We start from the raw sequence: 57,265 nt of genomic DNA, 5'->3' as shown, positions 1-57,265 counted from the left end.
CGCTTATAAGGACTTGAATAGACAGCATCAATAGCTTCATTTTTAAGTAATGCAGTTACGATATTTGCGTCATTAAAGCCACGTTCAGATAAAGGTCTTCCCAACTCGTCTGGTGTATAGACGGAATGAGCATGTCTCACAAAATATAAGTTTGTAGCCAAAAGAACCAACCTCCTAACTCCTGCTACGTTTTATACCAATTACTATTGGTTCCTATTACTGATCAATCGTTCAGTAAACGGTTAAAATTAGCGCCGGTCTCAGTAACCTTTAAATGATAGACATCAGGATTACGTAAACCCATCCATTGTTCGAAGCCAAAGCTTTTATCATAGAAGTTTAGTAATAAAGATATAATCCCTCCATGTGCCACCATCACTGTATTTTCAGAGCCACTAACTACGATCTCATCGACTACCTCTACAATTCGCTTCACTGCTTCGTTACTTGATTCTCCACCTTCAAACTTAAGATCCATATCGTCAAAAGTCTCTTCTAGCTTCTCCATCCAATCCGTAAGAAAGGTGGTGCTAAGGACGCGTTCGGCTAAACGACTATCTACCTCAATATCTATATCCTTGTTTTCTGCAAAGGGATTAATCGTCTGGATAGCCCGTAGAAAGGGGCTGGAAATGACTCTATCTACCTTTAAATCTGATAAGGGTTCGGCTAGTTCGTTTGCTTGAATGAACCCTTCCTCTGTTAATGGAGCATTAGGTGCTTGTCCTCCCGCTTTGCAATGTCTGATTATGTATATATTTTTAGTCATGTTTCGTATCCCCCCATCTCCTATTTCAAGGTTGGCCTATCATGATTCCATAAAATTCTATAAACCTTTTTCCAATTAATTTACATCTCCTAAGTAAGCAGGCGCTTCCTTCCCTTCATTAAAGTCAATAATATATTTTCGAAGTGTTCGAGGGTAAAGTCTATAATTCAATAACTCGGATAATGGCAGCCATTCCACACCAATTTGTCCATCATCTGGGACTGTACCATTTCCGATCTCAGTACTTCCTTCTGCAATCTCACATAAAAACATATACTCCATCCGGTGAGCTTCGGAATCAAACTCATAGTGTTCATGGTTTTTGCCAATATATTCTCGTATAAAGATTAGGTCACCAATTTCTACAGCCGCATTAACTTCTTCGATGCACTCTCTTTTTAGTGTTTGGTGCAGTGTTTCACCAAATTCCTGTCCGCCACCAGGTAAAATATAATAGTAGCCCTCGTGGTCCTGTTTTTTAATTGCTAACAATTGAGCTTCCTGAATAATAATTGCCTTTGCTGAGTTCCTAACCCCCATTTTATTCCCTCCAAAATCTTACAAATTTCTCTTTCTTTATCTTACAACAAAAGGAAATAAAAAAGGCAAACTTTTCTAATAATTAATACGAAAAGTTGCCCTGGTTTTTGGTTTGGACCTAATTATCTCAATATATCGTATTTAACATGTATAACACCGGTTCCTTCTATTACCTCTGTGGAGTCTAACTTTACGCTCTCTTCCCCAATATAATCAAACAATCGTGTACCTTTTCCTAGCAATACTGGAGCAATGTGTAAATTCAGACCATCTAAGAGACCCGTTTTAATACATTGTTGAGCAACACTTGCAGTTCCAATACTTACATCCTTTGACCCAGCTACTTTCTTGGCCTGTTTCACAGCATTTTCTATCCCGTTAGTGATAAAAGTAAACGGTGTATTGCCTGATGGTGTAGAATCTGGAACACTGTGTGTAAGTACAAAAACCGGGACATTTGCCAATGGATGACTTCCTCCCCATCCATTCACCATGTCGTAAGTCCTTCGCCCAACAATCATGGCGCCGGTTTTTTCAGCGGCTAAATCAAAAATGGCCTTATCAATGCTTGAAAGCTTGAAAAAAGAATTCGTCTGGCTAGTTTCCTCTCCAGAGAACATCCAGGCTTGCAGAATTTCGCCTTGATCCCCTAAAGGCTTTTCTTGACTATCATTACTTCCAGCTACAAAACCATCAAGAGACATGGAGATATTTAGAACAACTTTACTCATTTCAATTCCTCCTTATGGCGATTCTATTATATAAATCTACAATATATTTCTTCTATATTGCTATAGTTGTTCTAGACAATATATTGTATTGGGATCTTTAGGTGCGTTTATTAATTTCTGCCAACATAATCATCGTATAGGATGCTCATTATGATTTCATCGGAATATTGGTTTCTCATGAAAAGGGACTGTCTTAATACTCCTTCTCTCTTAAAACCAGCTTTTTCGTAGGAGCGTATCCCTCTTGGATTATGAGAATAGACCTGTAACTCTAATCTATTTAGGCGCAGCTCTTCAAAAGTAAATTTCTGAGCAAGCATTACAGCTTCAGTTCCATAACCTTTTCCATAGTTATCCTTATTATGTATCGCAATTCGGAACATCGCTTTCCTGTTATCTAGGTCGATGTCATTGACTGCTAGATCACCTATCATTTGGTCGTTCTCTACCAAACAAATAGCGAAGTCGTGACGAGTGGAATCTTTGTTAAACCGCTCATAAGCATTTCGAACCTCTTCCATCGTAAACACCTTGCGCGTACCAGTCATATAAAGGCCTTCCTCGTCATGAAGACTATTAAAGATGCCTTCTATGTCCTTGTCTTCAATTGGTCTTAAATATACATCGTTTCCTTTTGTCATATGAAAACTCTCCCTTATCTTCCAGCAATAAACTTACCTCTATCTTTAACTTTTCCATTCCTTGAGTGTAAAGTCAACCAATCTTTTTCTGAAACACACTTTACAAATTAGGTTATAAAAGTATGATTAGAAATATGAACGGTATGTTAAAATTAGGAAACTATAATTAAAAAAGAAGGTAAGTTAATGGAGTTCATAACAGAAAAGTTATTATTTATAGCTTTATTCATTTTTATCATTCATTCAATAGAAACACTTGCTTATGCAGTAAGGTTATCAGGCGCAAGAGTTAAAATGATAGCGTCAGCACTATCTCTCTTTAACATCATGGTTATTGTTTCAAGACTCGCAAATATGATGCAACAACCATTCACTGGGAGTATTATTGATACCGCCCCAAAAGAAAACGCCTTGGAATTTGTAGAGAATCAATTTCGAATTCTTATAGGAGCGTCAACGGTTGGCACAGTCGTTGGAATTATACTACTTCCTACCTTTATCGCTTTATTTTCAAGAGCAATCATTCACTTGTCAGAGGAAAAAGGCTCTGTTCCTTCCTTAGTAAGAAGAATGTTTTCTTTAGAGTACATAAAGCGTGGTATAACACATTTTAGCCTGCCGAAGTTTTCATACTTGCAAGATACAAGGATTAAGGATATCCCAATAAGACTGTTTTGTGTAAATATGTTAATAACAGCGATATATACCATCGGTGTATTATCAGCTTTATATGCAGCTTTATTAGCTCCCGAGAGAGCTTCTACTGCTATTATGGCATCCGGCCTAATAAATGGAATAGCAACAATCCTTTTGGTTATTTTTATAGATCCGAAAATATCTGTAATAGCTGACGATGTAGTAAATAAAAGAGGAAGTTACAACAAGCTAAAAAGTATATCACTAATGATGGTAACCTCAAGATTATTAGGTACAATCCTTGCCCAATTCTTGTTCATTTGGGGAGCAAGATATATTGCTTGGTTTACTCAATTCATTGCGTAAGTGCACGATTACTGAATTGATGACACAGATAAGATAAAAAGGGGGATAGTAAGATATGCGGAAAACAATTCAAAGTATTTTTGTGATCATTGGTCTTATTGTGGCAACTATTCTAGGTATCTATGGTCAAGATATATCCTATTATATAAACGATCAAATACCAACAATCGAGTTAAGAATTTCTATAACTATTGTAACTTTCCTTAGTATTGGCTTGTATATTTTTATCCCTATTTTATTATTTATTTCAAATAAAGTAAAAAAAGTTTTTTTCTGGATATATCTCACTTTAAGTATTTTAATAGGACTTCCGACTTCTGGATGGTCATTTTTTGTTTGGGCCATGTGGATGGGATGATTTCATAAAAAAATTGTGCAACCTACCTCTCCTCTTTTTCTTTGGCATTCTAACTGAAACATAGGTTAAACAAGATGCTTCTCAAACCAATTACACGCTTCCTTTTTCATATCATAAGTAAATTGGTGACCAGCAAATGAGTTGCAGTTTAGCTGGATGATCTTCATACAATGGTAAAAGTTTTTTATATAGCTCTAATGAATAGATATAATTAGAGTCAGTATCTTGGTCTCCATTGATAATTAATAACGGACGTGGGGAAAAACTACTCATTTTGTCAAAAGGATCGATCATTCGGAAATACTCCGTACGTTTTTCTATTTCCTTCGTGGCATCCCTTAGTGGTTTAGACCATTGTTCATAAGTAGCTGTAGATGTTATAGAATCTTGCCATGCTTTAGTAAAAGCGGGTTTTCCAGCTATGGAGACCGCAGTCTTAATGTTAGGGTTATTTGCCGCTATATAAAATGATGCATAGCCACCCATGGAATAACCTGAAATGCCAATTCTATGAGGATTAATCTCCTCCTTGCTATTAAAGTAATCAATCAATCTTTGTATATCAATGGCTGACTGTTCAATCACCTCATGCATGTGGACATACGTATCTAACCCCGAATCCGATGGGAAGACATTGGAAAATTTGTTAGCCTCATTAATCACTTTTCTCTCGCCATGACCTTTACAATCCATGCTAACGTAATAAAACCCTTTTTGTGCAAGCATATAACCGTAATCCAAGGCTTGCTCGCGGTCACCTCCATAGCCATGAATAAAAAAGACTAATGGATCATTAAATGCATTTTCTTGATAGATATTTATAATCGGAATGTCATATACGGTATTATTCTCTATTATTATTTTTGACATGAGGGATACCTCTCTATATATAAATAAATTTGTAAGCATTACATGTAACTATCAGATAGTTATATACTCTTATAGTTTTCGTATTTCATCTCCTGATTTGATAATAATATTTATACCTTTCGCTGATCCATTCTCTACATGGTTTTCCATATTTGATACATCTATATCCACGTTTATTTTTACTACTTTTTTCTCATTGCCTTCTAACCATACTTCGTAAGGGACGGTTTGGTTCATAAGTGATAGCATGGACACCTCATCATCTGCATAGTACCTTTCCTGGAATTCAACAGTGAATTGGTTTACATTACCTCTATAATTTTCAAAAGGTAGTTCACATTCTCCGTGCAACGTTACATCATCAATCATTTCAAATTCACAACTACTCCATTCTCTTTCATAAGAAATAGCATAGATGCCCGTAGCTAGGTTTTTTTGATAAAGATTAACAAGCATCATGGGTAAAAACATTGAAATAAGAATAGCGATAAGGACAGCACGGGCCTTGGATTTCTTTAATGATTTGCCAAGAAAAAATAAACTTACCAGCAGCAGAACAAGTGAGATAATCCCTACAAAATTAAACCCATTAACAGTTTGAATTGGTATGTTTAAAATGGAGCCAATTGTCTCGCCATCGATGCTATCGTGTGGAAATGGGAAATTTAAGCCCATAGATAAAATAAAAAAATAAGAGCTATATAAAACGGTTTTTTACTTTTGAACATACAAATCCCCCTTATATGTTTAAAATCCTTTTGCTCTATCTTACAACAGAGGAAGGATAAATTGTTTAAATTAACAAATATTTCTAAAGTAATTATTCCTCTTTACGCCTTACTTAATTCTTGAATAATTAAAGAAAGCTCTTTTAAATCATCAATTACATACTGTGCCTTTACATCCTTCCAGCCTAAATCTCTCTTCCAAATGCCAACCATTCCTACATTTTCTGCACCTGTTACATCATTTTCAGGGTGATCTCCAACGTAAACGCTCTCATTAGCAGGTACATTCAATTGATTCAGGGCTTTTAAAAAGATTTCTGGATTGGGCTTTTTCACCCCTTCATATTCCGAAATAAGGATTATATCAAAGAAGCTATCAATTCCTAAAGCTCTTATATTATCCATCTGGAATTGTCCTTTTCCATTTGTAATCAACCCTAATCGAATTGATTCTTTTTTCAAATCTTCTAATGCAGCAATTAGATTGGGAAAGGGGACACAACTATCGTGAAATTCGGTTATGTAATCTTCAAGCAGCATTTCCCATGAGATGGTGGTAATATTCAATTCCTCCACCAACTGCTGATAGACTTTATCCTTCCATACGTAACCTCGCCGATCCAATTCTATGAACCTGGAAATATAAATTTCTTTCGAAATATGACTAAGCCCTTTATTCAACCTATCATACTGATTTCCTACAAATTTTAGTACAGAAGCTTCCCTATCAAGAAGCGTACCATCTAGGTCGAAAATAACTGCTTTAATCATTTTATTACACTCCCTATATGCTGTGTAATTCTTTAGCTAACGCCTATTTCTTTACCTCATAGGGCTCCGACCACCCATAAGTTTCTAAAAGGGTACTTATGCCTTTGTAATACTGTAATGGAAAATAACAATACAAAGGAAAAGCAAGAATCATCCCCTTTATAGTTTCAGATATTTTATTTAAATAATCCAGATATTCATAAAATAATGCTTAAAACTATCCACCACAGATAGGTGGATAGTTTTATTATAATTGAAAGCGCAATCATTAGTAGCAGAAAATATTGATTGCGATTCAATTTAAGGAGGTGCTAGGCAGGCTTTTTTCGCACGTTAGAAAAGTATGAGATTTTCAAAGAAGTGACTTCAACACAGAATAACTTTTAAGCACATTGTATAAGTAAGGAAGAAATAACAAAAGAAGGGAGAAGAGGAGTATGCAAAAACGTTATAATCGGTTTTTAAGTTGTCTATCCATATCAGCACTAATATTATCCATACAAAATCCAGTCTTTGCAAAAGATAATGATTCTAACACCGAAGAAGCTATTAATATAAAATATGTGGAACAGGAGGATGGCCCAACATTAGGATATACTACAACATCTGGAGTAGAAATTATTAAAGATGGGGACTACGCCTTTAAAGACCTTAACCAGAATGGTCAGTTGGATAATTATGAAGACTGGAGACTATCTGTCAATGAAAGGGCAAAAGATCTTGCTTCAAAAATGTCAATTGAGCAAATTGCCGGACTCATGTTGTATAGTTCACATCAATCAATCGATACTGCAGAATTAACTGAAGATCAGACAAGCTATATTGTTAACGATAATCTTCGTCACGTATTGGTGACTAGTTTAGCAAGTCCAGAAACAGCAGCACAATGGAATAATAATGCACAGACATTGGCTGAAGGATTGGGATTAGGAATCCCGTTAAATAATAGTTCTGACCCGCGTCACAGTTCTGATTCTAGTGCTGAGTTTAATGCAGGGGCTGGTGGAGATATATCGATGTGGCCAGAAACAATTGGTTTAGCAGCAACCTTCGAACCTGATATTGTAGCACAATTTGGGAAGATTGCTTCAAGAGAGTATCGGGCACTTGGCATCTCAACTGCATTATCACCACAAATTGATATTGCAACGGATCCTCGCTGGTATCGGTTCTCAGGTACGTTCGGTCCTAATCCTGACCTTGCAGCTGATATGGCAAGAGCTTATGGTGATGGATTTCAAACATCTGATGAGGAAGATGGCATTGCTAATGGATGGGGATACACTAGCGTTAATACAATGGCTAAACACTGGCCTGGCGGTGGGTCAGGTGAAGGTGGACGTGACGCACACTATGCATTTGGAAAATATGCTGTTTATCCGGGTGATAACTTTGAAGAACATCTTGTTCCATTCTTAGAAGGTGCATTTGACTTAAATGGTGAAACAGGTTCTGTTTCAGCCATAATGCCTTATTACACAATATCTTGGAACCAGGATACTAAATATGGAGAAAATGCTGGTAATTCATATAGTAAATACATTATTAAAGATCTTCTGCGAGATAAATACGGTTATGAAGGTGTAATTACTACGGACTGGGGAATAACCGAGGATGTTGGGACAAATATCGAGGATATGGCAAAATTCGGTTATGGGTCTTCTTGGGGAGTAGAACACCTTTCTGTTCCAGAACGGTTCTACAAAGTCATTATGAATGGCGTTGACCAGTTTGGTGGTGTTGATGAGTCGGATAATATTATTAAAGCATACCAAATGGGTATTGATGAGCATGGAGAAGAATTTATGAACAATCACTTTGAGGAATCTGCAGTTAGATTATTAACTAACATTTTCCAAGTTGGTTTATTTGAAAACCCATATCTAGATGTTCAAGACACTGTTGAAACTGTTGGTAATCCAGAATTCATGGAAGCAGGTTTTGAATCACAACTTAAATCAATTATTATGCTTAAGAATAAAGATAGTGTATTACCACTAAAAGCAGAGAAAAATGAAAAATTAACAGCTTATGTACCAGAACGGTGGTTTCCGCCAGAAGAAGGCCGCTTTGGTGGAGAGGGTACAGAAGGTGAATGGAAACCCCTAATAAATCTTGATATTGTTGAGGACTATTTTAACGTTACAGATAATCCTGACGAAGCAGACTTTGCACTGGTTGCAATCGAAGATCCAGAAGGTGGTCTTGGTTATTCTACTGAGGATGTCAAAAATGGCGGAAACGGTTATTTGCCAATAACCTTACAATATGGAGAATATACTGCCGAGTATGCTAGAGAGGAAAGTATTGCTGGCGGACATCCAATAGAGGATTCTACAAACAGATCTTACAAAGGCAAGACTGTAACAGCTGCAAATACAAAAGATCTTAATCTTGTCCTGGAAACAAAAGAGAAAATGGGCGACAAACCTGTAATTGCTTCCATTAACATGAGCAATCCATCAGTAGTTGCTGAATTTGAAAATAAAGTGGATGCTATTCTAGTAAATTTTGGGGTACAAGACCAAGCAATTCTTGAAGTATTATCAGGAGGCTTTGAACCTTCTGGACTTCTACCATTCCAAATGCCGGCTGATATGAAAACGGTAGAACAACAATATGAAGATGTACCACATGATATGGCTGCACATGTTGATTCGGAAGGAAATACTTACGATTTTACATTTGGACTAAATTGGGATGGAGTTATCCAAGATGAAAGAGTTGAAAAATATGCGTTAGAAGGTTCATCAATTAACGAATTACCTAATACAGCAACACCAATGCATAACTATCTGCTAATTGGATTGTTGTTAATAGTTTCAGCTACTGTCCTTATGTTTATCCAAAAAAGGCGAAAAGAAAAAATAAGTTAACGGCCCTTCAAAATTCCTATGGATCATAAAATGCTAGCAAAAGTGGTTAGAAGCATGCCCTTAATCCATAGAATACAAGGTTGGGGGAGTGACATGAAACAGATTTCTATTGTTTTGCTACTGACTGGTTTAGTTTTTTTGGTTATGCCATTTATCAAATTTTGACTAGCACTCAAAAACATGACGATTCTTTAGCACGCGCAACTAAATTAGTTTCCCAGAACGAGAATACTAATGAACCAAGTAATGTTAAATCAGCTGAAACTGTTACTGTTCAAGATGAATCAGGAAAAGATAAGATTTTTTCAAGTGAGTCAGTTGCTGGCTCACTTGATTTTAATAGCGAGATTGGTGAGGAGATTGGTCTCTTATTAATATCGAAAATTGATGCAACATTGCCTATTGTTGAGGGTGTAAGCGAGGACGAATTAAAAAAAGGTGTCGGTCACTATGATGGGACTGCCTTTCCATCTGAGCCAGGACAAATTGTTTTATCTGGTCATCGAGATACAGTTTTTCGTCGTATGGGTGAGTTGGAAATCGGTGATGAATTATTAGTAAGGATGCCATATGGTGATTTTACTTATGTTATGGAGAAGACCGAAATTGTAAGTGCAGATGATTTAACTGTTATTCGCCCACATGATTATGACGAGGAGATGTTGACCATTACAACGTGCTATCCTTTTAGATACATTGGCAGTGCTCCTGATCGCTATATTGTTTATGCAAAACCAAAAAGGTAAATTTAGTTCAACTACTTACCAAATGGGCTGCACCACACTTCTGTGATGGTTTCTTTTGGAACGTTAATCGTTGCTATCCTGTCATTTCGGAATGAAAAATAACCACCCTATGCCTGACAGCTAAGTAGGTGGTTATTTTATCAACCAATTGGCGAGTCGCCCCCTTGAAGGGCTACTGCACTGATACCGAGTGTGACAGCACTAGCGGTATTTCATTTTATGATTATCTACGTTTAGTATACTCGATTCTGGATGAAAAGAAAACTCTGACTTATTCTTATCCTGAGCAACCTCAGCTATTTCCCTATCCCACCCATAACATACTGAATGGTCCGCTCAATTTCCGCTTCATCATCCCAATCAGCTTCCGGTATTATGACAAAGCGTGTTACTAAATAACTAATCATCGAGGATGCTATTAGCCTTATAATGGATGATGCTGGCATATCGATTATTTGTCCTTGAGACTGAAAATGCGTCACAATATACTCTAGCCGTGTGTAGACCTTGCTTGCAACATGCTTCATAAATTGTTCTTTCAATTCCGGGTGAAAAGGGATTTCTTGAAGCATGATTTTAATGATTGGCAGGTTTTTCTCTGCAAAAGCTTTTCGGTTAAATAATATAGCTCTTAGTAGTTCTTCAACTGTCTCATAATTAGTGTGAAGAACTTTTTTAAAATCATTGATTACAAAGGGTGCCACTAACCGGCTCATTATAGGAGAAACAATCGAAATCAGTAAATCCTTTTTGGTTTTGTAATGTCTAAAAATTGTCCCTTCAGCAACACCTGCTTGTTTGGCAATTTCACTTGTTGAGGAAGCTGCGTAACCTTTTTCAGCAAAAATATTAATGGCTGCTTCGAGAATTTGTTTTTGCTTTTGGGTTAATTCTTTATTTTCTTCTACACTCAATTCAAAGATAGATTCTTCATTTGTATCATCTCTTGTCATCATCAAACTCCTTCAGCCTTTTATTCTCCCTCTATTATAAACGACGGTGTTTCTTCAATGCCAATGTATTTAATAGCATGAATACTAAAGAAAAACCTAAGAGGATATAAAAGTCGATGGCAATCTCCTGCCACCCATACCCACGAATCATAATATCTTGTAATGCATCTGCAGCGTAGTATAACGGTGTGTATGGACCGATCCAGCTCACCCAATCCGATATTGTTTCTAGGTTAAACACACCAGAAAAGAAAAACTGTGGCACAATAACGATGGGAATAAATTGAATCATCTGCAGCTCATTATTAGCAAATGTGGACAGTAATGTACCTAGAGTGAGAGCCACAAAGGCTGTCATTAATGAAATTAAGAGGACGTATAGAAAGTTTCCAACCATCATCATATCTAAAATATATATTGCATACCATGCCAGAATAATCGTTTGTAGCGCAGTAAAGAAGCCAAATCCCACCACATAACCGACAACTATTTCCCACCGTCTGATTGGACTAGCCAGCAATCTTTCGAGTGTGCCTGTGGTTCGCTCTCTCAGAAATGATACGCCCGCAATTAGAAAGACAAAGAAGAAAGCAAAGAAACCGATAAATACTGGTCCAAAATTATCGAAGGAAGTCACATCCTCACTACCGTGTAAATAATCAATTTCCATTGCTAAATTTTCATTTTGTTGTTGCTTGCTTATTACATTTTGAATCACTTGCAGTGTGGCACGGTTTGCTGTAGGATCACTCCCTTCCAATGTAATGGTAGGAGTATTATTTTCAAACGTAATATAGGCATCCAACTGCTTTTCTTCGAGCATTTCCTCCGCTTCAGATAAAGATTGATTTGAAACCTCAGCCTCGCTTTCTTCAAGTGCCGTTAAGATTGGGGTCGGAACATCAACAAGCGCCAGTTTGGGAGTATATTCTTTACCGTTAAACACTAATGATAACAGAGTAAGAACAAGGATTGGTGCTACAATCAATAACGCGATTGTCCGTTTGTCATGGACGAATTGCTTAATAATTCGTGTAACCATTGCTTTAATTCGCATGAAGCACACCTCCATAATATAAAAAGGCATCTTCAATACTCTCTGTTTGAGTTTCTGACTTTAAATGATCAGGGCTCCCGATCGCAATCATCTCTCCATCTCTAATCATTCCCAGGCGATCACACTTTTCCGCTTCATCCATGACATGCGTTGTAACGATAATTGTCGTACCAGAAGCTTTTAGCTCTTGAAAGTTATCCCAAATCTTTCTCCGCAGAACCGGATCAATTCCTACAGTTGGCTCATCCAATATGAGTATCTTTGGTTCGTGCATTAATGCAATGGCTAGTGATAACCTTCGTTTCATGCCACCGGAAAAATCCGCTACCTTTTTATTCATGTCTTGTTCGAGATCGACCATTGCTATGATTTCCTGAATACGCCGCTTTATCTCGCTTTTCTTTAGTCCATATAACGCGGAAAAGAACATGATGTTTTCTTTTGCAGTTAACTCACTGTATAAAGCATCCGACTGAGCCATATAACCAATTTTCTTCATTTGTTGGAGGTTAGGCATATTTGTTCCAAGAATAGCGGCATTCCCATTTGTAGCTTCTTCAATACCAGCAATAATCTTCACGAGCGTCGTCTTTCCTGCCCCTGAAGGACCGAGCAGCCCAAAGATTTCTGGCTTTTCTAAAGCGAAGGAAATGGAGCCCAGTACCTCTTTCCCTGCATAAGATTTCTCGACTTTACTTATTGAAAGAATGTCTTTAGTCATGTAATTCCTCCTTACAGCTTAGTGAGTGATTAATCACTTTTATTTTAGTTTGTTTGGAGTTATTTGTAAAGTGAGTAATCACTCATTTTTGGTTTGTGTTCAGTATGTTAATTACTGTTTCAGGTTTGTTGTACACTTATCATTCCTTCGTAACATCTACAATCATTTCATCAAAATATTCCTCATCAATATAAACCTCTAACTTCCATGCACCTGATGATGGAAACATTACAGTTGAACGAGCATGCCCGTTTATGGATTCACTAAGAGGAGTTAAACTTTCATCTTTGAATGTAATGGGGTTTATCGATTCTTCTTCACCTTGCTTAAATGCTTTTACTTCCCATTCTTTATAAGAAATTTCTTCAGTTCCCCAAAAAATGCCACATCCACTTTTGCCCACTCTCTGTGATGGTTTTAAGGCCTATTATTCCAATGCTACCTTCTTTTCCAAACATCTCACCAATCTCGTTTGTAAAAAACGGACTATCATCTTCCCATTTTTCCTCTTTTATGGTTTCTTCTGTTTTACAAGCTGCTATGACAAAAACAAGACTAAGGAAAATCAGCAATAACCGATTCTTTCTCAAAGGACTCCCCCCTAAAGTTCCAATGAAACTAATTGAGATAATCATTGGCTAATTTAATATCAAAAGGCTGACTAAATATGCACTTATCATTATATATAATTGAATACTTTAATATCTATCTCATCTATGTAACCAATCTCTTGTTTTAAGTCCCATAACAGTATTTCAGATGTCTCATTATTTTCGAGAAATGGTTGGAGTTTTACAAGATTAGTAAAATAGACAGGATTATACTTTACCTCGTCACTGATCAAGCTTTTCACTTTCAACAATCCCCTAAATTCTAACCCCGAAACCCTCTGACCAGTTTCTTCGTAAAGTTCCCTTATAGCACACTCTTTTGGTGTTTCGTCCTCTTCCCTCCTTCCTGCTGGTATTTCCCATTGCTTTCTCAACGTGTTATAACATAACAGATATTTATCATCACATTTAATTACTGCATAAGAACCAGCCAATCGATGATAATCATATACTTCTTCTTCTTTCACAACAATAAAATCAAGAAAACTAAAACCTTTATTCTTCGTATTATACAATTGGGAACCTCCATTTAATTAAACCGTCATACTATGTAAGCAGATCTAGCAAAATTTGTCCTACTTTTGTTAAAGTCATCGACGACGCGCTTATTGGTCTTTTACCTATTTCTAACCACATAGGTAATAGCATTTGTTTTTAATAACACGTCTTTTTCATTACGCACTATTTTATATTCAAATGGTTTTACCAGCTGCTTAACAACTTCCCAACTATTATGAAAGCTTCTTAATTTATATATCATATCTTCAGTCTTTATGTTTACTTCCATTAGAGCATCCAGTCTTTCATTTGATTGAATGTCTATTTCCTCTACTTCAGAGTTTACGATTATACAATTTAAACCGCCTTTTTTTGTACCAGCTGCCATCTTTTTTAAAACGCTATCAAAAACAGATTCAGACGCAACATGTTCTAAGCTTGATACGGCTACAATATAATCATATTCATTTTGCTTAATTTGATAATCTGCTATATCAGAGTTCTCTAATTCAATTACTTCTTCAACACCATACTCCTTACTGTATTGGCTTAATTTCTCTATTGCAGAGGGTAATAAATCAACACAAACAACTTTTCCAGCATTGTGCTTTAATTCATTAGCAATTGGAATGCTGTTTCGTCCTACACCAGCCCCTAAATCAAGAACACGAATGTCTTTATTATCTTTTAGTAGTGGGACTTGTTCCATTACCGTTTTTACAGGCTTGTATAGCCAGGACCCCTCTTCAAATAATTTATAGTTTTCATAACATAAATCATGATATTTCTTCTCTTCTCTTCGAATATATTCAACTCTATTCACAGAATCCTCCTCCTGCTTCTAAAAAGTCCCCTCAATGCTATTACCTACTCAACTTCCTATTGACCGTAAACTACGAAATTTGCCTCCATTAACTGCATTTCCACAAAGTAATCTCCAATAATTCACGGTCTTCTATAACCAAGTCATAGGGATCTTTTATATCTTCCCAGTTAACGCTTCTTTTGTTTGAAAGCGCTAAGTCTTCTTCCCCATTTAAAGAGGTAAAATACTCTACAATACTACTTTTTTCAATCACTCCTTCTAAATAGTTATAGAGAATCCTTAAGCACTTTTCTTCCTCTGATCTTCCACTTACTGTGTTTGGAAAAGGGATTTGGTTAGCATATCCTGCTACTTGATGTTTATATGTAAAATGGGGACTATAAGAAAATCGCTTTTTTATCTCACTATCGTAATTAGTTTCGAAACTTAAATGTACAAAATCAAGTTCAGTTTTGAAGACATTTGGTTTCTCAGGGGATATGGGATTCTCACCAAATGAACCTTGTGGCAAACTATTGGCGAAGCGATATAAATATATTGGGTCATGGTTTCTCCCGCCTTAGTAAAATTTACGTTATTTTTAATTAATAGCTATCCATGTACTTACTGTGTTTATACTCCACTACTTCCTAATAATATTAACATAATATTCGCGCGATTATTTCAAATTATGGGCTTTTAATTCATAAAACATTTTTGTTAAAAAGGGAGCACAACCAATAACAGTTCAGTTCTAAATATTTGACAAAATAATTTATTTATGCTATAATTTACAATTATTTATTTATTGTATATAATAAGATTCTCCTGGCCAGGGGAATCTTATTTTTATAGGAGGAAATTGGTATGAAGCAGAATGAATCCAGTTTAACTTCTTTAGTATCGGCATTCGGTCGGGCATATCATAGTAAATATGACTCGCCAAAGATCTTTGATGACTTTATCGCTATACAGTTACTTTCCCAACAAGATTTTCATAACATTGAAGAGAATATGGTGAAAGGCATTCAGTTCTTCAACAAAGAAATTGCAGAAAAGTATAAGAATAAACCAGAAGAAATATTAAAATGGATTACACAAGTACAGTTATCTCCTACACCTTTGGCGCGTGCGGCGTATTGTGAAAGTGTTTTACAGAATGAAATTAGTTTAGGGGTAAAGCAATATGCAATACTCGGAGCTGGCTTCGATACGTTTTCCATAAGACATCCTGAATTGGAGAATACCATTGAAATTTTTGAAATTGATCATCCATCTACACAACAATTTAAAGTGAAAAGATTGGATGAAGTTAATATAAAAATACCGAGTAATATCCATTTTGTTCCAATGGATTTTACAGACGTATTTTCATATAAAAAACTACTAGAAAAAAACTTTAAATATGAAAGAACATTTTTTAGTTTGCTAGGAGTTTCTTATTACCTAACTAAAAATGAGTTTTCTAGCTTATTAGAAGAACTATTCTCAAAAGTTCCAACTGGGAGCTCTATTGTTTTTGATTATGCAGATGAATGCCTTTTTGAAGAAAAAGGGCTCTCAAACAGGGTAGAGAACATGGTTAAAATGGCCGAAGCTAGCGGAGAGCCCATGAAATCATGTTACTCTATATCAGAAATGGAAAAGGTATTAGAGAAATCAGGTCTACTAATCTATGAACAGTTATCTCCTTACAAAATTAATGAGCAATATTTTAGCAATCGAAACGATTACTTAACCGCATTTGAAACAATTCATTACATTCATGCAGTAAAGAAGTAAATATTTCAAACAGGCCTCTCACTAATAGAGAGGCTCCACTATTCATGATATATTCCAAAATAACCCTAGCATGCATTTTATTTAAATCCCTTGGCAAAGACCTACACTGGAGGTCTTTTAGCTTTTAGTAGTTACTCAAATTTTGACTAGGAGTCATAACGATTACTGGATTTTTAGATGGGTCCAACCACTATAAAATTGATACGACATTTGATTGAGAAGTTGCTACACAACCAAGTGTATAACCGCTTCCAGTAAGAAGGAAAATTGCACTACCCTTTTCCAGGTGTTCTTTGGGTATTATAATTTATGACAAAGCCTATGTATAGAGACGATGTGTCATATTTTCAGCACTACTCAACACCTATAAGTTTAAATTTCCTAAAATAATATCGTCTTCAACATTCTCGCAACCCTCTAAAACGAACTCCGTACTTTCTGTGGATTCTATTATTTTTATTGAGGTACAAGTTGTGGTATTAATCTCCCCGTCGCCAAACGTATCCCTTCTAGTGTCACGTGTTGAAGTTATTATTTCCCCGCTATATTCTAGGTCGTGCAGCATTGGGTCACTCTCAGTGGTATACCTCACTACTCTAACGCTATCTTTCCGTCCATTTTCCACATTCTGACGAAATTCTTCAAACCTCTTTATATTCTCAATATCACCATTTCTATCTTTAACGTCTTCAGTTGAAGGGGTGTAATCAGGAATATTATTTTGTTCTTGATTCGGGTTTGTTGAGTACTCTGTATTCTGACAACATACAACGACCAAGGTAATAATTAAAACACTTACAAATCGCAATAACTTTTGCATTGTATTTATTCCTCCCCAATAAGTAAGACGTTTTTATTTAAAGGATGTTTCATTTAATTCCACCTACTAAAAACTTATGTAAAAAAGACACCTTGCTCCTGTTTAGCAAGGTGTCTTATCCTACATGGTTTTCCTATGATTTAATAAACATTTTTATTTCATTGCCTTCTACATGGAAACTTCTCATATCTGGTTTACCTTCAAAATGAACATTGTTTAATATTAGGTTCCGTTGCATTAATTCATCATGCTCAACCAGAACGTTTTGCAGCCATGTATCAGCCTGGATGAATAAGTCTACTCGTAAATCAACTGGTAAATTCAATTCTTTTCGATATGTTTGTACTGCTCGAATTATTTCTCTTACTAATCCTTCTTCTTTTAATTCCTCCGTTACATTGGTATCTAGTAGGGTAAGGAAATGGCTCCCTTCTAGTAATGCAAAGCCATCTCTTCCCTTTTTCTCAACAAGAACATCCCCTGTTGTGAGCTTTACAGTATCGCCTGAGTTTAATACTACCTGCAATTCGCCTTCTTCAAGAAACGTCGCCTTTTCCAGGTTGCCTAATGCTTCTACTTTGTTTTTCACTTCACCTAGAGATTTACCCAGCTTTGGTCCAGCAACTGAGAAATTTAACTTCATCTCGAACTGTATTAATTCTCGAGCAACTTCTTTAAATGTTACGTCCTTTATATTCATTTCATCTTTTATGATAGAAACATAATTCTGCAAACCAGACAGATTAGATGCTTCTGCAGGCACGATAACCAACCTGGCTAGTGGCTGTTTCGTTTTTATTCCAACTGTATTGCGCAGCGATCTAGTAAGCTCTATGATTTCCAATACGGCATCCATGTCTTTTTCTAATGGTTCATCCACAAGTTTTTCATCTGGTTGTGGATAATCCGAGATATGCACACTTTCGTTCATTAAGCTTGTGTATATGTCTTCTGAAACAAATGGTGTGTAAGGAGCCATTAGCTGAGAAAGCTTCTTTAAAACCTCAAATAAGGTACTAAATGCTGCTCGCTTATCCTCCGTCATTCCATTACTCCAAAAACGTTGTCTTGAACGCCTTACATACCAATTACTAAGTTCATCAACAAAGGTGGCGATGGTTCTTGCCCCTTTGGTGATGTCATAATCCTCTAGGCTTTGAACCACTTCCCTTGTAACGGTGTTTAAACGAGAAACAACCCATTTATCGAGCGTTGTCGGAGTTCCTCCCAAGTCGCTAGCTGGATTAAATTGGTCAATTTCTGCATACATGGAATAAAACGAGTACACATTTAACAAAGTATCAATGACTTTGGATTTTGCATGACTTACCGTTTTTTTAGAAAAGCGTTTATTGTTCCATGGTGAGCTGTCCGCTAACAAGGCCCACCTTAACGAATCAGCACCAAACTCTTCAATTAGCTCCGTTGGATTCAAAGCATTTCCCTTACTTTTCGACATCTTTTGACCATTTTCATCTAAAATATGCCCTAAGGAAAGGACGCGCTTATAAGGTGATTGTCCTGTAAACAGTGTAGAAACTGCTAATAAGCTATAAAACCAACCTCTTGTTTGGTCAACACCCTCAATTACGACATCTGCAGGAAATTGTTTTTGAAACAAATCTTTATTTTCAAATGGGTAATGGTATTGAGCAAATGGCATGGACCCACTATCAAACCAGACATCGATAACCTCGCTTGTTCGATCCATTCTCCCACCACATGAACAGGTTAAATGAACGTTATCCACATAAGGCTTGTGCAATTCCAGATCTTCTGGCACTTTTTCTACAGCAAGTTCTCTTAGTTCTTTTGCTGAATGTGGAGCCTTTTCTTCTCCACATTCCTGACAAACCCACACGTTTAACGGGGTTCCCCAATATCTGTTTCGCCCTATATTCCAATCCACCATGTTATCTAAAAAGTTCCCAAACCTTCCATCTTTCATGTGGGAAGGGAACCAACTAACTTCCTGGTTATTCGCTTGCATTCTTTCCTTCACTGCTGTTGTCTGGATAAACCAACCTTCCATTGCGTAATAAAGCAGTGGACTGTCACATCGCCAACAGTGTGGATAACTATGTTCATATCTTTGCTTCTCGAATAAAAGATCTTCTTTTGAAAGCATTTTAATGATGTCCACATCACAATCTTTTACAAATCGCCCTGCAAGTGGTGTTATCTCTTCCGTGTAGCGACCTTTTGTGTCCACAACATTGATATAATCCAACTGATTATCCTGTATTGCCTTGTAATCATCTTCACCATGCGCTGGTGCAATATGCACGATACCTGTTCCACTTGTATCTGTAACAAAATCTGCCCCGATCACTTTATGTCCATTGGTTACCGTCACATAATCAAAAGGTGCTTCATACAAAAGGCCTAGTAAGTCTTTTCCTTTCAAAGTTTCCAGTACCTCATACTCCTCTTTCATCACGGTAGGAGCCAAAGATTCTGCAAGGACAAACACTTCAGAGTCTTGCTTCACACGAACATAGTTCATAGTAGGATTGACTGCTACAGCAACATTTCCTGGCAAGGTCCATGGTGTCGTCGTCCAGCCTAAAAGATATTCATTTGTCCTGCCTCTTAACCGAAACTTAGCTGTTACAGATAAATCGGAAACATCTTTATATCCTTGTGCCACTTCATGAGAGCTAAGGGAAGTCTCACAATGTGGACAATATGGGACAACTCGATGCCCTTTATATAAATAACCTTTCTCATGAATTGTGGATAAGATGTTCCAGACAGACTCAATGTACTCGTTTTTTAGCGTTACATAAGGGTCTTCCATATCAACCCAATAACCAAGTGCCTCCGTGAATTGTTTCCACTCACTCTCATAGGCAAAGACACTTTCTTTACATTTTTGAATGAAATTCTCAACACCGTATTCCTCAATCTCATCTTTTCCACGAATATTTAACTGTTTTTCCACTTCTAATTCCACAGGTAAACCATGAGTATCCCAACCCGCTTTTCGCAGTACCTGGTAACCAGACATTGTTTTGTATCTTGCTACAAAATCCTTGATCGTTCTTCCGAGGGCATGACCCGCATGTGGTAGCCCATTTGCAGTTGGCGGCCCTTCGTAAAAAACATAGGTCTCTCTTCCCTCACGGTTGGCTATAGAGCGCTCAAATGTTTTGTCTGCTTCCCATTTTTTCCGAACCCTTAATTCCCTTTCAACATTGGTTTCCTTCACCATCATCACCTCAATTAAAATTAAAAACTCGACCCCACATACGTAGGATCGAGTTCATATATATAAATATATTCGACTTATAACAAAATAAAAAAACCATAGTAGTGGTTTTTATCAAATCGTTACACTACGTACTATCATACGCGTCCTGGGTATCGGTAGAATGCCGTCAAAGTTTAAAAATCTTTTCAACTTTGCTTCTCGGAGAGGATTTTCATTATGGTCTCACCATTGACTTTCAGCAATCGTCAACTCTCTGTAGATAAGATAAACATAACTACTCTTTCTCGTCATCGAATTATTTATTAAATTATACAAATCATAACCGTCCGGGATGGGAAAGTCAACTTTAGTTTTTACATTTATTAGTCTGTTATTTTTATTTTCTGCTATTATAGAATATAAAAGGGGACTAAAAATTTGAATGAACTTTTAATGTTATCCATTTTGTTCTTTGTTTTTTTGACTTACAAGTTGATTAAGGTTTTTCGAATAAAAGGCGTGCCAAGAAGCAATAAAATATTAGCTTGGTCTATATATGGAGTTTGCACTGTTGGATTGATTTCTGTTAATTTGTGGCTATAGAAAGCACAGAGAAACCTATTACTAATGAGTGATTGTTTTCTTCTTACTTAGAATAGGGTATAATACAAGTAATAAAACATATAATTTAAAAAACCGCTTGGTGCTGGTACACCAAACGGTTTGCAATAGCTAAGGCTCCCTGCAAGGGGGTCAGCATAGGGTAGAAATAATCCACCAGAGCTGCTAACTCAAGGGTGGGTTATTTTTTTGGTTAAATGACAGCACTGCAACAATTAAACTTGAAAAAGCTACAGCGAACATAAGTATTTCGAAAACCGTCATACAGCACCACCCCCTTTCTATTGGGAGTGAGCTGACCACCCTTGAGAAATCCTATTCTATTACTAATTACATTATAGCAAATTTTTAATTATTTCTGCATATTGATAGAGATTGACTTTTAGTTTCACGAAAAAAAGTGAACCTACAATTTATGCAAAACTAGTGGTAGACTACGAAAAGAGTTTTATAGAAAGTATTTTTAGAAATTAAAAGACCAGCGCACATGGTATTTGCGTTGCTCTTTTCCTCTTTTCAACTATTTCGCCAGTATTGTTGACCAAGAAAAGCTAAGTTTATAAAGTATTTTTAAAACGATGAAATGATTTTGTTTGAGCAAATGGTTCAAACCCTATAGACTTGTAAAATTCATGTGTTTTTGGGGAAGTACAAACAACAATGGCAGTGTCTGCCCCCTTATCACGTAAAGCATTGAGAGCAAGCTTGCAAACGGAACTGCCTAACCCCATTCTCCCAAATTCAGGGTCTGTTGCCACAGGTTCCAGTAAACCCACCTTATTAATTTCATCAAACCAAATTAAACAGGATGCTGCGAATTCACCATTAGGGGATTCTATTGCCCAATCAAGAGAAGGATCGTAAGGATAGGCATTCATAACATCTAAGTAACTTTCTTCTGTGATTCTTGATGGATGAAATGCAGCCCTATGTATTGCTACTCGATTTGTTAAATCCTCAGAACCCTTCATATGTCGAGCCTTAAACTTATCTGGCAATTTAACAGGGAAAGGACAACTATCCAACGAAATTTTTGAGAGGACTTCAGGAGTTTCTTCTAATGGGTTGAATAAAGAATCTTCTAAGGCTGAAATAAGATGAGACTCAGTTTCAAGAACGGTTACCCTTTGTTCATTGGTTTCGGTCATCTTATCAAACCAATTAATGATATCCATGGATAATGTTTTAAAATGAGGATCAACTTGCACCATTAAACTACCAGGTAGTTTTAACCATCCCCAAGCCACTGGTTTATCATTCATTTCCCAAATTGCAGTAATCCACTCATCCTCACGCCCAGCGTGTCGGTATCGTTGCCAAGCTAAATCACCAATATGGTAATTAGATTCCAGTGACCATATAGCTTGTGTGAGTTTCTGCATTCGTTTTAAATCACTTGAATCTTTATAAGTTCGAATTACAGGCTTACTCATTTATTTAACCTCCTCGATCCTTCTTGTTATATTTAATCCTCTAAACTAACCGCTAAGACTGTCCCTTAAGTTGAACTCTCCCTTTTTCATCAAAGTTTCAATTATCACCCTTCCTTCCCTTCCTTATATTGAATTCTCCTATTCATATTCAATAAATATTTAATTATTCCTTCTTCAACTAACTACCTATTAGCTGAATAGAGAACTATGCTCTATCACAATTTTATATAACATAATTTCATGAAGGATTACTTAATTTTATTCTTATCAACATTCTATAAATCAAATTTCTCCTTAACTAATTCTGCAACTTCCTCCGCACTCAAGTTGGTGTTGTTGATCTTCATATAGTTCGGGAAATTGATCTCGCCTTCTAAAGAATTCAATCTATAGCTCTCAAGTGAGCGCTTCAACTCATTTTCAGACCATTCAACATTCCTTTTTGATGGCTTGTGTTCCAGCCTATTAGAGCTTTTATTACGTTGAATTCTCTCGCCCAGATCAGCTTCTAGTTCTACATAGTAGACTGTGGCCCCCTTGGACTCAAATAGCTGCGTTACTCTGTTTACATAATCCCAATCAGCTTGTAAATTAAACGCCCATAAGTAAGTGAAAATCATTCCGTCCAAATTACTTTTTGAGACTTCTTCAAATATCTCTTGCCGAAATAAGTTTACTAATCTTTTTCCCTCCTTCGTGCCATAGCCAAAAAAATGATTGACCAATTCAATCGTCATGTGATTATGAAATAGTTTTAGGTTTGTTATCTTTGCTAACTCTTGCCCCACTGTCATTTTACCTACTGCTAGCGGTCCAGTAATAAGAACAAACTTCATATGCTTTCTCTCCTTAGCAACTTAATTAGATTTCAATATGTTATGAGTGTACTAATACATTTAATTAAAACTCCGCTTCATTCTCCATATGGAAATAACTAGTAACAGCAACGTCAATAACAAAGTAACGGGAATCCCTTGATAGAACAGCTCATTGTTCTGATACAGAATTTCTTCTTGAGGAAAAATGTATTGAAAGGGATCTACCCACGAGAATGGGGTCCAATTGATCAAATTTCCTAATTGATAGCCACCTGCTAGCGTTGCAACGGTAGCTGTTAACGTAGCAAGTAAATGCTTAAACACTAAACTGTAAAATATATATAAAGCCGTAACAAAAAGAAGCATGATAGAAAAAAGCAGGATAACATAAAGTATGTAGTCCATTGTAGGCATATAGAAGAATTGTCCCTCTTTCTCAATCAGTACTGGATAAGCAAATGAACCATCTGTCACGAATAACTTTCCGACCAACATCCCGACAGCTATAACAAAGATAAAAGTAAAAAAGGAAATAGTAAGCGCACTAACATACTTACTCCAAAATAACTTTGCCCTGCTTAATGGTAATGTAAATAATAGACGAATAGAGTTATTCTCAAATTCTCTTGTCACAATTTCTCCAACAAGCAATAAAGCGATTAGTAAACCACCGTAATTAATGAATACATCAACAACTTGTTTTAAAAAGTTGGGAAAAGCCGTGCTATAGTTCTCATATTCCGGGGCGATCCCTAACTCTAATAAAGTATGGTTCTTGGCCAGTTTATAGGAGATATCATCTTCGGAAATAGGATAATCTTCACCTGTCGCCTTATAATTGCGAATTGCAATTAATAGACTGTTTTCGATTGTTAAAGTCGATTTCCATTCCTCTGCTGTAAATGAATTAGCCAGTTCCTTTGCAAGATCCCACACTTTTAGGTTTAAGGCTTGTTTCCTCTCCGTCTCCTCATTGCTGCCGAGGCGTTCTATCTCATTTGTGTAGTTAAAATCATTAGAAGCACTCGTTTCTATAAATAAGGTGAGCTCTTTCATCTTTTGCTCTTGGGCGTAATCCGCAAATAAACTATTTCGAATGAATAAGAATGCAACAGAACAGAAAAGAATTAGAAGTATTACGAGAAACTTCTTCGTCCAAGCAATTTTCTTCAACTCAAATAGAAATACCCTCATTCCGTATTGGTCCCTTCAAATAATTCCAAGTACCTTTTTTCAGCACCAATTCGTATGATTTCCGTATCTTCAATTAGGATATTGTGTTGGTTTAAGAGGCTAATCACTTCTTGCAGTGACGTATGATTGTCATCAAATTCAATCTGTTCCTCCTCATTAACTTTAACAGGATAGGCGTTTTCCCCTAAAATGACTTTTGCTTGGTCTATCTGATTTACAGTTAGAAAATACTTTTTTGTATTATAGTCTTTCAATGATTCTTCTAAAATTTTTCCATCTTTCATAAAGTAAATCGTGTTCGTTAGCCGATCAATTTCATCTAAATTATGGGAAGAAATAATAATAGTGGTACCTTCTTCGTGCAACTCTAATAAGATATTCCGCATATTAATGGCACTTGTAGGGTCTAATCCATTTATTGGCTCATCCATTAGCAATAACTTTGGACTATTTATGATCGCCATCGCCAAAAGGAGATGTTGCTTCATACCGAGCGAGAATTTTTGAACTCGTTTTTTTAAATAATGTTGCATTCCAACCCGCTCTGCCACTTCTATTATTTTCGAATTAGGCAGCTTCATAACACTACAAACGAATTTCAAATGGTCATATGCAGTTAAATTTTCATAGAGAATTCGATTATCCTGTAAATATGCAATATCATAGAAAAGGGATGTATCCGTATAATCCTTTTCTAGTAACTTAATTGACCCACCATTAAAAGACAATAGATTCGTCATACAATTAAATAGGGTGGTTTTCCCCGAGCCATTTGGGCCGACTAATGCAACAATTTGTGGGTGATCTATTTCAAACTGAACCCCTTGAAGAATCCAGTCTTTTTTATATTTCTTTTTTAAGTTATCAACCTGGACAATCATCGGAATCCTCCTCATCCTACTAGACTAATACTACTTGGCTTTTCTTCTAAAAAGTAAGAAAGCAGCGAGTATTATAATTAAACTGAAGATAAATAAACTTATAATACCGTTCCACATGGTGAAATTATAGTTCTCTGCGTTAAATGCGTATTCCATTGTAATAACTTCGGTAATATGAAAGTAATGAAAAGGATTAAATGGTGCAAGCTCTTGGGTTATTGCAAAATCGGAACCGCTTAGTAGATAACCCGACCCCACTGTGATGATGGTAAGCACAATTGTCATAAACGTCTGCTTCAATAAAACAGAATATAAAAATAGCCAACTATAACAGAAAATCAATACACTTAAAAAGAGTAGCAATGATAATAGAATAAAGTTTCCCATCTCTATAAATCGAAAAGAGAAATCAGGTTCGTAAATGAGGACAGGGTAGTCCCAGTCACCAAAACGGTCAAAAACAATTCCTAGTAAGGTTCCCCATAGGATTGTGGCAAATAATACAAAGAATGTTAAGAGAATAGTCGTTATCAACTTACTCCAGATAATTTTCCAGCGCTTCAATGGCATGGTAGCCAGGAAGTGAATTGGTCCATTTCGACCTAGACCTTCTCTTGTGATCATACTTCCAAAAAGGAATAAAAAGAAAATAGCCCCTCCAATGGTTAAGCCATTTTCAACAAGAAGAAATAAAAAATATATGGAAGACGAATCATACTTATTAAAAAATTCATATGCAATTTGTTCATCAATGGCTGTGTTGAACACCCTGTCATACGCCGTTATTTCTGAAAAACTATGTATAGGAAGGACAGGTTTTATGTGGTGTTCGAGAAGCCATTTGTTTTTTTCCATAACAACTTCATTTGTAAAGTGCGTAGGCCATGTGTAAACATTCTCCTCTGATTGAGACGGAAGTACTTTGACTGTTTCTTCAGAAGATGCTATTTCGTAACGGATAATATTCTCCCAATCATGATTTCTAGCAGATTCAGACAGCATATCGATCTCTTCCATTTCTCCCCGGAAAAATTTGATATCTTCTTTATTTGTAGCTCTATCTTCCTCTGTATTACTTAGCTCATCAATTGATAATTGATGGCTTGATTTTATGGCTTCGTTATTATAAATATAATCATCAACCCTTGCTGTATGAACGTAACTATAAATAAAGAAAAAGCTAACAAATGCGATTAATGCTAGTAGCATCATCATAAAATAGAGGGTTTTGGTTATTTTTTTAAATTCAAATAATAACAAATCCTTCATAGAAATACCTCCTAGATCAAGCCAGAGAAAAAACCTGCAAATGGACTAAGGTATAGCCGAAATTCGTTTAGCTTACGACTGCTCGGAATGCATAATAGGCTCTCTTTGTCTCATTTTCATCCCAGATTACATGTATAAGATAAAAATGTGCTCCTTTTTCATCAGGAGCTGCAAATTTAATTAGGTCCCTATCTGTCTTGCTATCTACAATTTTCCCTTCTTCATCGCGAAGGCTAAATTGGATAACTTCCACTTTGTAAGGTTGAGCAGAGACTAACAATTTATCTCTTTCTACATACATATAGATTTCTAGTTCTTCTTCTTTATTCACTAATAACGGTGATTCGCTTGGAATTTCTTCTTTTGGATTTTTCGGTACTAGTGCACAGTCTTCCTCTACACTTTCATTCCAACAGAAACCAATATTGCTTGGTGTAACAACGTCTGACTTACTATGTATGGAAATATCTATTTTTTCATTAGCATTCTGGGGAACTAGTTCTTCATTGCCTGTTTCTTCTCCCGTTTCCTCAACTATTTCTTTTTCTTGCGATACTTCTTCATATTTTTCTATAGGAACCGTTATTTTAGCATCTGTACAAGCCGTAACAATGAAAAGACTACCTAGTATGATGAATAGCTTTTTTATGGTGCTCGCCTCATTTCTGGAGGGGATGATATATGTATTGTATGCAGGAATGCCTCAAGTGAAAAGAAGCATTCCTTACTTACTAGTTTGTTTTATTTCTGTTCTTCTAATTTAGAAGGAAGCACACAAGATCCGGAACAATGAACACTTCCACTATATCTAACTAGGATATAGTCTCCGGTAGATTGTGAGCTTACTCTATATAGAGTTCCACTCCATCCACCAACATTATAAGAGATTGATGATGGTATTGATTGATTAAGTCGATAAGGTTTAGTCTGAGTCACTGTCCTAGTTTGAGTAGACTGAACCGTTTCTCCTGATTTTTGAGCAGATACCTGCGTCTGTGATGGCGTCACGACTAAAAACAAACTTACTAAAACACATGAAAGTATAGGAACAATTTTTTTCTTCATACTCATTTACCTTCCTTCTAAATCTATCTATATCTATTATTCTACAATTAATGTAAAAATCCTTTTAATATTTGGAATTATTAACATTTTTATGTAAATTACAAGTACTTTATGATTAAAAAGAGTCAAACATATGGAGGTGTTAAGGGAACCTTATGAAATCTAAGCCTTAGCCAAAAAACCGAAAAAATAACCATCTACAGGTTTCAAATTGTAAACGGTTATTTTTAAGCTAACTGTAAAATGCTCATAAGTAGTTCAACACTTTTCAGACTTCAAATTCGCCATTTATTGATTCACGACATTAGTCAGTAGATAGTCCTTGAAATAAGATAAAGGCCTTGTTGCATCATCCTTTATACTGCTGGTAAAAACTGCAACCAATTGGTGGTCAGGTGCAACAATAATATACTGTCCTTCATATCCAGACGCTAAGAACATCCTCCCAATTCGACCATCGAATGTTTCATTCCACCAGTGATAAGCGTATGAAGTTGTACCATCAACTTTGACCTTAGGACCGGTAGATTCCTCAATCCAACGGTAGGGTACGATTTGTTTGGATTTCCATCTCCCCTTGTTTAAATATAGTTCGCCGATTTTTAACATATCCTCTGTTCTCAGCGTTAATCCAAACCCACCAATAGCTATGCCTTGAGCATCATGGTTCCAGTTATAATCTGTAATGCCAAGTGGCGTAAATAACTGATTTCTGGCAAATTATTCTGTGTTTAATCCGGTAGCGTTTTGTAAAATGGCACTTACCAAATGGGCTGTAAACCATCTCTTTTCCAGGAGGGTTATCAATAGGCTGATCAAGTACAAAGTTGACCCAATCTTTGCTTGGTATCATGCCACCATTACCCGGCCAATGTATTCCTGAAGTCATTGTAAGTAGATGCTTTATTGTGATCTTCTGCTTCTCTCTGGTATTATTAAGTTTCGGAAAATAATGATCAATTGGTGTGTTAACATTTTCGATATACCCCTTATCTATTGCTATTCCGACCACTATGGATAAAATGCTTTTTGTAACAGAATATATTTTATGTTGCTTTTCTTTCATTTTATTATTGCGGTAATATTCGACCATCCTAGTATTATCCCTCTGTACAAGAGCACTATTAATTTTGTCCTTTTTTAGTTGATTTTCAAATTTGGTTAAAGCGTTCATTTTCCTGGAAATCCTCCTTAGATATTTACCCAATAAATTTTCTATCTCAATTCAATAACGTATAGTGCAGATATAATTATAGTGAATTAGTATACGTTGTAGATGCTTCCATCAACAATCGCGCCCAATTACTGGATGCCTCTTTATTATTTCATCAAGTACTCTCATTCCAAGATTTTACCTATAATTCATAAATATGATGTCCGTCATAACCCTTTAAATTAAATTACCTATTTTGCCTACTTTAGGTTGCTATAATTCTAGTTCGATAAAGCTTGCGGTTTTCCTGTGTACGATATGAGATATCAGTTTAAGAGATTATTGTCAAAAATTCTGGGGTTTACTCGAACTGACCATACATAGAACAAACAATTAAGGAGTAGACAAGATTGTCTACTCCTTAATAACGACCTTATTAAATTAATAAATATATTACTCTCTTTTTTCATTTAATCGCCGACGAAATACTAAAGCTGAGACGGCGAAGATAATAAAAGCTACTGTTGAAGCAGCGGTAATCATCTTCAACATATTCCCTATTGGAGGACTAAATAACTGTGAGACCGAAATTATTAAGACGCCACCAGTTAAACCCATTCCTAAAATTGAGATCGCCAAAAGTTTGTGCATCAAATCACCTCTTCAATACTTACGAATGATCGAAACAAGCTTGCTTCACCGATAGCACTAATACCAAGCACTGCAGCAAGATAAGATGCCACGGCCTATTCCCATCGGTTGAATTTCAGTTGAACTTTCTGCAAGCATCTCTTCAGCTGTGATATAGGCACGTTCGTTTAATTTTAGTATAATCGAACACTCGAAACTTTTTTGTTGTTAAGCAACTTTATTGCGACTTGACACTTATCTCTCAAAGTTCTTTCACTACAGTATTCGAAAAACGATCGTGAGTAAGTACCGCTCCATCCTGGCCTTCAAAGTTCTTAGGGTTTTTTAAGTAATCAAAAAAGCTCACAGTATCCCGATAACCCATCCGTTTTATAATTTGGCCAGATGTCAGCTCTGAACCCTCCTTGCTTCCGAGTTCTAGCCCCATTTTTTTGTAACCAAATGTTTGACCATTTCGGCGTAGCTGTCCATATTCAAGTGTCCACATTACGATGGATGGTGTTACTAGGGCGTGAATCGCTTCGCTTTTCACCTTTTTCCTTAGAAAATACTCTACACCAGCTGTTACAGCGCTTGAGATTGCCAAATCAATTAAAAATGCTTTTGTACGTTTTTTCGTAATAGATTTCATTAAAACCCTCCTATTTTTAACTGAACTCTTTTCTATTAGGATATTTTTAAGAGTTTCATTGTTTGTTAACTAAATCTTACTAACTATTCTAACACATTCTTGTTTTACTATTGGCTAAATGGTAAGGCGTAGCTACATTCCAATACAAGGTGTCCCAGTGCTTTACATATGTATTGGCAAATACGATGGGAAACGGTGGTAAATACCATGGTCGACTGGAAAATTTGATGACAGTAATCAGTTCTTATAAGTGCGGCATAAAAATATAGTTATTATTTATGAAGCAATTGATGAGATACTCTGTTTATATATATAACATTAATCTCATTTAAATTAACCCTTTTTACATAATCGTGTTAACAGAACAATTTTAAAAATAAAAAGAGGACCTGTTTAAAGCAGACCCTCCTTTTATCTATTGTTCAAAAACTTCTAAGTCAGATTTTCCAACCGAATATCTTATCAAAAACGACATTGTCTATATGAAACGAATACCTTAGTGGGGGGGAGAGCAAAAATCCCCCCTGAAGTGAAGTTTCACTTTATAGCGCCCTGCCTACACATATTCGTGGTATTCGTTTGGGTCCTGCCCTTCTACTCGACCGTCTTCTCCTTTATCCAATGAATCAATTTTTTTAATATCCTCAGGTGCTAATTCAAAGTTGGTACTATTGAAATTATCTTCTTGATGTACTTGATTACTTGATTTTGGTATAGAGAATACGCCGGCTAGATAATTCCAATTTAAAATGATCTCTGCCGGGGTCTTATCGTACTTATCCGCAATTTCTTTAATTGTAGCATTTTCCAGCACGTCATTCAGATATCCTCGACCAAAAGGGCTCCAAGCTTCAGTAAGAATGCCCCGTTTTTTATTTTCTTCCACCATACGGTTATTATTAAAATACGGATGACGCTCCACCTGGTTTGTAGCAGGTGTCACACCTGTTGCTTCGATAATGTCGTCCAGATGTTTAGGTTCAAAGTTTGAAACGCCAATCGTTCTGATTAACCCTTGTTTTTGAGCATCCACTAAAGCCTTCCAAGCTTCCACATACTTGCCGTCCTTAGGATTCGGCCAATGAATTAAATACTTATCAAAGTATTGTAATCCAGTGCGGCGTAGTGATTCTTGAATAAAGATAAATGCTCTATCATATTCATGGTAGGCGCCGGGCAATTTCGTACTGACTAAAATTTCTTCTCTGGGCAGTGCGGACCGACGCACCGCTTCACCGACAATTCCTTCATTATCATAGTTTGTTGACGTATCGATCAAGCGATATCCTATATTTAAGGCGTTTAAAATTTCAAACGTACCCTGATCCCCATTAATACCAATCGTGCCTAATCCTACAAAAGGAAGCACTGCACCATCATTTAGAGTAAAACCGTTATTATTTAAAGTCAAAATCTCATCTCCTTTAAAAATTTTGCAATGTAAGTTCAGAATGGAAATAGCTATTTCCATGATGTCCATAATTACAATACCCGAATAAAAAAATCCTACACTAAATGGAATTAATTGTAAGAAGTTGGAGACTTTTGTATGAGATTATTTATATAGATGACTAGACATATAGCCATGAAAAAAGAACCGAGAAAGCGCACCTTTGTACGTCTCTCGGTTCTTATTTTAATAATATTAATAACCTACTCTACCGTCACACTCTTAGCAAGGTTACGTGGTTTATCAACGTCACAGTCACGGTGTAGTGCTGCGTAGTAAGCCAACAACTGCATTGGCACAACACTTGCTAGTGGTGTTAGCAATTCATGTACATGCGGGATAACGAATGCGTCTGTATCCTGCTCTAGTCCCTTCATGCTGAATACCATCGTGTTTGCTCCACGAGCAGCTACTTCCTGCACGTTTCCGCGGATTGACAAGTTTACATTCTCCTGCGTTGCGATGGCAATAACAGGTGTTCCTTCTTCGATTAAAGCGATAGTACCATGCTTCAATTCTCCGCCGGCAAATCCTTCTGCTTGGATATAGGAGATTTCTTTTAGTTTCAGTGAACCTTCCTGACATACATGGTAGTCCGTGCTACGACCGATAAAGAATGCATTTCTCGTTGTGCCGAGGTTTTCTCGTACAAGTTCTTCAATAGCTTCTTTTTGATCTGTTAAAACTTCCATTGCGTTTGCAACAATTGCAAGCTCCTGCATTGGATCGAAGTCCAGCTCAAGTTCTTTTGCTTGTGCTGTATCTACTGCAAGAATTGCTAATACTGCAATTTGAGCAGTATATGCTTTTGTAGATGCTACCGCAATTTCAGGCCCTGCATATAAATTCAAAGTATAATCTGCTTCACGAGAAAGGGTGGATCCTGGCACATTTGTAATCGTTAGTGCTGGATGTCCCAATTCTTTAATTCTAACTAAAACGGCACGACTATCCGCTGTTTCACCACTTTGAGAAATAAAGACAAACAGTGGCTTTTCAGATAGTAATGGCATGTTATAAGAGAACTCACTAGCGATATGAACCTCAACCGGGATATTCGCAAGTTTTTCAATGAACTCTTTCCCAACAAGTCCTGCATGATAACTCGTACCTGCAGCAATGATATAAATGCGGTCACAAGCTTTCATTGCTTGGCGCACATCTGCATCAAGCTTCAGTTTGTTATCTTCTGTCTGGTATTCTTTAATGATTCGGCGCATTACGAAAGGTTGCTCATCAATTTCCTTTAACATGAAGTGAGGGTACGTCCCTTTTTCAATGTCACTTGCATCAATATGAGCTGTGTATGGGCTGCGTTCCACTACTGTGCCATCAAGCTTTTGTAGCTCGACACCGTCACGTTTAACAAGAACAATTTCTTTGTCATGGATTTCCACATACTGATTCGTAACCTTCAATGTCGCCATTGCATCACTTGCAACCACATTAAAGCCATCACCCAGACCTACAAGTAGTGGGCTTTTATTTTTAGACACATATAGTGTATCTTCATCTTCGTTATCAATTAGACCAATAGCATAAGAGCCTTTTAAAAGTTCCATTGCTTTACGGAATGCTTCGATAGTGCTACCAGTTTCAGCAAATAGCTTTTCTACAAGCTGTACAATTACTTCTGTATCTGTTTCACTAACAAAGTTTACATCCTGAAGGTATTCCTTTTTAATTTCTTGGTAGTTTTCAATAACACCATTATGAACAAGGGTAAATCTTCCAGACGTGCTACGATGTGGATGTGCATTATCTTCACTTGGCACTCCATGTGTCGCCCAGCGCGTATGGCCAATTCCCATTGTTGCATGAACAGAGTTATCTACGCGTTCACGAAGCGCAGCAATACGACCTTTTACTTTAAAAAGGTTAATTCCTTCATCATTTAGCACAGCAATTCCCGCTGAGTCATACCCGCGGTACTCTAGCTTCTCAAGTCCATTTAATAAAACGTCTTTTGTATCATTTTGTCCAATATATCCTACAATTCCACACATAATTAGTGGGCCTCCTTATACGTGAAAGGGGCAGACAAACAGACCAATATATTTTGTTATAGAGGAGCGTTTTACTGCCCCTTTCTCGTGTTTGTTGTATGTCATCCTGTTCCTTTTTCCTTTGTCCAATAAGTTACCTCACTGTTTTAAGAAAAAGCATAACGATTGGGATGTACAACCGGGAGGCATCCGCCGAAATATCGATAACCTCCGACCTCGTCAACTATTATTCCTCACCGTTCGGAAAATAGTCCTGGCGCTTTGTCGTTCCGTTTTATTTACCGTTGCTCCTTTCTGTTTCAAAATCTTCCCACTGAAAATGGGTACACCACATTTTAACCTTTCCATTAATTGAAAGTCAATCATTATTTATGGTGTGAGATATTGTATGTCTTCTCCTTTCTTCCTGTTCATAATGGCATGGCCGTTCGCCAAAACAGATTAAAGCACAACAATCGCCCAGTTGGCATAGGTATAAGTAAAAATGTGTAGGTAGGGAGATGGTAAAAATGAAGCACGGGGACGCGGATAAAATGCATATGGAGCAAAAGCCAATTTGACCAGCCGGGCTATGTAAATCAAATGCCGGCAGCACACACAGAAATTTATCCAATCAAGGCTGTGCCACAACCAACAGCTTATATGACACAGCTTGACCCAGTTTTTGTCCAGCATCTGAGTAGGCACCAAGGACAGCGGATGGCTTTGATGACAACAGCAGGAAGAATTGAAGGGTTAAATGCAGGAGTTGCAGTAGATCATATTCATCTAAATGTGGAAGACCGATCATTACACATACGGCTTTCCCAGATCATTTATTTTGAAGGGCCACTCGCATTCCTATCGGTAATGGCGGTCTACCAGAAGGGCTTATTGCCTTTATACAGGTGGAGCGTGCAGTATGGGGCGATCGTCCAAAGTAATACAGAAATGATAAGTGTTACCAGCCAAAACGGATTTGCTTCAATCGTTAGCATCCCATCAAAATATAAAGTAATGCCACTTAGCAGCAAGAAAAAGACTGTAGTTAATGCGGCATAAGCTGTCATGCCTCCAAAAAGATAAAGCAAATTGCGGTTTCTTCTAATTAAACCTTCTCGAACAGGGAAGCTTTTACGATCCCTGGTAGGTTTTTGCGTGCGCAGAATATACCAATTTTTCTGCTGTATGGCTAACTCCCAGCCATCCTTTTGGAGTGGTAGGGATAGTGGATTCTTCTCAGATCTTTCATAAGCAATATGGTAATGTACAATCGAGGAGGTTTCTTCCTTTTCAAATAAGAAAGAGCTAGTTACTGTTTGAATAGTGACCAATTGATAGCCATCTTGCGCCATACGGTCCAACCAGCTTTCCGTTTTCTTAATATCAAAGCTCCAGAACGGACGAAAGACTTTTTTCATAACCATCACCTCTCCCAGTCCTCTTTCTTTTATATTACTCAGAGAGATGGACAATTATGACAGCGTGGGTTGGAAGCGGGATGACTGGGCGGTGTGTAGGAGAGTGTTTCTGTTACCAAGAGCTATCCTATCGACCATGAGTGCTACCCTATCGACCAAGAATGCTGTTGAATCAGCCACAAGTGCTAGTCTATCGACCAAGAATACCGTTCAATCAACCACAAGTGCTAGCCTATCGACCAAGAATGCCGTTCAATCAACCATGAGTGCTTGCCTATCGACCAAGTATGCCGTTCAATCAACCACAAGTGCTAATCTATCGACCAAGTATGCCGTTCAATCAACCATGAGTGCTTGCCTATCGACCAAGTATGCCGTTCAATCAACCACAAGTGCTAGTCTATCGACCAAGAATGCCGTTCAATCAACCATGAGTGCTAGCCTATCGACCAAGAATGCCGTTCAATCAACCATGTAGCAACATAGTGTTCTTCTTTCACAAAAAAGCAGTACAAAGAGCTAGCCTTTGTACTGCTTTTGCATCCATATAATATTATTGATGCTTTTCTAGAAATTCGAGCATTCTGCTATATACGTTAATTTCATTTTCTTTTTTAGAGAAGCCATGTCCTTCGTCTTCTAGGACGAGGTATTCTACATCGCGCCCTTCTTCTTCAAGCTTGGCAACGATTTGGTCTGATTCTTCTTTTACTACTCGTGGATCTTTTGCACCTTGAATGACAAGCATTGGCTTTTTCATGCCGTCAAGGTACGTCACAGGAGAATCTTTTACAAAACGCTCTTTATCACGTTCTGGATCTCCAAGCCAGCGATCCATGATTGGCTTCCAGTGTGGTGGTACTGAATTCACGAAGGTGAATAGATCAGATGGTCCAAAGATATCAACAACTGCTTTGAAGTATTCAGGATGGCGTCCATGAAGCAACAGTGCCATGTAACCACCATAGCTCCCCCCAACAAGGAACAGTTTATCTTTGTCCGCATGATTGTTTTCGAACAGCCATTCAATACCAGCGACACAATCTAGGCGCGGTCCTTCTCCCCAATCCTGTTCCACTAGCTTCACAAACGAAGAGCCATAGCCAGTGCTTCCGCGGAAGTTCGGCGCAAAGATGGTATAACCGCGATTTAGGAAACATTGGAACATGGAGCGGAACATTTTTCGCTCAGATGCCTGTGGGCCACCATGTGGCCAGAAGATTGTATAGCCATTATCGTTCTCCGGCAGCGCTTTGAATAGCAACCCTTCAATTTCCATACCATCAAAGGATTTATAGGAGACGACATCTGGCTCTACCATATCTTCACTGTTGACACCAAGCACGCCGTTATTAGTCAACTGCTCCCAGTCGCTTCCATTTGTCGTTTTGAAGATATTTGGAGGCACCGTAGCACTTCTTCCCAATAGATAAACGTTACCTGATTTGGTTACTTGCAGCTTATCAATCACATCAATGGGTGTAGATAATGTTTCGACTTTATCAGACTCTAAATCATAGCGATAAAGGACATCAACAACACCTTTTTCGGTAGCGAGGTAGAAGCTATTGCTTTCTTTATGCCATTTCAACGTTTCTACGCTTTCCCCTTCTATACTAAAAACGCTAGAGAATGCTTTTTCTTTTATCTCATATTTCGCTACATAACTATATTCACTTTCATAGTCTGTTACAAAATAAATCGTGTTTTCATCAACGAAGACAGGATCGAATACAACATGTACTTTTTCCGGGTCTGGAGTTAAGTAGTTGATTTCCTCTCCTACTTTGACAAACCCCGTTACATACGTATTGGCAAAAGAACGAACATAAACAAATGCCTGTTCATCATCAGATACTGCAGCCAAATCGGTTGGGGAGGTTTCTCCTTCATTTAATAGGGTGTCCGTGTCGTCTTCCAGGTTACGTACACGTGCATTTAAAAAGGAAGGGTTACCCTCGGATGTCATATAATAAAGACGATTCCCATCATCACTTAAGTGTGCAAAGAAGTACTTTTCTTCAGCGTCACCCGTCACAAGTGGCTGTGGCAATCCACCAGTTGGAGGCAGGGCATATATCTGATGGTTTTCGTCTCCATCTTTATCATAACCCGCCAGGACATAGCGACCCTTTGGATCAAATTTCAAAAAGCTAATGGATTCATCATTATGTGCAAATAGGTAAGGGAAAGTATCTGGTAAATCCATTCCCCATACGTTCACTTTGCCATTTAAATTAGAGCTAAATAAAAGTTTTTGCTCGTCACTGCTTACTGTAAAATTCGTGATTGCATACGTTCTGAAAAATTGTTCCACTGTTGGTTTTGGAAATTGTTTCATCGTATTGCCCCCTTAAAATTTAGAAAATTGTCTTTCTTCCCATTATACCGTATTTATACTAGATACGGTAGGAATTGGATCATATTAATAGGTTAGCATGGTTTTAATCTGACAGGGACAGTCTCTGGATTGTTATGATCTCCGGCTGGAGACGGAGTTCATGTTTGTATTAATTTTCTTATATAAGCAATTTGGCCAATATGATATGCATTATGTGTAGTTGCATTTCCAACTAACTCCCACCATTTCGCCTTAACTGGAAACCCGTTTACATTGGTGTCTAGTTTTTGGTTATCAGAGAGTAATTCTTGCCAACTTAAAAGTACTCCAAGTAACTTTCCTTTTAATTTCTTAAAATCGTCACCATTTGTTATAAAAAAGCTTTCTGCATTATCCTCCACTGTTTCGATAACATGAAAATCCGCTTTTTCATACCGTTCTTGCCATACCTCGTTCCAATAAATGAGATGTTGGGTTATCTCCGCTATAGAGTGAGTTTGCTCGTTCGGCTTCCAAAAAGCTTCATCATCGGTTAGCCCCTCTACAACTTCTTGATAGCAAATATACCAGCTACGATCGTTTGCATTCGCTAATAACTGATCTTTTAATAGACTCCTTACATGCACCTTCACCAGCCTCCTTCGCTTATTTAATTAAACATTCAGATAATAAATCATAAAACGAAAGCCGCTCCTCACTAAGAAGCGGCTATTTCTATTATTGTTCTTCCATACCAAGAAGCTCTTCAATTAAATCAACAACACGTTTTACGTACTTCTCACATTCTTCCTTCGTTGGTGCTTCTACCATGACACGTACAAGTGGTTCTGTACCAGATGGTCTTACTAAGACACGACCATCCTCACCTAGTTCACGTTCCACTGCATCAATTTCACTCAAAATGCGAGCATTGGTTAATGCTTCATTCTTATCTGTTACGCGCACATTCTTAAGTACCTGTGGGAAAATAGCCATTTCTCCTGCGAGCTCAGAAAGCTTTTTGCCTGTTTCTTTCATCACGTTTACTAACTGAAGGGCAGAAAGCATACCATCTCCTGTTGTAATGTAATCAAGGAAAATGATGTGTCCTGACTGCTCCCCACCAAGGTTGTAGCCGCCTTTGCGCATCTCTTCCATTACATAACGGTCACCAACAGACGTTTTATCACTACGTAACCCATTTGCTTCCAAGGCTTTGTAGAAGCCAATGTTACTCATTACAGTTGAGACAACTGTGCTGTGTCGAAGGTTTCCCTTTTCTTTCAAATGCTTCGCACAAATGAACATAATTTGGTCACCATCGACGATATTTCCCTTTTCATCAACAGCAATTAGGCGATCTCCGTCCCCATCAAAGGCTAGTCCAATATCTGCACCTTTTTCCTGGACAAATTCTTGGAGTTTCTCTGGATGTGTAGAACCAAATCCGTCATTAATATTAAGACCGTCTGGAGACGAGCCAATTGAATGTATGTCTGCTTCAAGGTCAGCAAAAAGATGTGTTGCTAAACTAGATGTAGCGCCATGAGCACAATCAACAGCAACCTTCAGTCCGTCAAAATCATTGTCTACTGTATCCTTCAAGAAGGAGAGATATTTTTGTCCACCTTCAAAATAGTCATTTACTGTACCAACATCTGCTCCAACTGGTCGTGGAAGCTCATCTTCTTCCCCATCCATTAATGCTTCAATTTCATTTTCTTGGTCATCTGTTAGCTTAAAGCCATCTGGACCGAAAAATTTGATCCCATTATCTTCTACTGGGTTATGGGAAGCAGAGATCATGACACCAGCTTGTGAGCTTGTTGCTTTTGTTAAGTAAGCAACCCCAGGTGTGGAAATAACCCCTAGACGCATGACTTCTGCGCCGATAGAAAGCAGCCCCGCAAGCATAGCCCCTTCTAGCATGTGGCCGGAAATACGGGTGTCTCTCCCAATGATAATTTTTGGGCGTGGTGAATCTTTCGTTAAAACATGTCCGCCAAAACGTCCTAATTTAAAAGCAAGTTCTGGTGTAAGACCTTTGTTTGCAACTCCGCGAACACCATCTGTTCCAAAATATTTTCCCATATCGTTTCTCTCCTTTATTCCATATCTACAAAAAATGTGTAAACGTACGTTTTATTCCGTAATTTCAATAGTGGCTTGTTCAAATTCGGGTACTACTTCTACCCCTTCAGGTCCTTCAACCGAGATAGGGACTTCATGTTCTCCTGGCTCCAGGTCACTAAGATCGATGGAAAATCGGAAATCATCTGCAGTTATTCCATCTACGTCTTCCTGGCTACCACTGACTGTTACATTCATTTCTCCATTTTCAGGGTCAAGGAAGGCCGACTCAAGCTCGTCCCCTAATCCTTCAACCTCAATTGGAAGTGCCTCTATAGTTTTCGTTTGAGCTAGCTCCACAGCAACTTCAACAGTTTTATTATCCGATACATTTGCACCATCTGGTAACGAAATATTTGCTTCGATCGTGCCTGACTCAGTAATTTCGGATAAATCAATTTCCTCTGTATTAATTGTTTCAATGTTTTCTAGAACACTGCTTCTAGCAAACACTTCAACTTCTTCGACATTAGCAGAAATTGATGTAAGGGAATAGCCCTCAGGTAGTTCCCCATTTGTTTCAACACTTAGTGGAACAGTCTTACTTGGATTGTGAATGTCTGCTGAAACAACTACATTTTCCGGTTGTACGTTTACACTCAATGGATTACCTTGACTATCATATACGTTTACAGGTACTTCCCTTCTGTCTATCGAACGATCAAGCCCCGCTAAATCCACATAAACCTTCACAATCCCGATTCGGTCAATGACACTTTTAGCACTTGTGATGGTGACCGTACCTGGTTCTACTTCATAATCACCAAGCTCATAACCTTCAGCAAGTTTCCCTTCATTTAAGAAGTCTACCGCTACCTCAAATTCTTCTGTTGCTTTTTCTTCTATAACGACGTCAATTTGTTTCGGTTCAATATATGCATCTATATCAGGAGAAATCGTATGTTGAAGTTCTACTCTATGTTCTCCCGCTTCATACCCTTCCAAATCAACAAAAACCTTAAAATTACGATTGGTAAGAACTGGGGTTAAAATACCTGGTGACCCCTCCATGGTAACTTTCACACTTTCTGGTACACCGCTTACTACATATTTTTCTGAATCTATCTCTATTTCAACTGGTACATCACTTATTGTTTGAGCATCATCTGATTGACTCGGGAAAGTGGAATCTGATGCTGTAGGCCGATTTGTTTCAACATTAACAAAGATATAAAGCAAAACTGCTAATGCCAGAGCTATAACGCGAACAAACCATTTACTTCTGAACCAGTTATCCATTCTTTTTCCCCCTCCATTTCCAAGACTTCTTTTCAGAGGTTTTCAGATTTAAGGATAAATTATCTTTCAGCATAGTACGTAGCTCTTCTGCCTCAAGTTCCCTGTGAAGCTCGCCATTTTTCGTACACGATATATTTCCTGTCTCCTCAGACACAACAATGGTAAGCGCGTCGGTAACTTCACTAATTCCCATTGCCGCTCTATGCCTTGTCCCCAATTCCTTAGATATAAAAGGACTTTCGGATAATGGGAGATAACAGGCTGCTGCAACAATTTCTTCGGATTTAATAATGACCGCACCGTCATGTAATGGGGTATTTGGGGTGAAGATATTGGTTAACAGTTGATGTGTCAGCTTACCGCCAATTGGAATACCCGTTTCTGCATAATCACCAATCCCTGTCTCTCGTTCAATCGAGATAAGGGCACCAATACGGCGCTTTGCCATGTAAACACAGGAATGAATAATCGCATCTATATTCTGTTCAATAATCTCTTCTTCTGACCGGGATCCTCGCCCAAATATGTTTCCACGTCCTAATTGCTCCAACGCTCGGCGTAACTCAGGCTGGAACAGGATTATAATGACAATAAGCCCCCACCTGATCGCCTGGTTTGTTATCCATTGGATTGTCTGTAGTTCCAATACGATACTCAATAACCAGACAGCCAAAACTACAGCGATCCCTTTTAATAGCTGGATTGCCTTGGTGCCTCTGATTAACATGATCAGTTTGTATAATATATACCAGACAAGAGCAATGTCCACGCCAATTCTCAGGAGCTGTAAAAGATCGAATCCCCCATCAAGCATATGTATCCATCCTTTTGCACATCATTTTCGTTCCACCGTTCTATAGATAGTAACGTTACCTATTATAACATATTTTGCCTTCAGACATGTGTAGAAAGGTAAAACGATAATTAAGGAAAAATCTTGGCAATTCATTTTTTAGGAACGTATTTAAACAAATAAAAAAATCCCAAGTCCCTTTTCAAAAGACTTGAGATCGATATAATGATTTAAAACGCAAAGATACTTCTAAAAAAGTTTTTTAAATTATACCAAATCCATTCGAAGACCTGATCTACATGCTTTAATTCCCCATTTACATTCCCAACAGATGCCATTAACCCTTCACTTTCAATAGGGTTTTCAATAAGCTTGCCATTAATGAGGGTAACATTTCCGTCAATGGTTCCCTTAATCACAAGATTACCATTTTTCACTAAGAGGTCTCCCTCTACCGTTACATCTTCAGGCACAATCACCGTATCCCCTTTAATAACAAGGTTTTCCTGTTTGGAAACAACTAACTCACTATCCTGATTCCATGATGAAAATATACCGCTCATCATAAAAACTAGAAATATGGCAGCTGCAGTAATAATGGGATGCGCCTTGAACCAACGTCCGTATTTCAGACGCTTTTTCTCAGTTGGAAGTTTCTTCATTACATTAGCAGTAAAATTAGCAGGCGCTTCTATATTTTCCGTACTTTGAAGCAGTGTGATCGTCCGCTTCAACTCACGAAAATGCTTCTGACAGTCTTCACATTCTTCTAAGTGAAGACGCAGTTTCTTTTCTTCTTCGTTGGATAAATCGCCGTCCAAATACTGATGCATCAGTTTGGAGGCTTCATGATTACAATCCAAGTGAACCACACTCCTTTACACGTGACGAAGCCTTTTCCGTAAAGCTTCTCTCCCTCGATGGATCCGGGTCTTCACAGTTCCTAATGGAATATCCAGAATATCGCTAATTTCTTGTAGGGAGAATTCTTCCAAATAACGCAACATAATTATACTGCGATATTTCGGAGGAAGCTCTGAAATCTCTTGATGTATATAGCGCTGTAATTCCATACTCTCCACTTCTTCGCCAGGCAAACGGCCTTGATCAGCCATCTGTGAGTACATGTTTAATCCTTCCGTCCCTTTAATCTCCGCATCTAGATAATAATCCGGCTTCCGTTTACGAATGCGGTCAATCGTTAGATTTGTTGCAATTCGATAGAGCCAAGTGGAAAATTTCCGTTTTTCATCAAAAGAATGGATGTTAACATATGCCCGAATAAAAGCTTCCTGTGCTATATCCTCCGCCTCGTGTGCATTACCAAGCATTCGATAGCAATGCTGATAGATTTTGCTTTGAAAAAATGAGACGATATCCTCAAAGGCGGATTGGTCCCCTTTTTTCACTTTTTTTATTTTCTCTCTTATAAATTGTTCCATACAAGTACCTCCGCCAATCATGCGGTATTTATCATACGTTTACTATGTAGAAAAGGTTTCATAAAAAATAAAAAAACTTTTTAGGTTTATCGTTCTAAGAAGATGGGTAGTTTCTTACTATATATTATACTAAATAGGAGGAAAGTTTTGTGAGTAATTCAACACTTTTACAAAAAATTGAACAATGTCGCGAAGAAATGCTTACTTTAAGCAGATCTCACGCCTTAACTTCAGAAGCTGTTGTAACCTCCAGTGTAAAACTAGACCAACTAATTAACGAATATCAAAACAACAAATAATTGTAAGTATGGTCACTATATACATCAAGATGTTAATCATAAATTGAAAAAGACATTAACACCCCTAAGGGCATTAAATGTCTTTTTTGTTTTTATTTTAACTTTTCACCAAACAAGGAACCCATCAATGCGACAGCTGTAGTGGCAGTTTTATTTTTCTCATCTAAAATCGGATTAACCTCGACAAATTCCGCTGAAGTGATGCATTCCGCTTCTGCGAGCATTTCCATTGCCAAATGACTCTCCCGATAGGACAATCCACCAATCACAGGTGTTCCGACTCCGGGAGCCTCTGAAGGATCCAATCCATCCAAATCAAGGCTAAGATGCACTCCATCTGTCTTTTCCTTTAAGTATTGTATTGCCTTTTCCATAACAGCAGGCATCCCCATGCGATCGATCTCATGCATCGAAAACACCTTAATCCCTTTTTCTTTTATTAATGCCTTTTCACCAGGGTCCAGTGATCTTGCCCCAATGATGACAATGTTCTCTGGTTTTATCTTAGGTGTGTATGCAGCAATATTGGTTAACCTATCGTGGCCAATACCTAGGCTTATAGCAAGCGGCATGCCATGTATATTTCCTGATGGTGAGGTGTCCTCTGAATTTAAATCGCCGTGTGCGTCGTACCAAATGACTCCCAGGTTCTCATAATGCTTTGATATTCCAGCAAGACTGCCAATTGCAATACTATGGTCACCACCAAATACTAACGGAAAATTGCCAGTTTGGATTTCTTTATCAACCATCTCGGAAAGCTTTTCATTCGCTTCAATTACTTGATCGAGATTTTTTAAATTGTTCTCTGTATTTATTGCTTGCTCCATGGATGGCCTGTTTATTGGAATATCCCCTAAATCATGTACCTTTATATCCAGTTCCTCCAGCTTTTCAATTGCCCCAGCATAGCGCAGAGCACTCGGCCCCATATCAACCCCACGTCGACTTTGCCCAAGATCCATAGGAACCCCAATAATCGAAATATCTTTTTTCATGTAAGCGCCTCCTCTACCTCTATTGTAGCCAAAAACCAAGGGATGACTCAACTCCACATTTGCATGAATATATATACAGAAAATTTAGGTTAAAGTGATTCGGCTAGTGTAGAGTGGGTTGATTGCATGGGGCTTTTGGTCGATTGAGAGTGCAGAGTGGTTGATTGCGTTGCGCTTTTGGTCGATTGAGAGTGTGGAGTGATTGATTGGGTAGCTTTTTGGGTCGATTGGGAGTGCAGAATGGTTGATTGGATAGCATTATTGGTCGATTGAGAGTGCGATATGGTCGATTAAATGGCGCTTTTAGTCGATTGGGAGTACGACGTGATTGATCGCGTGGCGCTTATGGTCGATTGGGAAAGCGGCGTTGTTAATTGGAAGGCTATAACACATTTAAATGAACGACAAAAAAAGACAACTACATCAAATGTAGCTGTCTCAAGAATCGCTTATACTCGCGCCAACCGTGGAAGGCTTAATGGACAATGGCGTAATGCCTGCTTTTTCCCATGCCTTCATTAGTGCATCGGCTTTTTCCATTGATGGCATAAACGCAATTCCGCAATCGCCACCTCCAGCTCCTGACGATTTACCTGCGCCGCCATGAGCCTCCGCTAAATCACATAAGGTGCGAAGCAAGGGTGTTTCAATGGCTACGTTTGCCTGTCTTCCAACCTCGGATAGTGCTGTTCTGTTTTGTTTTACACCCGCCAACAATAAGTCAACATCTTCTTGTTGCATGCCTTTTAGAAACGTAGATACTGCTTTTTCACTAGCATCAAGAAAGTTTTGGTAAGCATTGGGGTTACTGTCTTTAAGCAACATCAACTCATCTACCAGTTTGGCAGTAGAAGCGGGTTTCCCCGTCCATCCCACACAGACGTATACTGTGTCGGGCATGTTTACTGGCTTTAGCGAAAGATACTTCCAATCCTGTTTTACCAATTCACTTAAATTGCTCGTTTGTTTATATGCATCTTTTAGCCAATCCGCCTGAAATGATACATATTGTAAAAAGCCCCCATATGCTGAGGCAGCAACATCCGCTCCAGAACCATTTCCTTGAACATTCACATGTGCCAGTGATGAAAGCTTAAACAATAGTTCTTGTTTATATGTAGGTAAATATTTTTTTAAAATAGCAGTAATAACAGAGGTTACGACCGCAGCGCTTGAACCCAAACCATATTTTATACCGGAGGCATCATCTAGCTCACTTTTAACCGAAATGGCAAAAGACCTTGGCTTAATATTCTGCTCATGAAGATAGGCCATTGCTATACGCATGGCCTCTTGTACAAATACTGTTTTTGGATTATCCGTGTGTATTATAAGGCTCCCTTTTTCGAAGTCCCACTTAAGGTCCTCCAATTGAAAGTCATGAAGTGACACACGATTCTGCTCGCTCTCTTCAATGGTGGTGTATACATAACGATTAACCGCCATTACCACTAATTGGTGATATGGTTCCAAAACGGCAAATTCGCCCGCTATCATTAACTTCCCAGGTACCTTTATTGTCATCGGTGTATGTGGCAATGGATTTCATCCCTTACAGATAGGTTACTCCCTGCCCAGGTCGGCTTAATCGAATATCGGCAACACCTGGAATGTTTCGGAGTGTCTTTTCAATTACTTCCTCGTTTTCCGGTAAGTATAAAACTTTCACGTTAGGTCCTGCATCAATTGTAAAATAGGCAGGTATCCCTTTTTCGCGCAAATCTCTCACCATTTGCATGACAGTCATTGTCGTATCATGCCAATATGTAAATGGCGGGTTAGCACCAAGTGTGGTCGCATGCATTTTCAGACAGTTTGCCTCCGCCACTTCTCCCACCTTTTGAAAGTCCCGTTCTTTAATTCCCTCTTTAATCTGGCTCATATCAGTAGGAATGCTATTAAGCCAGCCTTGATAAAATGGGGAAGTTTCTACAGTGCGTTTCATTCCAGCCCGGCTCGAAACTTTTTTCGCAGTGGATGACAAAACAACTGCTGCAACTCGCAGATCCCAGTGCTCTGCTGGGGCGATAGGAACCGCATACGAATCACTTCCATCTTCCTCTGCTCCCATTTCCCATTCGGCAAACCCTCCATAAATCGACCGGCAGGCTGAGCCTGAGCCTTGTCGAGTCAATGCAGAAAGTTCTCTATCTGACATGTCTAGCCCAATCGCTTTTGTACCAGCCGCTGCCAATGCAGCAAAACCAGAGGCAGATGAAGCAAATCCTGCAGCTGTCGGAACTTCATTTGTAGAATCGACCGTTGCATACAAAGACTTCCCTGCCTGTTGTCGAATAAGGTCAAGAAATCCAGATACACGTCTATGTTGTTCCCCTTCCACAACACGTTCATTTAAAATGAATTTGTCTTGAGTATACTCCTCCGAAAAATGTACGGATGTAGTGGTATAAAAGCCATCCAGCGTTAAAGAAAGTGAGCTGTTGGTTGGTAGTATTATGGATTCGTTTCGTTTTCCCCAATATTTAATCAAGGCAATATTTGTATGTGCCTTAGCTGTTGCCTTCATAATAGGTCCCCTTTTTCACTATTTCTTATGGTGCCTTTTGAGCACGAATGGCCATACAGCATGTGCACCAAATTTCCTTAATTTCTCAGCAAGCAATCTTGAATGTACTTCATTTTGAGCAAGGGCAATAATACAGCCGCCGTTGCCGCCGCCTGTCAACTTCGCTCCAAGAGCACCTTCTTCACGTGCAAATTCAATAAGCTTGTTTAAACCTGTAGTACTAACTCCTAAGGCTTCTAATTCTTTCTGTGCCTCGTTCAGCATTTGTCCAAGCAAATGCTTCCCTCTTTTCTCCAACGCATCCTTAGCCTGATGGGTTAACTCTCCGATGCGGTCAAGTTTCCGCTGGATTTTACGTGGAGCTACGCGAAGTAAATGTGCTACAGATTCTACTGCCATTCTTGTATCTCCAATGCTGCCTGAATCGGCAACAACGAAATGAAAATCATCATTTAACTCAATAAATTCCGTAGGGTTATCCTTTTCATACCATACAGGTAATTCAGAAGTTATCGTTAACGTATCAATGCCACTAGGCGCTCCGTGCGCAAACGTTTCTGCAATGTTTGCAAGCTTAAGAAGCTCCTCATCTGTGTGATCAATACTTGCATATGCAAATAATGATCGAATAACAGAGATCGCGACAGATGCACTAGAACCAAGCCCTTTTCCAGGAGGGACCGAGGATTTAATCCGAATTAACAGATCTGCTTCCGGCATTTCAAGGTATTCAAGGGTTCCACTAATACAACTGGCAATTCCTTGCAAGGATTCAGGAGCTAAATCCAGGGGTCCATGATAAAACGTGCTATCAATCACGACCGGCCCTGGCTCGTGTTCTACTATAGATTCTACACCTACCAGAGGAAACGGGATAGCGATAGCGGGTTGTCCGTGTACAACTGCATGCTCCCCAATTAGAATCAGTTTACTATGAGCTATTCCTATAGCTGTTTGTTCTGTAGTTGTAGCTTTTTCTGCACTCATTTTTTAATTTGTTCCACCAATTCTTTAGCTTTTCCGACACGGATTTCGTTTAGTTCCACTAACTTTCCTGCAACGATATCAATCATCTCCCCAGAAGCCCCTGCCGCTATTGCAACAGAGCGAGAATGTAATGCCATATGTCCTTTTTGAATACCATCTGTTACTAACGCTTTAAGCGCTCCAAGGTTTTGCGCTAATCCAACAGCAACAATGACCTGAGCCAATTCTTGCGCGGATTCAACGTTCAATATATCTTGCGCTACCTTAGCAATAGGATGCACACGTATAGCGCCACCTACAGTGCCGACTGACATAGGCAATTCTAGTTCACCAACTAGGTTTCCCTCACTGTCGGTAGACCATGTAGTCATGGAGCTATATTGTCCTGTTCTTGCTGCATAGGCATGTGCCCCAGCCTCAACTGCACGCCAATCATTACCAGTAGCAATTACGATAGGGTCAATTCCATTCATAATTCCTTTATTATGCGTAACCGCACGATAAGGGTCTGAAGCTGCAAACTCGTACGCATGCACAACACCATCTCGTACTTCTTCACCGGAAAAGTCACCTGATTGAAGTAAGTTGGCAGGAATGACACAGCGCGCCCGCGCAAGACATCTATCTGCATAATTAGAAAGAATTCTCAAGTAAACCTTCCCATTTGTTAACGACTCGACAGTAGGTGCTAATGACTCCACCATAGTATTAATTATATTCGCACCCATCGCGTCACATGTATTTACATACAAATGCACGACGAGCATTTTACCATAAGCCGAATCAGACGCCTCGTTTAAGATCCTTACTTCCAGATCCTCAGCTCCCCCGCCTCTAGCAACCAGGCTTGGATAAGCAGCGTTAGCATCCTCAATAAGTGAGTCCTTTTCAGCTAGTATGGATGCCTTAGCAGCATTCAAATCAGGAGCACCCACTACTTGAATTTGCCCGATCATTACTCTTTCCGTGGCTTCCGTAGTGAATCCCCCGGCTTCTCGAACGATCTTAGCAATATAACTGGCTGACGCAACCACAGATGGTTCTTCAATAGCCATTGGTACTACATATTCTTTCCCATTTATTAAGAAGTTCAATCCTACTCCTAAAGGAAGAGGGTATGTTCCAATCACATTTTCAATCATTTTATCTGCGGTTTCAGTAGAGAGCGGTTCATTGAAAGTTGCTGTGTCATTCGCAGAAAGGTGTTGGGCATCTTGCAATAACTCTCTGCGTTCTGCAACCGTCTTATTGTAGAAGCCTGGGATCCGGGAAGTTTTCATACGTCTTCATCCTTTTGTATACAATAATTATATATATATAAACTTCGTATCAATCTTGTTAATAAAGTCTTAAATCTAATTTATTATAACACGTTTGGCATCTATATTTCCTTAAATAAAATCACTGTAACTATTATGTAAAAAAACGTGGTAAAATGCAAATAAACAAGGTTGTTTATCAATAAAAACGACCCTGTTTATCTACAATTACCATATTCATGTTGTACACTATCGTTAATTAAAATGATGAGCCATGAAGGATTCGAACCTTCGACCCTCTGATTAAAAGTCAGATGCTCTACCAACTGAGCTAATGGCTCGTAATGATTAAAATGCTTCCTTAATAGAAAGTTGTGTTGTCATTTGTGTGCTCGTCGTGTTGCAAGAAAAACGATGAAGTCGCACTCCTCGCAAGCCTGCACATGGTAGCATACTCGGTGATGCTAGCGGCTTGCTCTACCAACTGAGCTAATGGCTCGTGTGAAAAGTTCATTTTGTTTCAAAAAAAAAGGCCTTAAAATAAAAAAATGGCTGGGCTACCAGGATTCGAACCTGGGATACACGGGATCAAAACCCGATGCCTTACCGCTTGGCTATAGCCCAACAATATAAAAATGGTGGAGGGGGGCAGATTCGAACTGCCGAACCCTGAGGGAGCGGATTTACAGTCCGCCGCGTTTAGCCACTTCGCTACCCCTCCGTATTGTTAACTATAAACTAATTATTATACATAAAAAGAAAAAATGGTGCCGGCCAGAGGACTTGAACCCCCAACCTACTGATTACAAGTCAGTTGCTCTACCAGTTGAGCTAGGCCGGCATAGAAATTTAAGTTGGTTTATCTCACTATATATGCCAAGACATAATAATGGTGGAGGATGCAGGGCTCGAACCTGCGACCCCCTGCTTGTAAGGCAGGTGCTCTCCCAGCTGAGCTAATCCTCCATCAAGGCATGGTTTAATAAAATTTGGTGACCCGTACGGGATTCGAACCCGTGTTACCGCCGTGAAAGGGCGGTGTCTTAACCGCTTGACCAACGGGCCTAGGAATTAATGAGATCGTGATTTGAAAGTAATTCGACAATTTGTTACATATCTCTCAAACCAACGAATTTTATTATAGCTTTTTCTTTTCACTTTGTAAAGAGGAAAATATAATTTTTTTATCTTTTTTTCATTTGCTTCAAAATATGTTGAAACAACAACGTTCCACCCGACATATTTAGCAGAATGCTAGTGGTCTTTAGTCCATTTCCAACAAAACGTTCTAAAGAACTATCTTGTTTTTAACCGCTAGAGTTACTCAACATACTTTCTAATTGTAATTCAATTAGGTTATAATATAGAAGATCATTATAATGGAGGTATTTTTCATGTCTAATTTAATGCAAGGCAAGAATGTAGTCGTCATGGGTGTTGCAAGCGAACGAAGTATTGCCTGGGGAATAACAAAGTCATTACATAACGCAGGAGCAAACCTGATTTTCACTAACAGACAGGAACGTTCTTATCAAAAACTAACAAAGTTATTAGAGAAAAATGATATAGAGCCAAAATTAATTGTATCATGCGATGTTGCAAGTGATGAAAGTATTACAGGTGCATTTGATGAGATAAAGGAGAAAGTTGGCGTCATTCACGGCGTGGTTCATTCCGTAGCGTTCGCCAAGCGTGAGGAACTAAAAGGAGAGTATGCTGATACATCACGTGAGGGTTTCTTACTAGCACAGGAAATTAGTGCATTTTCTCTAGCCGCTGTGACAAAAGCTGCTAAACCGCTTATGACTGAAGGTGGTAGTATTGTTACACAGACCTATCTTGGAGCAGAAAGAGTAATTCAAAACTACAACGTGATGGGCGTTGCCAAAGCTTCCTTAGAAGCAAGCATGCGTTACTTAGCAGAAGATGTTGGAAAGTATGGAATCCGTGTAAATGCCATTTCAGCTGGTCCAATTAGGACTTTATCTGCAAAAGGTGTCGGCGGCTTTAACGAAAAACTTGGTATTATCGAAGAAAAAGCTCCACTACGCAGAAATGTGGATCAGGATCAGGTTGGAGACGCTACTTTATTCTTCCTAAGTGACCTGGCTAGAGGGGTTACTGGAGAAGTCATGCACGTAGATTCCGGATACCATATTATCGGAGGATAATAAGATAGAACAGAAGACGCTTGTTTGCATATCATCTTGCAAAAAAGCGTCTTTTATTTTAGGGGGGATGTTATATGTATGATGCTTTCTTTTCTGTTGAAGGAAACACATTTATTTCATTTCATACATCTCATCTTATTATGTTATTTATTTATCTAATAGGCTTTATACTACTTATTCTTTTTAGCACATTAAAAACACGATCTAGCTATGGCCGGATTTATACCATGATAAAATGGATCCTTTTCATTCTATTAGTAATGTCAGAGGTTAGCTATCAAGTCTGGTCAGCAACTAGTGGAATCTGGATCTTAAGTGAATATATTCCCTTGCATCTATGCGGTATTGCCAGTATTACGGCAGCCATAGCTCTCTTACTTCAGAACAAAAAGCTTGCCACTTTAACTTTCTATATCGGATTTCTTCCAGCCCTACTAGCGTTAATTACACCAGAGTTACCTTATGATTTTCCACATTTCCGTTACTGGAAATTCTTTTTGCATCACATAGCCATATCTTGGGCGAGCCTGTTTTTAATTCTCACAAGTTCAATCTCTTTAAAGTACAGCTCTATGCTCAAAAGCTATGGTTTACTACTCATCTACGCTGCATTTGTTGGATTTATCATCAATCCAGCTTTGGATTCTAATTACCTTTACCTTCGAGACACACCATTATCAAACACACCTTTAGACTATTTCGGTGATGGTATGCTATATTATGTAAATTTATGCCTAGTCGCACTTGCTGTCTTTTCGATCCAATGGGGACTCGTTCGCTTCTTTAAAAAGGCCTAGAATTTCTTGTTTTACGGGGACTCATTCAAGTCCAGCCAAGATAACATTTCCGCTATTATAGAATTGATTTTCTGGTCAATAACTTCTTCACCATACTTTTCTTTAGCACGCGTAATATTTTTCAACACCTCTTCGTTTAAGTCAATAACCGGATTATCCTTCTCAAGCTCGTTGAACAGTTCTATCATTGCCTCGTTTCCTTCTTGTATACGGTCTATTGCATCACTATATTTCTGATAATCCTTTTCGTTAGCTTTCATTTTTTCATCACCTCTTTCTAGCTTAACCAAAAACAGGTAATTTCATTTGATTTGGGAGGGGAAAATCCCCCCCTCCCTTGCTTTATCTGGTATAGTATCTTACATAATTAGGGTTAGCCGTGATATACAAGCCACTTTTTATTTGATACATATACCCACCGTCTACCGGGAACCTGTCCCGAATAACGGTAAACACTTCTCCACGATTTACAACCACGGCACGATCATTCCAATCAGCAGTATTGTACGTCCAAAGAGAGTCTGTCACGATTTCGACGTATCCCTGACCAGTTCCACCACCATCCTTCTTTACCAATCCAAGATAAGAGGCAATTGAATCAGCTAGTGCTTTTCCGGTATTATCCATGACCCCATTGTTGCGCATTTTTACAATATCAATCGTAGAATCCATAAACCCACCTTCAATAAGGATGGATGGCATATTTGATTCTCGTAACATATGAAAGTTTGCCGACTTGACTCCACGATCCCGTAATCCCATCGCTGTTACGATGCTCGGGTGTATAGCTTGAGCTAGGGTATTACCAGAAGAGGATCCAGGATAATGATACGTCTCGGTACCCGTCCATGTTCCCCACTGTCCTGTGTTAGCATTATGATGATAGGATACCAAGATATCAGCATTAGCGTTGTTTGCTTTATTCGTTCTCGTTGTTAACGGAACGTCTGTGTTTCCTGTTGGATCATCCAACCTCACGATAGTAGCGTTCTCGTAGCCTCCAAGGTAGTTAATAGCAGCCGAAACTACCTTATTGTTAAAGCTCCATTCTCTTTCTCCTGCAGGTGTTCTCTTTCCCGGTGTGTTAATTCCATGTCCTGCTCCAATTGCAATAATAGCCATAATAAATCTCCTCCTTGATATTTTATATTAGAAAAACGGCTTGCCCGTGTGGACTAGCCGTTTGACTACTTTGCCAAATGATATTTTTTTAGTACTAGTTTTTGCTGTTCACCTTTTGCTGTAAGGTAATTATTTTTGAACCATGACCACACAGAGACAGAGAAACATAACAAGTATGCTATCGTTTGCTCATCCAACACGGGAATCGGCTGTAAGTTATAGTGATTGAGCAGCACATTCGACCAAGATATTACAAGGGCGATGGTGCGTACGACCGTTCCTCTATCCATTACATCACCTCCCTCTTTTTATTTCATATACCAAACGTCAACAGAAAAAATAGAATTTGACATACAAACGCCCCAATCATAGAGATTAGGGCGATTCCCAAATGCCTTGAGCTAGTCTGAATGGAAGTGATTTTACTATTGTTCTCGGTAGAACGATAGTTTGCCTCGTCTGCAATTTTCTTTGTCTTGGCGAGTGTTTCTTTAATATCTTCTATTTGATCTATTTTTCCATTTAACTCCGCCAACGACACCTTCACCTCCGTAAGCACTGTCATAAATTCCTTCAAATTTTCCTGTTCCTTTTGATTTAGCATTCCCAACCTCCCTTCAAGACGTAGTAGTGTCCTTTTCTTTTCATTTGTTAAAATGAAAACGTCTTTACCTAGCAATGTTTTGCTTAGGAAAGACGCTAAAAAGGAATAGGATCTCTAACAGGAACGTTTGTTCTATTCCTGTTAATCCGATTATACATCCCTCTTGTTATTCTTGTCATCTACTGAGCAGAGTGTGTAAAGTGTGAAATTTTCCGAACGATCTCATCCTTCACATGATAGACCTGCCTTCTTGATAAACCCATATGCTGGCTAATCGCACTGATTGTCATTCCATCTAACATACATTCTAAAATAGCCATTTCCCTGGGATCTTCAATGACTTCCATTCTTTCTTGGATATATAGTATCTTTTTCTCCAATTTCATGATCCATCCACTCTTCTTCTCCCTACGCAATACTTCTTGTCCAACAGGATCACTAACGGTTCCTTTTGCTTTAGGAAGGGTTGACTCTATACCAGAAGAGGCAACTAGCTTTAAACCTATCTCTTCCTCAAGCACATCGCGCTGCCTTTTAATTTCTTTAATCATCCAATGATAGTCTTTCAATGTGCGCTCAATCTGTTTTTCTTTCATTAAACCCCGCCCCCTTTTCAAATAATAATTGTGCATACTTACTTCTCTTAATAGGAGAGAGAACCCCACTTTGCTTATCCTTTCTTATGTCACTGACAACCCATCTAACAGCATTCAACTTTTTGTTCATAGATTTACCCCCTGTTATTATAAAACATGATAAAATACAATAGAACGTGTGTTCTTATATTATATTTCTAAAACAGAAATGTAAAGAGGACTTTAGGGCTAAAAATAATAATTTGTTTCACTAATAGAAACTATGTTAGGATATAGAGGTATAGGAAAGGGTTGTTCACGGTGAATTTAGGGGAAAGAATTGTCCAATTGCGAGAGAGACAAAGGTGGAGTCAACGAGAACTTGCCAAACGCGTTGAATTAAATGTGAGTGTTATGAATCGTATTGAGCTAGGGGAAAGGCCTGTTAAAGATCACGAGCTTAGCCGTATAGCAACAATCCTCGAAGTAACTACTGACTATCTTCTTGGGAGATCAGAGAATCCTTCCATGTCTGAAAAACAAGAATTTGAAGCATTTCGGAATGATCCTTCTCTCGAGAGGTGGTATAAAACGTTACCACAAAATAGTGAAGAAGATTTGCGCAGGTTAAAAAGAATTTGGGAAGCATTCAAGGAAGAGTAAGTTATCTTACTAAAGACTCTTTGCCGGTTGTTAGGTGTACAAATAATGGTACACCTCTTTTTATAACTTAAATACGAACATACATTCTTTTTCAAGGAGGCATTACTATGTTTTACACTAGGACAGAAAAATTTGTTAAGGACCTTTTACTATCTTTCAATATAAGAAAGCCTGCAGACTTAGGTATTGATAAAGTAGCGGATGCTCTTCAAGTAACGGTACATTTATGGGAGTTTGGAAGTGAAGCAATATGTAGGAATGGGAAATACATTATCTTCTTAAATGAGCAAAAGAATGAAAGAGTTCAGTGGCAAGAATTCACCCATGAAGTTGGACATATTATGTGGCATGTAGGAAGGCAAGAGCTATTACCACCCAGCTTTATTGAGTTACAGGAATGGCAGGCAAACTACTTCAGCTGCCACCTTTGCATCCCCACCTTTATGTTGGAAGACAATACTTTGAAAATGACACCGTATAAGCTCATGGAATTATTTAATGTAGAGTATGCATTTGCTTGTAAGCGTATGGAGATGTTGGAGAATAAAAGGGGACTTTGCAGAAGTAACCTTTATTGATTGTAGAGGGCCGAAATCGTCTAGATAAATAAAAGGCCTTTACTCGAGTTGTGTAAAGACCTTTCCTCTAAGAGAATTAGTATAGTTTACTGTGGCTTAAACATGCTCATATATAAAATGAAGACAATTATTTTGTACATTATGGCCTAAAAGGGATCATGGTTTTCGAGTATGAGATACTTTTTCATCATAATTGTCTATTTTATAAAAAAGGCTCGCTATAATATAGATAAAAAGGAAAATAAAGAAATCATACATTGTCGGCCAACCTCTTGGGTTATAAAACCCGATGGCATCAAATAAATTCATCCCACCAAACGCTGCGATACCTGCAAAAATTATTCCTTTGATAAACAAACTAACTCTCGGTCCAACTTGTAAAACAAACATAACTGCAACAGGAGCTAATGACAAATGATAAGGCAGAAACAAGACTGGAGATATAGGTAGGAATTTCATAGGATAGGACCAAAGGCCATAAGACATTGCAATAAGATCAATTAATAGGGACAGAATGATGGTAATGAACCCAGCCAATAGAAGACGACCAGTATTTTTCTTATCCCTGAACAAGATCCATATAAACCAGGGAAAAATAAATAAGCCTATACCTAACCACCATTGCCAAGTAAATAAAAAAGCGTTAAATATTGCATCTGTCATCATCTGGTTAACTTCAACTAATTGGTCATATGCTCTGTCTGTTTGTTTTAACCCTTGTTCGACGGTCATTTAGTTCCCACCTAACCTTTTTGTTACTTATTGTCTACGTCCCTACTACCTTTATTCATTAGAAACAAGACTTTTATTTAATATAGAAGGAAACTTACATAGTTAAGATTGAAATACTTTAGTATATGAAACGATTGAAGAATCACTATGATAGAAAATTTACATATGCCCTTATAAGTTTGATGGTCTATATACGGATGTATAGGTTGTTAAGTTAATAAAAGAAAAAATCCTCACTCTCAAACTTCGAGGGCTTTTCTTTTTATATCTTCGGCTGAAAAATATATAAGTAAACAAAAAAGGCTTTTACTTGAAAGAAGTAAAAGCCTTATATATCGAGGGGTTTAGATAAGCTTCCAAGCGGATTCGAACCGCTGACCCCTTCCTTACCATGGAAGTGCTCTACCTGCTGAGCTATGGAAGCAGACATAAAAATGGCTCCACAGGTAGGATTCGAACCTACGACCGATCGGTTAACAGCCGATTGCTCTACCACTGAGCTACTGTGGAATAATAATAAATTACTATAACAATCTTATTATGTACATGGTGACAGATTATTATACGAAATATATAAAAAAATAGGCCTGGCGGCGTCCTACTCTTGCAGGGGCAAAGCCCCAACTACCATCGGCGCTGGAGAACTTAACTTCTGTGTTCGGCATGAGAACAGGTGTGACCTCTCCGCTATTACTACCAGACCTAATTCATATAGGTCATTTGGTGTTTCTCATAGAAAGAAAATGAATCACTTCAAACTTCCTTGATAACTGACCATATTATATGCATTTTTCAAAGAAAATGCAAGGGGTTTTTATTTATACCCTAAAAACTAAATAAGAGTAAACAACGAATCATAGAAAATGTTAGTTAAGTCCTCGATCTATTAGTATCCGTCAGCTCCACGTGTCACCACGCTTCCACCTCGGACCTATCAACCTCATCGTCTCTGAGGGATCTTACTCACTCGAAGTGATGGGAAGTC

The 57,265-nt window shown here is 38.2% G+C and carries 61 protein-coding genes, 8 tRNA genes, 2 rRNA genes, 1 pseudogene and 1 other annotated feature (1 of these 73 cut by a window edge); of the genes and pseudogenes, 11 read left to right on the top strand and 61 right to left on the bottom strand.

The annotated features are described in order from the left end of the window. The 5 genes from ACTWPF_RS17115 to ACTWPF_RS17095 all read right to left on the bottom strand — a co-directional run. Positions 1-161: the 5' portion of a histidine phosphatase family protein gene (locus tag ACTWPF_RS17115; RefSeq protein ID WP_443149927.1), read on the bottom strand. It extends 394 nt beyond the left edge of the window; the window shows 161 of its 555 coding nt (coding positions 1-161); the start codon lies at positions 159-161; the stop codon falls past the left edge of the window. 62 nt (positions 162-223) lie between these two features. Beyond that, entirely contained in the window at positions 224-769 is a 546-nt protein-coding gene (locus ACTWPF_RS17110; protein ID WP_443149926.1) for a histidine phosphatase family protein, read from the bottom strand. A gap of 75 nt (positions 770-844) precedes the next feature. Further along, complete coding sequence (locus ACTWPF_RS17105) at positions 845-1,309, bottom strand: NUDIX domain-containing protein (protein ID WP_443149925.1); 465 nt, start codon at positions 1,307-1,309, stop codon at positions 845-847. 122 nt (positions 1,310-1,431) lie between these two features. Beyond that, entirely contained in the window at positions 1,432-2,040 is a 609-nt protein-coding gene (locus tag ACTWPF_RS17100; RefSeq protein WP_443149924.1) for a dihydrofolate reductase family protein, read from the bottom strand. Positions 2,041-2,150: 110 nt separating this feature from the next. Further along, positions 2,151-2,681 carry a GNAT family N-acetyltransferase gene (locus ACTWPF_RS17095; RefSeq protein WP_443149923.1) on the bottom strand — a complete coding sequence of 177 codons (531 nt, stop codon included), beginning with the start codon at positions 2,679-2,681 and terminating at the stop codon, positions 2,151-2,153. 186 nt (positions 2,682-2,867) lie between these two features. On the opposite strand from ACTWPF_RS17095, the gene ACTWPF_RS17090 reads away from it, so the two are divergent. Then, positions 2,868-3,683 carry a lipid II flippase Amj family protein gene (locus ACTWPF_RS17090; RefSeq protein ID WP_379554793.1) on the top strand — a complete coding sequence of 272 codons (816 nt, stop codon included), beginning with the start codon at positions 2,868-2,870 and terminating at the stop codon, positions 3,681-3,683. A 55-nt stretch (positions 3,684-3,738) separates the two neighbouring features. After that, a complete protein-coding gene (locus ACTWPF_RS17085) occupies positions 3,739-4,041 on the top strand; it encodes a hypothetical protein (RefSeq protein WP_443149922.1) in 303 nt (100 codons plus the stop codon). Between the two features lie 111 nt (positions 4,042-4,152). Here ACTWPF_RS17085 and ACTWPF_RS17080 read toward each other — a convergent pair whose 3' ends face one another. From ACTWPF_RS17080 to ACTWPF_RS17070, 3 genes are all read right to left on the bottom strand, one after another. Further along, on the bottom strand, positions 4,153-4,911 hold the full coding sequence (locus ACTWPF_RS17080; RefSeq protein ID WP_443149921.1) for an alpha/beta hydrolase family protein: 759 nt from the start codon (positions 4,909-4,911) through the stop codon (positions 4,153-4,155). A gap of 69 nt (positions 4,912-4,980) precedes the next feature. After that, a complete protein-coding gene (locus ACTWPF_RS17075) occupies positions 4,981-5,586 on the bottom strand; it encodes a hypothetical protein (protein WP_443149920.1) in 606 nt (201 codons plus the stop codon). Between the two features lie 155 nt (positions 5,587-5,741). After that, positions 5,742-6,410, bottom strand: a complete 669-nt coding sequence (locus tag ACTWPF_RS17070) for an HAD family hydrolase (protein ID WP_443149919.1) — start codon at positions 6,408-6,410, stop codon at positions 5,742-5,744. A gap of 437 nt (positions 6,411-6,847) precedes the next feature. Here ACTWPF_RS17070 and ACTWPF_RS17065 point away from each other — a divergent pair, with 437 nt between their 5' ends. Beyond that, the gene (locus ACTWPF_RS17065) at positions 6,848-9,286 is read left to right on the top strand and encodes a glycoside hydrolase family 3 N-terminal domain-containing protein (RefSeq protein WP_443149918.1); all 2,439 of its coding nucleotides are present in this window, start codon (positions 6,848-6,850) and stop codon (positions 9,284-9,286) included. Between the two features lie 161 nt (positions 9,287-9,447). Then, positions 9,448-10,032 carry a class D sortase gene (locus ACTWPF_RS17060; protein WP_443149917.1) on the top strand — a complete coding sequence of 195 codons (585 nt, stop codon included), beginning with the start codon at positions 9,448-9,450 and terminating at the stop codon, positions 10,030-10,032. 296 nt (positions 10,033-10,328) lie between these two features. Here the strand turns inward: ACTWPF_RS17060 and ACTWPF_RS17055 are convergent, their stop codons facing one another. The 8 genes from ACTWPF_RS17055 to ACTWPF_RS17020 all read right to left on the bottom strand — a co-directional run bounded on the left by ACTWPF_RS17055 (position 10,329) and on the right by ACTWPF_RS17020 (position 15,209). Further along, positions 10,329-10,985, bottom strand: a complete 657-nt coding sequence (locus tag ACTWPF_RS17055; RefSeq protein WP_443149916.1) for a TetR/AcrR family transcriptional regulator — start codon at positions 10,983-10,985, stop codon at positions 10,329-10,331. A gap of 34 nt (positions 10,986-11,019) precedes the next feature. After that, complete coding sequence (locus tag ACTWPF_RS17050) at positions 11,020-12,042, bottom strand: ABC transporter permease (protein WP_443149915.1); 1,023 nt, start codon at positions 12,040-12,042, stop codon at positions 11,020-11,022. Further along, positions 12,032-12,763 carry an ABC transporter ATP-binding protein gene (locus ACTWPF_RS17045; protein WP_443149914.1) on the bottom strand — a complete coding sequence of 244 codons (732 nt, stop codon included), beginning with the start codon at positions 12,761-12,763 and terminating at the stop codon, positions 12,032-12,034. The genes ACTWPF_RS17050 and ACTWPF_RS17045 overlap by 11 nt, the downstream gene beginning before the upstream one ends. A gap of 139 nt (positions 12,764-12,902) precedes the next feature. Beyond that, positions 12,903-13,166: a hypothetical protein gene (locus ACTWPF_RS17040; RefSeq protein ID WP_443149913.1), complete on the bottom strand. Its 264-nt coding sequence runs from the start codon at positions 13,164-13,166 to the stop codon at positions 12,903-12,905. Beyond that, the gene (locus ACTWPF_RS17035) at positions 13,129-13,353 is read right to left on the bottom strand and encodes a hypothetical protein (RefSeq protein WP_443149912.1); all 225 of its coding nucleotides are present in this window, start codon (positions 13,351-13,353) and stop codon (positions 13,129-13,131) included. The genes ACTWPF_RS17040 and ACTWPF_RS17035 overlap by 38 nt, the downstream gene beginning before the upstream one ends. A gap of 89 nt (positions 13,354-13,442) precedes the next feature. Then, entirely contained in the window at positions 13,443-13,889 is a 447-nt protein-coding gene (locus tag ACTWPF_RS17030; protein WP_443149911.1) for an NUDIX domain-containing protein, read from the bottom strand. A 101-nt stretch (positions 13,890-13,990) separates the two neighbouring features. Next, positions 13,991-14,695 carry a class I SAM-dependent methyltransferase gene (locus ACTWPF_RS17025; RefSeq protein WP_443149910.1) on the bottom strand — a complete coding sequence of 235 codons (705 nt, stop codon included), beginning with the start codon at positions 14,693-14,695 and terminating at the stop codon, positions 13,991-13,993. Between the two features lie 88 nt (positions 14,696-14,783). Further along, on the bottom strand, positions 14,784-15,209 hold the full coding sequence (locus tag ACTWPF_RS17020; protein WP_443149909.1) for a hypothetical protein: 426 nt from the start codon (positions 15,207-15,209) through the stop codon (positions 14,784-14,786). A 335-nt stretch (positions 15,210-15,544) separates the two neighbouring features. Between ACTWPF_RS17020 and ACTWPF_RS17015 the strand changes: the two genes are divergently transcribed. Further along, a complete protein-coding gene (locus tag ACTWPF_RS17015; protein ID WP_443149908.1) occupies positions 15,545-16,459 on the top strand; it encodes a class I SAM-dependent methyltransferase in 915 nt (304 codons plus the stop codon). 364 nt (positions 16,460-16,823) lie between these two features. Here the strand turns inward: ACTWPF_RS17015 and ACTWPF_RS17010 are convergent, their stop codons facing one another. The 15 genes from ACTWPF_RS17010 to glmS form a co-directional block, all read right to left on the bottom strand. Then, positions 16,824-17,279, bottom strand: coding sequence for a DUF4362 domain-containing protein (locus tag ACTWPF_RS17010; RefSeq protein WP_443149907.1), 456 nt, complete (start codon positions 17,277-17,279; stop codon positions 16,824-16,826). 133 nt (positions 17,280-17,412) lie between these two features. Further along, a complete protein-coding gene (ileS, locus tag ACTWPF_RS17005) occupies positions 17,413-20,496 on the bottom strand; it encodes an isoleucine--tRNA ligase (RefSeq protein ID WP_443149906.1) in 3,084 nt (1,027 codons plus the stop codon). Between the two features lie 110 nt (positions 20,497-20,606). Further along, positions 20,607-20,793: a binding site (T-box leader), on the bottom strand. Positions 20,794-21,650: 857 nt separating this feature from the next. Then, positions 21,651-22,526, bottom strand: coding sequence for a GNAT family N-acetyltransferase (locus ACTWPF_RS17000; RefSeq protein ID WP_443149905.1), 876 nt, complete (start codon positions 22,524-22,526; stop codon positions 21,651-21,653). Between the two features lie 275 nt (positions 22,527-22,801). Beyond that, positions 22,802-23,362, bottom strand: coding sequence for an AAA family ATPase (locus tag ACTWPF_RS16995; protein ID WP_443149904.1), 561 nt, complete (start codon positions 23,360-23,362; stop codon positions 22,802-22,804). A gap of 60 nt (positions 23,363-23,422) precedes the next feature. Further along, positions 23,423-24,538, bottom strand: coding sequence for an ABC transporter permease (locus ACTWPF_RS16990; RefSeq protein WP_443149903.1), 1,116 nt, complete (start codon positions 24,536-24,538; stop codon positions 23,423-23,425). Beyond that, a complete protein-coding gene (locus ACTWPF_RS16985; RefSeq protein ID WP_443149902.1) occupies positions 24,535-25,419 on the bottom strand; it encodes an ABC transporter ATP-binding protein in 885 nt (294 codons plus the stop codon). The genes ACTWPF_RS16990 and ACTWPF_RS16985 overlap by 4 nt, the downstream gene beginning before the upstream one ends. Positions 25,420-25,449: 30 nt before the next feature. Further along, on the bottom strand, positions 25,450-26,688 hold the full coding sequence (locus tag ACTWPF_RS16980; protein WP_443149901.1) for a hypothetical protein: 1,239 nt from the start codon (positions 26,686-26,688) through the stop codon (positions 25,450-25,452). 67 nt (positions 26,689-26,755) lie between these two features. After that, on the bottom strand, positions 26,756-27,019 hold the full coding sequence (locus tag ACTWPF_RS16975; RefSeq protein WP_161464745.1) for a hypothetical protein: 264 nt from the start codon (positions 27,017-27,019) through the stop codon (positions 26,756-26,758). Between the two features lie 410 nt (positions 27,020-27,429). Then, positions 27,430-27,759 carry a hypothetical protein gene (locus ACTWPF_RS16970; protein WP_443149900.1) on the bottom strand — a complete coding sequence of 110 codons (330 nt, stop codon included), beginning with the start codon at positions 27,757-27,759 and terminating at the stop codon, positions 27,430-27,432. 282 nt (positions 27,760-28,041) lie between these two features. Continuing rightward, entirely contained in the window at positions 28,042-28,362 is a 321-nt protein-coding gene (locus ACTWPF_RS16965) for a hypothetical protein (RefSeq protein ID WP_443149899.1), read from the bottom strand. 64 nt (positions 28,363-28,426) lie between these two features. Then, a complete protein-coding gene (locus ACTWPF_RS16960) occupies positions 28,427-28,927 on the bottom strand; it encodes a serine hydrolase domain-containing protein (RefSeq protein ID WP_443149898.1) in 501 nt (166 codons plus the stop codon). A gap of 432 nt (positions 28,928-29,359) precedes the next feature. Beyond that, positions 29,360-29,557 carry a hypothetical protein gene (locus ACTWPF_RS16955; protein WP_443149897.1) on the bottom strand — a complete coding sequence of 66 codons (198 nt, stop codon included), beginning with the start codon at positions 29,555-29,557 and terminating at the stop codon, positions 29,360-29,362. Positions 29,558-29,798: 241 nt separating this feature from the next. Next, positions 29,799-30,188: an RDD family protein gene (locus tag ACTWPF_RS16950; RefSeq protein WP_443149896.1), complete on the bottom strand. Its 390-nt coding sequence runs from the start codon at positions 30,186-30,188 to the stop codon at positions 29,799-29,801. Between the two features lie 556 nt (positions 30,189-30,744). Continuing rightward, a complete protein-coding gene (locus ACTWPF_RS16945) occupies positions 30,745-31,599 on the bottom strand; it encodes an aldo/keto reductase (RefSeq protein ID WP_443149895.1) in 855 nt (284 codons plus the stop codon). 242 nt (positions 31,600-31,841) lie between these two features. Continuing rightward, complete coding sequence (gene glmS, locus ACTWPF_RS16940; RefSeq protein ID WP_443149894.1) at positions 31,842-33,644, bottom strand: glutamine--fructose-6-phosphate transaminase (isomerizing); 1,803 nt, start codon at positions 33,642-33,644, stop codon at positions 31,842-31,844. Between the two features lie 582 nt (positions 33,645-34,226). Here glmS and ACTWPF_RS16935 point away from each other — a divergent pair. After that, positions 34,227-34,451, top strand: a pseudogene (locus ACTWPF_RS16935) (DUF2642 domain-containing protein); the annotation flags it as partial. A gap of 50 nt (positions 34,452-34,501) precedes the next feature. Here the strand turns inward: ACTWPF_RS16935 and ACTWPF_RS16930 are convergent. The 8 genes from ACTWPF_RS16930 to sigW form a co-directional block, all read right to left on the bottom strand. Further along, positions 34,502-35,044 carry a DUF2812 domain-containing protein gene (locus tag ACTWPF_RS16930; RefSeq protein WP_159033177.1) on the bottom strand — a complete coding sequence of 181 codons (543 nt, stop codon included), beginning with the start codon at positions 35,042-35,044 and terminating at the stop codon, positions 34,502-34,504. A gap of 553 nt (positions 35,045-35,597) precedes the next feature. Further along, the gene (locus ACTWPF_RS16925) at positions 35,598-37,385 is read right to left on the bottom strand and encodes a S9 family peptidase (protein WP_443149893.1); all 1,788 of its coding nucleotides are present in this window, start codon (positions 37,383-37,385) and stop codon (positions 35,598-35,600) included. A gap of 158 nt (positions 37,386-37,543) precedes the next feature. Next, the gene (locus ACTWPF_RS16920; protein WP_443149892.1) at positions 37,544-38,011 is read right to left on the bottom strand and encodes a DinB family protein; all 468 of its coding nucleotides are present in this window, start codon (positions 38,009-38,011) and stop codon (positions 37,544-37,546) included. A 91-nt stretch (positions 38,012-38,102) separates the two neighbouring features. Further along, entirely contained in the window at positions 38,103-39,455 is a 1,353-nt protein-coding gene (gene glmM / locus ACTWPF_RS16915; RefSeq protein WP_106895468.1) for a phosphoglucosamine mutase, read from the bottom strand. A 51-nt stretch (positions 39,456-39,506) separates the two neighbouring features. Next, complete coding sequence (locus ACTWPF_RS16910) at positions 39,507-40,733, bottom strand: CdaR family protein (protein ID WP_443149891.1); 1,227 nt, start codon at positions 40,731-40,733, stop codon at positions 39,507-39,509. After that, on the bottom strand, positions 40,726-41,547 hold the full coding sequence (gene cdaA / locus ACTWPF_RS16905) for a diadenylate cyclase CdaA (protein WP_443149890.1): 822 nt from the start codon (positions 41,545-41,547) through the stop codon (positions 40,726-40,728). Before cdaA ends, ACTWPF_RS16910 begins: the two co-directional genes overlap by 8 nt. A gap of 209 nt (positions 41,548-41,756) precedes the next feature. Beyond that, positions 41,757-42,389, bottom strand: coding sequence for an anti-sigma-W factor RsiW (gene rsiW, locus ACTWPF_RS16900; RefSeq protein WP_106895465.1), 633 nt, complete (start codon positions 42,387-42,389; stop codon positions 41,757-41,759). A gap of 15 nt (positions 42,390-42,404) precedes the next feature. Next, complete coding sequence (gene sigW, locus ACTWPF_RS16895; RefSeq protein ID WP_106895464.1) at positions 42,405-42,968, bottom strand: RNA polymerase sigma factor SigW; 564 nt, start codon at positions 42,966-42,968, stop codon at positions 42,405-42,407. 149 nt (positions 42,969-43,117) lie between these two features. Here sigW and ACTWPF_RS16890 point away from each other — a divergent pair, with 149 nt between their 5' ends. After that, entirely contained in the window at positions 43,118-43,267 is a 150-nt protein-coding gene (locus tag ACTWPF_RS16890; protein WP_106895463.1) for an aspartyl-phosphate phosphatase Spo0E family protein, read from the top strand. A 92-nt stretch (positions 43,268-43,359) separates the two neighbouring features. Here ACTWPF_RS16890 and rocF read toward each other — a convergent pair whose 3' ends face one another. The 11 genes from rocF to ACTWPF_RS16835 form a co-directional block, all read right to left on the bottom strand. After that, on the bottom strand, positions 43,360-44,265 hold the full coding sequence (gene rocF, locus ACTWPF_RS16885) for an arginase (protein ID WP_106895462.1): 906 nt from the start codon (positions 44,263-44,265) through the stop codon (positions 43,360-43,362). Positions 44,266-44,703: 438 nt separating this feature from the next. Next, complete coding sequence (locus ACTWPF_RS16880) at positions 44,704-45,804, bottom strand: phosphomevalonate kinase (RefSeq protein ID WP_443149889.1); 1,101 nt, start codon at positions 45,802-45,804, stop codon at positions 44,704-44,706. A gap of 13 nt (positions 45,805-45,817) precedes the next feature. Continuing rightward, positions 45,818-46,792 (bottom strand): diphosphomevalonate decarboxylase, encoded by a 975-nt coding sequence (mvaD, locus tag ACTWPF_RS16875; protein ID WP_161463973.1) that lies wholly within the window; start codon positions 46,790-46,792, stop codon positions 45,818-45,820. Between the two features lie 18 nt (positions 46,793-46,810). Then, entirely contained in the window at positions 46,811-47,779 is a 969-nt protein-coding gene (gene mvk / locus ACTWPF_RS16870) for a mevalonate kinase (RefSeq protein ID WP_036576824.1), read from the bottom strand. Continuing rightward, positions 47,776-49,059 carry a hydroxymethylglutaryl-CoA reductase, degradative gene (locus ACTWPF_RS16865; RefSeq protein WP_106895459.1) on the bottom strand — a complete coding sequence of 428 codons (1,284 nt, stop codon included), beginning with the start codon at positions 49,057-49,059 and terminating at the stop codon, positions 47,776-47,778. The genes mvk and ACTWPF_RS16865 overlap by 4 nt, the downstream gene beginning before the upstream one ends. Before the next feature lie 247 nt (positions 49,060-49,306). Further along, positions 49,307-49,379: transfer RNA gene (locus tag ACTWPF_RS16860), tRNA-Lys, on the bottom strand. A 208-nt stretch (positions 49,380-49,587) separates the two neighbouring features. Beyond that, positions 49,588-49,662, bottom strand: a tRNA-Gln gene (locus tag ACTWPF_RS16855). Between the two features lie 12 nt (positions 49,663-49,674). Next, positions 49,675-49,759, bottom strand: a tRNA-Tyr gene (locus tag ACTWPF_RS16850). A 44-nt stretch (positions 49,760-49,803) separates the two neighbouring features. Beyond that, positions 49,804-49,879: transfer RNA gene (locus ACTWPF_RS16845), tRNA-Thr, on the bottom strand. A gap of 49 nt (positions 49,880-49,928) precedes the next feature. Next, positions 49,929-50,004: transfer RNA gene (locus ACTWPF_RS16840), tRNA-Val, on the bottom strand. 24 nt (positions 50,005-50,028) lie between these two features. Then, positions 50,029-50,103 (bottom strand) — tRNA-Glu (locus ACTWPF_RS16835). 329 nt (positions 50,104-50,432) lie between these two features. On the opposite strand from ACTWPF_RS16835, the gene fabI reads away from it, so the two are divergent. Together fabI and ACTWPF_RS16825 are read left to right on the top strand one after the other, a co-directional pair. Further along, positions 50,433-51,209 (top strand): enoyl-ACP reductase FabI, encoded by a 777-nt coding sequence (fabI, locus tag ACTWPF_RS16830; protein WP_106895458.1) that lies wholly within the window; start codon positions 50,433-50,435, stop codon positions 51,207-51,209. A 74-nt stretch (positions 51,210-51,283) separates the two neighbouring features. Then, positions 51,284-52,006, top strand: a complete 723-nt coding sequence (locus tag ACTWPF_RS16825) for a YwaF family protein (protein ID WP_443149888.1) — start codon at positions 51,284-51,286, stop codon at positions 52,004-52,006. An 11-nt stretch (positions 52,007-52,017) separates the two neighbouring features. On the opposite strand, the gene ACTWPF_RS16820 is transcribed toward ACTWPF_RS16825, so the two are convergent. The 6 genes from ACTWPF_RS16820 to ACTWPF_RS16795 all read right to left on the bottom strand — a co-directional run bounded on the left by ACTWPF_RS16820 (position 52,018) and on the right by ACTWPF_RS16795 (position 54,458). Further along, positions 52,018-52,266, bottom strand: coding sequence for an atypical membrane-integrating protein (Mistic protein) (locus ACTWPF_RS16820; RefSeq protein WP_106895456.1), 249 nt, complete (start codon positions 52,264-52,266; stop codon positions 52,018-52,020). Positions 52,267-52,348: 82 nt separating this feature from the next. After that, complete coding sequence (locus ACTWPF_RS16815; RefSeq protein WP_443149887.1) at positions 52,349-53,128, bottom strand: N-acetylmuramoyl-L-alanine amidase; 780 nt, start codon at positions 53,126-53,128, stop codon at positions 52,349-52,351. Positions 53,129-53,193: 65 nt separating this feature from the next. Then, on the bottom strand, positions 53,194-53,418 hold the full coding sequence (locus ACTWPF_RS16810; protein WP_036576810.1) for a phage holin: 225 nt from the start codon (positions 53,416-53,418) through the stop codon (positions 53,194-53,196). A 23-nt stretch (positions 53,419-53,441) separates the two neighbouring features. After that, a complete protein-coding gene (locus ACTWPF_RS16805; RefSeq protein WP_036576808.1) occupies positions 53,442-53,732 on the bottom strand; it encodes a hypothetical protein in 291 nt (96 codons plus the stop codon). 179 nt (positions 53,733-53,911) lie between these two features. After that, positions 53,912-54,328, bottom strand: coding sequence for a helix-turn-helix domain-containing protein (locus tag ACTWPF_RS16800; protein ID WP_443149886.1), 417 nt, complete (start codon positions 54,326-54,328; stop codon positions 53,912-53,914). After that, a complete protein-coding gene (locus ACTWPF_RS16795; RefSeq protein ID WP_238022176.1) occupies positions 54,309-54,458 on the bottom strand; it encodes a hypothetical protein in 150 nt (49 codons plus the stop codon). Before ACTWPF_RS16795 ends, ACTWPF_RS16800 begins: the two co-directional genes overlap by 20 nt. Before the next feature lie 170 nt (positions 54,459-54,628). Here ACTWPF_RS16795 and ACTWPF_RS16790 point away from each other — a divergent pair, with 170 nt between their 5' ends. Next, entirely contained in the window at positions 54,629-54,970 is a 342-nt protein-coding gene (locus ACTWPF_RS16790; protein WP_058949195.1) for a helix-turn-helix domain-containing protein, read from the top strand. A gap of 107 nt (positions 54,971-55,077) precedes the next feature. Further along, a complete protein-coding gene (locus ACTWPF_RS16785; RefSeq protein WP_443149885.1) occupies positions 55,078-55,548 on the top strand; it encodes an ImmA/IrrE family metallo-endopeptidase in 471 nt (156 codons plus the stop codon). Positions 55,549-55,704: 156 nt separating this feature from the next. Here the strand turns inward: ACTWPF_RS16785 and ACTWPF_RS16780 are convergent, their stop codons facing one another. The 5 genes from ACTWPF_RS16780 to ACTWPF_RS16760 form a co-directional block, all read right to left on the bottom strand. Beyond that, positions 55,705-56,280: a CBO0543 family protein gene (locus ACTWPF_RS16780; RefSeq protein ID WP_443149884.1), complete on the bottom strand. Its 576-nt coding sequence runs from the start codon at positions 56,278-56,280 to the stop codon at positions 55,705-55,707. Positions 56,281-56,631: 351 nt separating this feature from the next. After that, positions 56,632-56,704, bottom strand: a tRNA-Thr gene (locus ACTWPF_RS16775). 11 nt (positions 56,705-56,715) lie between these two features. Beyond that, positions 56,716-56,790, bottom strand: a tRNA-Asn gene (locus tag ACTWPF_RS16770). A 75-nt stretch (positions 56,791-56,865) separates the two neighbouring features. After that, positions 56,866-56,981 (bottom strand): 5S ribosomal RNA (gene rrf / locus ACTWPF_RS16765). A 165-nt stretch (positions 56,982-57,146) separates the two neighbouring features. Beyond that, a 23S ribosomal RNA gene (locus ACTWPF_RS16760) occupies positions 57,147-57,265 on the bottom strand; the annotation flags it as partial.

The sequence above is a fragment of the Oceanobacillus sp. M65 genome (assembly GCF_052246275.1).
Taxonomy (GTDB): domain Bacteria; phylum Bacillota; class Bacilli; order Bacillales; family Amphibacillaceae; genus Oceanobacillus_B; species Oceanobacillus_B jordanicus.
Note: the sequence above shows the minus strand (reverse complement) of the source record. Positions and strands in the feature narration are given on the sequence as shown.

Excerpts from the sequence above, each read along its gene's own strand:
- ACTWPF_RS17110 (WP_443149926.1), bottom strand. The coding sequence starts at position 769 with ATGACTAAAAATATATACATAATCAGACATTGCAAAGCGGGAGGACAA.
- ACTWPF_RS17105 (WP_443149925.1), bottom strand. The coding sequence starts at position 1,309 with ATGGGGGTTAGGAACTCAGCAAAGGCAATTATTATTCAGGAAGCTCAA.
- ACTWPF_RS17100 (WP_443149924.1), bottom strand. The coding sequence starts at position 2,040 with ATGAGTAAAGTTGTTCTAAATATCTCCATGTCTCTTGATGGTTTTGTA.
- ACTWPF_RS17095 (WP_443149923.1), bottom strand. The coding sequence starts at position 2,681 with ATGACAAAAGGAAACGATGTATATTTAAGACCAATTGAAGACAAGGAC.
- ACTWPF_RS17090 (WP_379554793.1), top strand. The coding sequence starts at position 2,868 with ATGGAGTTCATAACAGAAAAGTTATTATTTATAGCTTTATTCATTTTT.
- ACTWPF_RS17085 (WP_443149922.1), top strand. The coding sequence starts at position 3,739 with ATGCGGAAAACAATTCAAAGTATTTTTGTGATCATTGGTCTTATTGTG.
- ACTWPF_RS17080 (WP_443149921.1), bottom strand. The coding sequence starts at position 4,911 with ATGTCAAAAATAATAATAGAGAATAATACCGTATATGACATTCCGATT.
- ACTWPF_RS17075 (WP_443149920.1), bottom strand. The coding sequence starts at position 5,586 with ATGGGCTTAAATTTCCCATTTCCACACGATAGCATCGATGGCGAGACA.
- ACTWPF_RS17070 (WP_443149919.1), bottom strand. The coding sequence starts at position 6,410 with ATGATTAAAGCAGTTATTTTCGACCTAGATGGTACGCTTCTTGATAGG.
- ACTWPF_RS17065 (WP_443149918.1), top strand. The coding sequence starts at position 6,848 with ATGCAAAAACGTTATAATCGGTTTTTAAGTTGTCTATCCATATCAGCA.
- ACTWPF_RS17055 (WP_443149916.1), bottom strand. The coding sequence starts at position 10,985 with ATGACAAGAGATGATACAAATGAAGAATCTATCTTTGAATTGAGTGTA.
- ACTWPF_RS17050 (WP_443149915.1), bottom strand. The coding sequence starts at position 12,042 with ATGCGAATTAAAGCAATGGTTACACGAATTATTAAGCAATTCGTCCAT.
- ACTWPF_RS17045 (WP_443149914.1), bottom strand. The coding sequence starts at position 12,763 with ATGACTAAAGACATTCTTTCAATAAGTAAAGTCGAGAAATCTTATGCA.
- ACTWPF_RS17015 (WP_443149908.1), top strand. The coding sequence starts at position 15,545 with ATGAAGCAGAATGAATCCAGTTTAACTTCTTTAGTATCGGCATTCGGT.
- ACTWPF_RS17010 (WP_443149907.1), bottom strand. The coding sequence starts at position 17,279 with ATGCAAAAGTTATTGCGATTTGTAAGTGTTTTAATTATTACCTTGGTC.
- ileS (WP_443149906.1), bottom strand. The coding sequence starts at position 20,496 with ATGATGGTGAAGGAAACCAATGTTGAAAGGGAATTAAGGGTTCGGAAA.
- ACTWPF_RS17000 (WP_443149905.1), bottom strand. The coding sequence starts at position 22,526 with ATGAGTAAGCCTGTAATTCGAACTTATAAAGATTCAAGTGATTTAAAA.
- ACTWPF_RS16995 (WP_443149904.1), bottom strand. The coding sequence starts at position 23,362 with ATGAAGTTTGTTCTTATTACTGGACCGCTAGCAGTAGGTAAAATGACA.
- ACTWPF_RS16990 (WP_443149903.1), bottom strand. The coding sequence starts at position 24,538 with ATGAGGGTATTTCTATTTGAGTTGAAGAAAATTGCTTGGACGAAGAAG.
- ACTWPF_RS16985 (WP_443149902.1), bottom strand. The coding sequence starts at position 25,419 with ATGATTGTCCAGGTTGATAACTTAAAAAAGAAATATAAAAAAGACTGG.
- ACTWPF_RS16980 (WP_443149901.1), bottom strand. The coding sequence starts at position 26,688 with ATGAAGGATTTGTTATTATTTGAATTTAAAAAAATAACCAAAACCCTC.
- ACTWPF_RS16970 (WP_443149900.1), bottom strand. The coding sequence starts at position 27,759 with ATGAGTATGAAGAAAAAAATTGTTCCTATACTTTCATGTGTTTTAGTA.
- ACTWPF_RS16965 (WP_443149899.1), bottom strand. The coding sequence starts at position 28,362 with ATGTTAAAAATCGGCGAACTATATTTAAACAAGGGGAGATGGAAATCC.
- ACTWPF_RS16960 (WP_443149898.1), bottom strand. The coding sequence starts at position 28,927 with ATGAACGCTTTAACCAAATTTGAAAATCAACTAAAAAAGGACAAAATT.
- ACTWPF_RS16955 (WP_443149897.1), bottom strand. The coding sequence starts at position 29,557 with ATGCACAAACTTTTGGCGATCTCAATTTTAGGAATGGGTTTAACTGGT.
- ACTWPF_RS16950 (WP_443149896.1), bottom strand. The coding sequence starts at position 30,188 with ATGAAATCTATTACGAAAAAACGTACAAAAGCATTTTTAATTGATTTG.
- glmS (WP_443149894.1), bottom strand. The coding sequence starts at position 33,644 with ATGTGTGGAATTGTAGGATATATTGGACAAAATGATACAAAAGACGTT.
- ACTWPF_RS16930 (WP_159033177.1), bottom strand. The coding sequence starts at position 35,044 with ATGAAAAAAGTCTTTCGTCCGTTCTGGAGCTTTGATATTAAGAAAACG.
- ACTWPF_RS16925 (WP_443149893.1), bottom strand. The coding sequence starts at position 37,385 with ATGAAACAATTTCCAAAACCAACAGTGGAACAATTTTTCAGAACGTAT.
- glmM (WP_106895468.1), bottom strand. The coding sequence starts at position 39,455 with ATGGGAAAATATTTTGGAACAGATGGTGTTCGCGGAGTTGCAAACAAA.
- ACTWPF_RS16910 (WP_443149891.1), bottom strand. The coding sequence starts at position 40,733 with ATGGATAACTGGTTCAGAAGTAAATGGTTTGTTCGCGTTATAGCTCTG.
- cdaA (WP_443149890.1), bottom strand. The coding sequence starts at position 41,547 with ATGCTTGATGGGGGATTCGATCTTTTACAGCTCCTGAGAATTGGCGTG.
- sigW (WP_106895464.1), bottom strand. The coding sequence starts at position 42,968 with ATGGAACAATTTATAAGAGAGAAAATAAAAAAAGTGAAAAAAGGGGAC.
- rocF (WP_106895462.1), bottom strand. The coding sequence starts at position 44,265 with ATGAAAAAAGATATTTCGATTATTGGGGTTCCTATGGATCTTGGGCAA.
- mvaD (WP_161463973.1), bottom strand. The coding sequence starts at position 46,792 with ATGAAGGCAACAGCTAAGGCACATACAAATATTGCCTTGATTAAATAT.
- mvk (WP_036576824.1), bottom strand. The coding sequence starts at position 47,779 with ATGAGTGCAGAAAAAGCTACAACTACAGAACAAACAGCTATAGGAATA.
- ACTWPF_RS16865 (WP_106895459.1), bottom strand. The coding sequence starts at position 49,059 with ATGAAAACTTCCCGGATCCCAGGCTTCTACAATAAGACGGTTGCAGAA.
- fabI (WP_106895458.1), top strand. The coding sequence starts at position 50,433 with ATGTCTAATTTAATGCAAGGCAAGAATGTAGTCGTCATGGGTGTTGCA.
- ACTWPF_RS16825 (WP_443149888.1), top strand. The coding sequence starts at position 51,284 with ATGTATGATGCTTTCTTTTCTGTTGAAGGAAACACATTTATTTCATTT.
- ACTWPF_RS16820 (WP_106895456.1), bottom strand. The coding sequence starts at position 52,266 with ATGAAAGCTAACGAAAAGGATTATCAGAAATATAGTGATGCAATAGAC.
- ACTWPF_RS16815 (WP_443149887.1), bottom strand. The coding sequence starts at position 53,128 with ATGGCTATTATTGCAATTGGAGCAGGACATGGAATTAACACACCGGGA.
- ACTWPF_RS16810 (WP_036576810.1), bottom strand. The coding sequence starts at position 53,418 with ATGGATAGAGGAACGGTCGTACGCACCATCGCCCTTGTAATATCTTGG.
- ACTWPF_RS16805 (WP_036576808.1), bottom strand. The coding sequence starts at position 53,732 with ATGCTAAATCAAAAGGAACAGGAAAATTTGAAGGAATTTATGACAGTG.
- ACTWPF_RS16800 (WP_443149886.1), bottom strand. The coding sequence starts at position 54,328 with ATGAAAGAAAAACAGATTGAGCGCACATTGAAAGACTATCATTGGATG.
- ACTWPF_RS16795 (WP_238022176.1), bottom strand. The coding sequence starts at position 54,458 with ATGAACAAAAAGTTGAATGCTGTTAGATGGGTTGTCAGTGACATAAGA.
- ACTWPF_RS16785 (WP_443149885.1), top strand. The coding sequence starts at position 55,078 with ATGTTTTACACTAGGACAGAAAAATTTGTTAAGGACCTTTTACTATCT.
- ACTWPF_RS16780 (WP_443149884.1), bottom strand. The coding sequence starts at position 56,280 with ATGACCGTCGAACAAGGGTTAAAACAAACAGACAGAGCATATGACCAA.